Genomic DNA, 44,107 nt, shown 5'->3' on the forward strand with positions numbered 1-44,107 from the left:
TCCCGGCTCCCACCACCATCTCCGGAACCGCGCCGGCGATCCGCTCGATGGCGTCCACCGCGGCGGGGGTCCGCAAGGTGACTTCGATGGTCCGGATGCCGCCGCGGAGCAGAGCCTGCGCCAGCGGAACCGCCTGCGCGGCGTCGTCGAGTGCCACCACCGGGATGACCGGGGCCAGCTGGAGTACTTCAGCGGTGTCCATGGTGCTCACTGGTTCTTTCCCGTCAACGCTGGTTGTTGTGCTTGGGGAGCGGACTGGGCGAAAGGCGAGAGGAGAGCGCTGGCCCCCTGGTCCGCCCGCCCGACCGCTTGCCGGAAGGTGGCGAAGAGCTCCCTGCCCGCTCCGAACTGGGCGTGCGGGGGAGACACCGGCTCCCGGGCGGTGAGTTCTTCGGCGGGCACCAGCACGTCCAAAGTGCCTTCGGCGGCGTCCAGCCGAATGGTGTCGCCGTCCCGCACCCGGGACAGCGGGCCACCGGCGGCGGCTTCGGGGGTGAGCTGGATCGCCGCCGGGATCTTCCCGGAAGCGCCGGACATGCGTCCGTCGGTCACCAGGGCGATCCGGTGTCCGCGGTCCATCAGGACGCCGAGCGCCGGGGTGAGCCCGTGCAGCTCCGGCATCCCGTTGGCTTGCGGCCCCTGGTTGCGGATGACCACGACGACGTCGCGGTCCAGCTCACCGGCTTTGAAAGCCGCCGAGAAGCTCGCCTGGTCTTCGAAGACCCGAGCGGGGGCTTCGACCGTCCAGTGCTGCCGGTCCACCGCCGACACCTTGATGACCGATCGGCCGAGGTTGCCCTCCAGCACGCGCAGCCCCCCGTCCGGGGCGTACGGGTTGTCCACATCGCGCAGCACGTCCGGGTCGGCGCTGCTGCGCGGGGCCTCCCGCCACACCAGCTCCCCGTCCTCCAGGAAGGGCTGCTGGCAGTAGCGGTCCAGGCCGGGACCCGCGACGGTTTGGACGTCCTGGTGCACCAGGCCGGCGTCCAGCAACTGGCGGAGCAGGGTCTGCACGCCGCCGGCCGCGGCGAAGTGGTTGATGTCGGCCGCCCCGTTGGGGTACACCCGCGCCAGCAACGGCACCGCGCTCGAGAGGTCGGCGAAGTCGTCCCAGGTCAAGTGGATCCCCGCGGCCGCGGCGATGGCGACCAGGTGCAGGGTGTGGTTCGTGGATCCGCCGGTGGCCAGCAGCGCGACGACGCCGTTGACGATGGCGCGCTCGTCCACGATCTCCCCGAGCGGCACCGAGAGGTCCACGACCCGTCGAGCTGCTTCCTCGGTGAGCGCTTTGCGCAGCGGCGTGCCCGGGGGAACGAAGCTCGATCCGGGGAGCTGCAGCCCCATGACTTCGACCACCAGCTGGTTGGAGTTGGCCGTTCCGTAGAAGGTGCAGGTGCCCGGCGAGTGGTAGGCGGCCGATTCCGCTTCGAGCAGGTCTTCCCGGGTGGCCTTCCCCTCGGCGAACAGCTGGCGGATGCGGCTCTTCTCGCTGTTCGGCAACCCGGACGGCATCGGCCCGGCGGGCACCAGCATGGTGGGGAGCTGCCCGAAGGCCAGGGCGCCGATCAGCAGGCCGGGGACGATCTTGTCGCACACCCCCAGCAGCAGGGCCCCGTCGAACATCTCGTGGGACAGCGCGATGCCGGTCGCCATCGCGATGACGTCCCGGGAGAACAGGGAGAGCTCCATTCCCGGGCGGCCCTGGGTGATCCCGTCGCACATGGCCGGGACCCCGCCGGCGAACTGGGCCACCCCACCGGCTTGGCGCACCGCTTCCTTGATCCAAGCCGGGAACTCGACGTACGGCTGGTGGGCGGAGAGCAGATCGTTGTACGCCGACACGATCGCGATGCCCGGTTTGGCGGCGCCGCGCAGGGCCAGCCGGTCGGGGCCGCTGCAGGCGGCGAAGCCGTGGGCGAGGTTGCTGCACGGCAGACCGGCCCGAACCGGGCCTTGCGCCGCTGCGGAGCGGATGCGCTCCAGGTAAGCGCTGCGGGACTGCCGGCTGCGGTCGGCGATGCGTTCGGTGACTTGTTCAACGTCTGGATGAAGCGCCACGTGTTGCCCTCCATAGCTGCCAGTAGCCCGGCGACGTCGTTGGCGCCTGTGATCGCGTACACGCTAACGGGTGTGCCCTGGATTTCAAAATCGATTCTGAACTTCGGTGGGCCTCAAGTCGATCTCGATGGGGGATCATGGAAGAAACCGATCGAGGAGGCGGGATGCGGGTCCAAGCAGTCGCGATCGCGCTCGCGGTCGCCGCGGCGGTCGCCGCGTGCGGGCAGGAGCAACAGGTGGAACAACCGGAACAGGCCGTTCAGCTCCCGAAGCAGGAACAGGTGAGCTCGGCACTGCCGACCCCCTCGGCCGACACGTCGATCGGGCTGGACACCTCACCCACCATCGAGCAGATCAAGCGGCGCGGGGAGCTGCGGATCGGGATCAGGGCCGACGACCCCCAGTTCGCGGTGCGCGCGGCGGCCGGCGAGTACACCGGTTTCGACGTCGAGATCGCGCGTCTCCTGGCCCGCAGCCTGGGACTGGACCCGAACACCCAGGTCTCCTACCGCATGCTGCCGGAGAGCATGCTCACCAGCGCGGTGGCGACGGGGAACGTGGACGTGCTGCTGAGCAGCCCGGTCGAATCGGAGCAGCTCGCCGAAACCGGGCCGTACGTCGTCGCCGACGCGCAACGCGGTCAGCGGTTCTTGATCACCAAGCAGGACGACGCCGTCCTGCACGCCGAGTTGGAGGAGATCCTGCGATCGGCGGTTGCCGACGGCAGCTGGGAGCAGGCGTACGAGCGCACGCTCGGCCAGGCCGGAGTGGCCGCCAGCCCCCGGTGAGCTCGTCCCACGCGGGGGCAGCGCCTGCCCCAGTGCTCAGTCGCCCGCGGCGCCGGCCTGCTGGAGGTCGCCGGGCTGGGCCACTTCGCCCCGCCGGGCTCGGCTAAGCCGGTTTTCCACGTAGACCGCCAGTTTGCTCAACCCGTAGTTGATCAGGATGAAGATCACCGCGATCGTGAAGTAGACCTGGATCGGGTTGAACAGGTTCTGCACGATGACCTGGGCCTGCCGGACGAGTTCGAAGTAGGAGATGATGAAGCCCAGCGAGGTGTCCTTGACGATGACCACCAGCTGGCTGATGAGGGCCGGCAGCATGGAGCGGAACGCCTGGGGCAGCAGGATGGACCCCAGCACCTGGTGGCGCCGCATCCCGATCGCGTAGGCGGCCTCGCTCTGCCCCTTGGGCACGGCGAGGATCCCGGCTCGCATGATCTCGGCGATGATCACCGAGTTGTAGGCGGTCAGACCGATGACCAGGTACCACAGCGTGGGCAGGTCGATGCCGAACTCCGGAAGCGCCCGGTAGGCGAAGAAGATCGCGATCACCACGGGCACGCCGCGCAGCAGCTCCACCACGCCGACGATGGCCCACCGGTACCACGGCGCGCTGACCACCCGGCTGACCGCCAGCAGCGTGCCGATCACCAGGGAGAAGACCATCGCGAGAGCCGCCGCGACCAGCGTGTTGCCCAGCGCCTGGCCCAACAACCGCCACAGCGAGGAGAAGGTGGGATCGGCCGGGTTGATCAGCGGTCCCCAGCGGTCGGCCGACAGCTGCCCCCGCTCGGCCAGGCGGACCAGCACCCAGGCCAGCAGACCCAGCAGAGCAACGCTGACCAGCGCACTGGCGATCCGGGAACGCCGCCTGGCGCGCGGGCCGGGCGCCTCGTACAGGACCGTGTTGGTCATCGCACCACCGCCACCTTCCGCTCCACGACGTTGAGCAGCAGGCCGAAGGGAATGGTCAGCAGCAGGTAGCCGATGACCACCCCGGTCAGCACCGGAAGCGCGGCCAGCCCCTGGGCCGAGGTCAGCGTGGCCGCCACCGAGTACAGGTCACCGCCCACCCCGAAAGCACCGGCGATGGCCGAGTTCTTGATCATCGCGATCAGCACGTTGCCCAGTGGTGGGATGACCATGCGCACCGCCTGCGGGAGCACCACCAGGGAGAGGGTCTGGCCGAAGGTGAGCCCGATCGACCTGGCGGCTTCCGCTTGGCCCGCTGGCACGGCGTTGATGCCGCTGCGGATCGCCTCGCACACGAACGCCGAGGTGTACAGGCCCAGACCGATCGTGCCGAACCAGAAGTACGAGCCGTTCAAACCCACCTCGGGCAGCCCGAAGGCCATGAAGAACAGCACCACGGTCAGCGGGCAGTTGCGCAGCACGGTCACCCACGAGGTGCCGACCGCTCGCAGCGGGGGGAGCGGCGACACCCGGAAGGCGGCCATGACGGTGCCCACGACCAGGGCGATCACCGCTGCGTAGAAGGAGATCTGCAAGGTGCGCAGCAGCCCGCTGGCGAACAGCGGCAGGTTGTCGATGATGACTTGCACGAATCACTCCGGCCATGCGGACGGGTGCCGCTTCCGCGGCACCCGTCTCCGGGACGTCAGACGCAGGGATCCAGCTGGGGGAGCTGAGGGGTCTGCTGGGCGACCTTGCCCGCGGTCGCCCTCCACGCCTGCTCGTACTTGCCGCTCTGCGCCGCTTCGGTGAGCGTCTGGTTGATGAACTCGCAGAACTGCACGTCGCCCTTCTTGATGCCGATTCCGTAGGGCTCTTCGGTGAAGGGCTTCTCCACCAGCTTGAACTGGCCGCCGCTCTGCTCGGCCAGGCCGAGCAGGATCACGTTGTCCGTGGTGACCGCCTGCACTTGGCCGGTGCGCAGCGCGTCCGCGCACTTCGAGTAGACGTCGAACAGCACCAGGTTGGCCGGGTCGACGTACTTCTTGATCTCCTCGGCGGGGGTGGAGCCGGTGACCGAGCAGACCTTGGCGCCGGTGGGGCGCAGCGACTCCGGGCCGGTGATGGTGTTGTCGTCGGCCTTGACCATCAGGTCCTGGCCGGCTTCGTAGTACGGACCGGCGAAGCTGATCCGCTGCTTGCGGTTGTCGTTGATGGTGTAGGTGGCGATCACCATGTCGACCTTGTCCTGCTCGAGGACCTCTTCACGGGTTTGGCTGGGGGTCTCCACCCACTGGATCCGGTCCGGCGGGATGCCCAGCTTGCCGGCGATGATCCTGCCGATCTCGACGTCGAAGCCCTGCATTTGACCGTCGAGCCCGCGCACCCCGAACAGCGGCTGGTCGTACTTCGTGCCGATCCGGATGGTGCCCCGCTGGTTGAGCTCGGCCATCGTGGTGCCGGGCTCGAACTGCGCGTCCTGGTCGACTTCGACGTCCACGGACGGCCCGGAGAGCTGGTCCTCGCCGCCGCCCCCGCCGCAGGCGCTCAGCACGAGCGCCACCGATGCCGCCAGGGCTGCGACCAGTCGCGTTCTTCTGGCTCGCATGTGTGGCCCCTCTCTGGGAACTGGTCCCCCTCAATGGGTCAGGATCTTGCTCAGGAAGTCCTTGGCGCGGTCGCTTTCCGGGGAGGTGAAGAATTGCTCCGGGGAAGCGTCCTCGGCGATTTCGCCGTCCGCCATGAACAGCACCCGGTGGGCTGCCCGTCGGGCGAATCCCATCTCGTGCGTGACGACGAGCATGGTCATGCCCTCGGCGGCCAGGCTGGTCATCACTTCCAGCACTTCGTTGACCATTTCCGGGTCCAGCGCCGAAGTCGGCTCGTCGAACATCATGACTTTCGGCTTCATCGCCAGCGCCCGGGCGATGGCTGCTCGCTGCTGTTGACCACCGGACAGCTGCGCCGGGTACTTCTGCGCTTGGTCGGCGATGCCGACCCGGTCCAGCAGTTCCATCGCCAGCTCGCGGGCGGAGGCCCGGTCCTGCTTGCGCACCTTGATCGGGCCGAGCGTGACGTTCTCCAGAATTGTTTTGTGCGCGAACAGGTTGAACTGCTGGAAAACCATGCCGACGTCCGCGCGCAGCTCGGCCAGCGCACGCCCCTCCGACGGCAGTGGAACTCCGTCTATTTCGATCTGTCCTGAGTCGATCGGCTCCAGCCGGTTCACCGCCCGGCACAGCGTTGATTTGCCCGACCCGGACGGTCCTAGTACGACCGCGACCTGCCCCCGCGGAATCGTCAAATTGATATTCCGCAACACGTGCAGCTCGCCGAAGTACTTATCCACTCCGGACATCCGGATCATCGGCACGTCCGTGGCAGCTGCGGCCATTCTGCGTTCTCCCGGCAAAAGGAACTGGTTCGATGGTCGAAACTTAAGCTGCGTACCGGGGATAGTCCAGACGAATTGGCCAATAGGCCAGTTCCCGTCGCCGTTTTGCAAAAATCTGGAGGAGCTGCCCCGCCGAATGGCCTATTCCAATGAATCCGATGGCGGAATTGCTGCGCGGATCTCCGCGGTTCCGGAGCAACGCGTTCCGCTGGTGCGGTGATGGAGGAAGGCGGCGCAGCGCCGCTCGGCGAGGCTCGCGCGCTGCTCGTCGAGACGGCTCCGGGCGGGTGAACCCGCGATCTCACCAGGCGTTACGGTGGAGCCGTGAGCACGCGAACCTACCAGATCCGCACGTACGGCTGCCAGATGAACGTGCACGACTCCGAGCGGCTCGCAGGGATGCTGGAAGACGCCGGATACGTGCGCGCAGCGGAAGGCGCCGTACCGGACGTGGTCGTGTTCAACACCTGCGCGGTGCGGGAGAACGCCGACAACAGGCTTTACGGAACGCTCGGTCACATGCGCCCGGCCAAGGAGCAGAACCCGGGGATGCAGATCGCGGTCGGCGGCTGCCTGGCGCAGAAGGACCGGGAGACGATCGTCAAGCGCGCCCCGTGGGTGGACGTGGTCTTCGGCACCCACAACCTGGGTTCCCTCCCCGTGCTGCTTGAACGCGCCCGGCACAACCAAGAGGCCCAGGTCGAGATCCTGGAGTCGCTGGAAGTCTTCCCCTCCACGCTGCCGGCTCGGCGGGAGTCCACCTATTCCGGCTGGGTCTCGGTGTCCGTCGGCTGCAACAACACCTGCACCTTCTGCATCGTGCCGTCGCTGCGCGGCAAGGAGAAGGACCGCCGGCCGGGTGAGATCCTCGCCGAAGTTCGGGCGCTGGTGGCCGAGGGGGTTCTGGAAGTGACCCTGCTCGGGCAGAACGTCAACGCCTACGGGGTGGAGTTCGGCGACCGCTACGCCTTCAGCAAACTGCTGCGGGCCTGCGGGGAGATCGAGGGCCTGGAGCGGGTGAGGTTCACCTCGCCGCACCCGCGGGACTTCACCGACGACGTGATCGCGGCCATGGCCGAGACCCCCAACGTCTGCCCGCAGCTGCACATGCCGCTGCAGTCGGGCTCCGACCGGGTGCTCAAGGCGATGCGCCGCTCCTACCGCTCCGAGCGGTTCTTGAACATCCTCGGCAAGGTCCGGGAAGCGATGCCGCACGCGGCGATCACCACCGACATCATCGTCGGCTTCCCCGGCGAAACCGAAGAAGACTTCGAACAGACCCTGGAAGTCGTCCGGCAGGCGCGGTTCAGCAGCGCCTTCACCTTCCAGTACTCCAAGCGGCCCGGCACTCCCGCCGCGGACATGCCGGACCAGGTGCCCAAGGAAGTGGTGCAGGAGCGGTACGACCGGCTGGTGGCCCTGCAGAACGAGATCTCCTGGGAGGAGAACAAGAAACTGGTCGGCCAGACCGTCGAACTGCTGGTGGCGGAAGGCGAGGGGCGCAAGGACAACGAGACCCATCGCCTCACGGGACGCGCCAGGGACGGGCGGCTGGTGCACTTCACCCCCACCGGCGCGGTGGACGGTGAGATCAGGCCCGGCGACATCGTGCGCACGACGGTCACCCGAGCGGCACCGCACCACCTGGTGGCGGACACCGACGTCCTGTCCCACCGGCGCACCACCGCGGGCGACCGCTGGGAGGAGGGCAAGCGGCCCAAGACCGCGGGGGTCAGCCTGGGCCTCCCCTCCTTCGGAGCGCCGAAGCCGCAGCAGAGCGAACAGGGGTGTGCTTGTTGAGCGACAATCCCGAGGAGAAGGAGCGTTCGACCCAGTCGGACCAGGAGATCAGCCGCCAGCTCGCCCGCGCTGAGCGGGACATCCTCCGGCAGTTCGACCCCGGTGTCCGGGCGGTGCTCATCGCTGCGGTGATCGTGGTGCTGATCCTGACCTGGCTCCTGCCGTGGATCGGCAACGCCACCGGCTGGCAGGTGTTGAGCGGGCAGACCGACCCGGTGCTGGACGTCGGTCTGCTGCCCCGACTGTTCGCGATCAACTCGACGATCGCGGGCGTCGGCGTGGGAGTCCTGGCCTTGGTGACCCGGCGCTGGGTGGTCGCCTTCCTGGCCGCAGCGCTCGACACGATGGTCGCCTTCGAAGGAATGATCGCCATCTGGTCGCGGCAGACCAGTGTTTACGGGGGCCCGTCCATCGGTCTCGTCATAGCGCTGATCTGCATGGTGGTGCTCGCCGTCAGCTGGGTGCGCATCGCCTGGTCCCGCAGCTGACCAGCTCGGCGAGCAGCAGAACGCCCCGCCCGGTGACGAGCGGGGCGCAAGACCCGCGGCCGGGGCGGTGCGCACCACCCCGGCCGATCACGTCGTTCAGCGAGTGGCGAGCGCCTGCTCCGCCGTGGCCAGCCACTCGCGCCACTGGGCGGCCAGCTGCTCGGCTTCCTCGGCGCGGCGCTCGTCGCCGGCAGCACGGGCCTTCTTCGCCTGGGCCTCGAACTGCTCGACCCGCTCCCGGAACTGCTCGACCCGAGCCTGGGCTTGCGGGTCGGTGCGGCGCCACTGCGCTTCCGCGGCGGAGCGGACCCGGTCGACCACGGCCCGCAACCGGCCTTCCAGCTCCCGGACCCGGTCCCGCGGGACCCGACCGATCTCGTCCCACCGCTGCTGGATCTGCTGCAGCTGCGCCTGAGCGGCCTTCAGGTCCGCATCCGGGTCGATGCGCTCGGCCTCGGCCAACAGCTCTTCCTTCAGCTTCGCGTTGGCCGCGTACTCGGCGTCCCGCTCCGCGAACGCTTCCGAACGGCGCTTGAAGAAGCGGTCCTGAGCAGCCCGGAACCGCTGCCAGAGCGCCTCATCGCTGTCCTTGGGGGCCCGGCCCGCGGCCTTCCACTCGGCCATGAGCTGCTTGTAGCGGCTGGCCGTGCCCGCCCAGTCGGTCGATTCCGTCAGCGACTCGGCCTCTTCGACCAGCTCCTGCTTGCGGGCCTTGGCGGCGGCCCGCTGCCGGTCGAGTTCGGCGAAGTGCGAGCCGCGGCGTCGGCTGAACGCATCCCTCGCCTTGGCGAACCGCCGCCACAACCGGTCCTCGGTCTTGCGGTCGACCTTGCGGAGGGTCTTCCACTCCTCCGCGATTTCCCGCAACCGGTCGCCGGCGGCCTTCCACTGCGTGGACTCGGCAGCGATCTGCTCGGCCTCTTCGACCAGGGCTTCCTTGTGGGCGATGAGCTCCGCCCGGGCGCGTTCCCGCTCCTGCTTCTCCTGCTCGACAGCGTGCTCGGCCCGGGCCACGACGTGCTCCACGCGCGCGACCAGTGACCTCAGATCACCGACCACCGCGGCGTCGTCCAGCCCTTCCCGCAGGTGCTTGGCACTGGTGAGCGTCTGCTTCGGATCGCCGGCACGGGTGTTGATCCGGGTTTCCAGCAGTTCCACTTCGGTGAGCAGGTCGTCGAACCTGCGCGCGAAGTGCGCGAGGCCTTCGCTTGGTTCCCCGGCTTGCCAGGAGCCGACCGCTCGCTCGCCGTCCCCGGTGAAGACGTACACCGTGCCGTCAGCGTCCACACGCCCCCACTTGGCGGGATCTGCTGAGGCACGTGGTACCGCGGGCGCAGCCGAAAGCGACCCGGGGGTGCCGGTGGTGGAATCCGCGGACGCCTGGTGGGCGACCGCCTCAGGGGTCGTGTCTTGGTGCGTCATGGCCGGCTTCCTCCTAGCGTGCCCGCTCTCGTGCCCGTGCCAGACACGGGCGCCCCGCACTGGCGGGGCCTAGCAACCCTCGGTCCGGACATTTGTTCCGCCCGGACATCGCTGGCGCATTTAAACAGGTCAGGACGCGAATCGGAACTCGCTTTCACGAACCTGTGTCCAACTTGCGAACCGGCCGGCGAAAGCGGCTGGTGTCCGCGCCCCGTGACCTGCACAGGCTCATTGTCAATTGTCACCTGTTCAGGTACGGCGGGCAGGGGGTGGGAGACCACGTCTTCCCGCCGGTGCGGTTCGTTCCCGCTCCCTGGTATGAGCACTTGGATCGATACCTCTACCTTCACAGGTGTGATCACCCGTGTAGCTGTGGTGCCGTATCCGCCGTTGCTGGTTCCCGACCTGACCGTACGGGCCGGCGCCGAAACCGAATACCTGCGGAACTCCTGTTTGCGTGCCGTGTCCAGTCTGACTGAAATCGCCGCCGAATGGGTGGCTGTCGGAGCAGATCGGTCAGGTCCGGCGGAACTCGCCCCGGAGACCACGGGAACGTTCGCCGGCTTCGGCGTGGACCTCCGGGTTGCGCTGGGGACGGAGCAGACCGAGCCGGCAGATCCGATGCTGCCCTTGCCCGCGCTGGTCGCCGGCTGGTTGCGCGGGCAGGTCGGTGCGCGTGCCGTCGACATGCGGCTGCTGGATCCGGACACCAGCGCCGACGAGTGCGCCGACATCGCCCGGGAGCTCGACGAGCAGGACCGGCCGCTGCTGGTGCTCGCCGACGGCACGAACTGCCGCGACGAGCGCTCGCCGCGCCCGCCGGATTCCCGTGCGGCCGCGTTGGACGCCTCGATCCGCGATGCCCTGGCCGCGGCGGACCCGGATCCGTTGCTCGCCATGGACCCCGCGCTCGCCGCGGACTTGGGCGTGCAGGGACGAGCGGGACTGCAGGTGCTGGCGCACTTGGCTCGGCAGTCCGGGGTGCCCTGGCGAGGTGACCTGCTGTACTCGGCGACCCCTTTCGGGGTCTCCTACCACGTCGCTGTGTGGACCCGGTACCGCTGACGGGGCGATGCGGATACTGCTTAAGGTCGTAGACGTGCAGTCTCCATCGCGTCTGGTGGTAATCGTCGGACCCACCGCCACTGGGAAGTCGGACCTCGCCGTGGAACTGGCTTTGGCCATCGGTGGGGAAGTCGTCAACGCGGACGCGATGCAGCTGTACCGCGGGATGGACATCGGCACGGCGAAGCTGAGCGAGGAGCAGCGCCGCGGAGTGCCGCACCACCTGCTCGACGTGCTGCACGTCAGGGAAACCGCTTCGGTGGCCGCTTATCAGCGGCAGGCCCGGCGGACCATCGAGGAGATCCTGGCCCGCGGCCGGACGCCCATCCTGGCCGGCGGATCCGGACTGTACGTCCAGTCGGTGATCGACGAGCTCTCCTTCCCCGGTACCGACCCGGAGGTGCGGGCCAAGTACGAGGCGAAGCTGCACGCGGTGGGGCCGGGCAAGCTGCACGAACAGCTGCGGGAGCTCGACCCGGCTGCGGCGGAGGCGATCCTGCCGAGCAACGGACGCCGCGTAGTTCGCGCGCTGGAGGTCATCGAGATCACCGGCAAGCCGTTCTCGGCCCACCTGCCGAAGCCCGGAGAACCCCGCTACTCGGCGGTGCTGATCGGGCTCGACCGCCCGGTCGGTGAACTGGACGAGCGCGTTGACAAGCGCGTGGCCCGCATGTTCGACGCCGGTCTGGTGGACGAGGTGCGCCGCCTGGAGCGGGAAGGGCTGCGGGAGGGGCGCACCGCCAGCCGAGCCCTGGGCTACCAGCAGGTGCTGGACGAACTCGAAAGCGGCGGCGACATGGCGGCGGCCGCTGCGGAAACCGCCCGGCTGACCCGGCGCTTCGTCCGCAGGCAGCGCTCCTGGTTCCGCCGGGACCGCCGGATCGTCTGGTTCGACGCCGCGGACGAAGCGCTGATGTCCGGCGTTCTGGCGAAGGTGACTACGTAGACTGGGGGCGTGCGACTACCCCAGGGGCCCCAGTACCTGAAAGGCCACGGCACCGAGAACGACTTCGTCATCCTGCCCGACCCCGGTGGCGAGCTCGAGCTGACCGAGAGCAGGGTGCAGGCGCTGTGCGACCGGCGCCGCGGGCTCGGGGCGGATGGTGTCCTGCGGGTCGTCCGCACCGGTGCGCTCGAGGACGCGCCCGCCGACGTTCCGGCAGACCTGTGGTTCATGGACTACCGCAACGCCGACGGTTCGGTGGCCGAGATGTGCGGCAACGGCGTGCGGGTGTTCGTCCACTACCTGGTGCAGGCGGGGCTCGCGGAACCGGGCGAGCTGGTGATCGGCACCCGCGCGGGAACGCGCTTCGTCACCGCGCACGGTGGTGGCCGGGTGACGGTGGACATGGGGCCGGCCAAGGTCTTCGGCGAGTCCGCCACCGAAGTCTCCGGGGTCGAGTTCTCCGGGGTGGCCGTTGACGTCGGCAACCCGCACCTCGCGTGCGTGACCAGCGCTGACATAGACTCCCTCGACCTCACCACGCCGCCGCCGCACGACCCAGCGGTGTTCCCCCACGGGGTCAACGTCGAGTTCGTGCGCCCGGTGGGCCCGGACCGGGTGCGGATGCGGGTGCACGAGCGCGGGGTGGGGGAGACCCGCTCCTGCGGAACCGGAACGGTGGCGGCCACGGTTGCCGCTTTGCGCTCCCGCGGTGCCGAGACCGGGCGCTGCGCGGTGCAGATCCCCGGCGGCGTGGTCGAGGTGGAGGTGACTCCGGAAACGGTCATGCTCACCGGGCCGGCAGTGCTGGTGGCTTCCGGCCAGCTCGACCGGCAGTGGTGGGCTGCTGCCTGATCCTTCCGCGGGCTGCCACCTCGCGGCTGCGCTGCGTGCTGCACGTCGCCGCGGCGAGACGCCGTTCCCCTTTCCCGAGCAGGTGACATCGTCGATTTCCGCTCCGCAGAAACCGGGAATCCCGGGGGCGGGGGTTTCGTTGCAGCCATTGCCGGTGACAGCTGTTTGGAGAAGGCCTTCTCGGCGCGGTGCTCCGTTGTCGAGAACCGCCTGACCACGAGGAGTTATTTGCGATCGAAAAGTGCGAAATTCGCTGGCGCTGCATGGGACAATGGCATCGATATGAAGAAAACGACCTGGCCTGTCGCCGTCGAGCTCGCTGAGCCCGCGGCCCACGAGCACGAACTCGTTCTCGGTGACGAGCCGTCCACCGGCGAGCTGGAACGAGCTGCCCGGGCTTCGCTCCGCCGCGTAGCAGGGCTTTCCACCGAACTCTCGGACATCACCGAGGTCGAATACCGGCGGCTCCGCCTGGAGCGCGTCGTCCTGGTCGGGGTGTGGACCGAAGGGGAAGTCGAACAAGCTGAGGCTTCCCTGGCGGAGCTCGCCCGGCTGGCCGAGACCGCCGGCTCCCAAGTGCTGGAGGGGTTGATCCAGCGCCGCTCGCGTCCCGACCCTGCCACCTACATCGGTTCGGGCAAGGTCCGCGAACTGCGGGACATCGTGTTGTCCACCGGAGCGGACACCGTCATCTGCGACGGCGAGCTCTCGCCTGGCCAGCTGCGGCAACTCGAGGAGAAGCTGAAGGTCAAGGTCATCGACCGCACCGCGCTGATCCTCGACATCTTCGCCCAGCACGCTCGTTCCAAAGAGGGCAAGGCCCAGGTCGAACTGGCTCAGCTGCAGTACTTCCTGCCTCGCCTGCGCGGTTGGGGTGAGGCGATGTCCCGCCAGGCCGGTGGGCGTGCCGGTGGTGCGACCGGTGGTGTCGGTACCCGTGGTCCCGGTGAGACCAAGCTCGAAACCGACCGGCGGCGGATCCACAAGCGGATCAGCAAGCTCCGCAAGGAACTGGCCGAGATGCGCCGCATCCGGGAGACCAAGCGCGGTCGTCGGGAGGCGAACGCGGTTCCCGGCGTGGCGATCGTCGGTTACACCAACGCGGGGAAGTCGAGCTTGCTCAACGCCCTCACCGGTGCCGGGGTGCTGGTGGAGGACGCCCTGTTCGCCACCCTGGACCCGACGACCCGCCGGGCGGTGACCCCGGACAACCGCCCGTACACCCTCACCGACACGGTCGGGTTCGTCAGGCATTTGCCGCACCAGCTCGTGGAGGCCTTCCGCTCCACCCTGGAGGAGGCGGGCCGGGCTGACCTGCTCCTGCACGTGGTCGACGGTGCGGAAGCGGCACCGCAGGCACAGGTGGCGGCGGTCCGGCAGGTGCTGGCGGAGATCGCCGAGGAGTACGGGACTTCGATGCCGCCGGAGCTGCTGGTGGTCAACAAGACCGACTCCCTCGACGCCACCAAGATGGTGGAGCTGCGCAGGCTGTTCCCCGAAGCCGTCTTCGTTTCCGCGCACAGCGGGGAAGGCATCGAAGAGCTCCGCGAGGTGATCGCCGACCGACTTCCGCGGCCGGACGTCCTGGTGGACGTCTTGGTGCCCTACTCCCGAGGTGAGCTGGTGTCCCGGGTGCACGCCGAGGGAGAGGTGCTGGACGCGGAGCACACCCCGGAGGGAACGCGGCTGCGGGCGAAAGTGCGGCCCGACCTGGCGGGGGTGCTGCGCCCGTTCGCGGCTTCTTCGGTGTGAGGCTGGCGAGCTTCAGCACGGCCCTCGCGGCCGTGCTGATCTCCGGAGCGCTTCCCGGGACGGCTGCTGCTCAGGAAGGAGCGTTCCAGCAGCACTGCGTGGTTGCGGACAGCCGGCTGGCGGAGTTGTCCGGCCTGGCTTCGGACGGGGAGACCTGGTACGCGGTCGGCGACGGGGGCAGCGCGTTGCGGGTCGTGGAACTCGACCCGGCGGATTGCTCGGTGCGCGACGTGCGGTCAGCGGATGTCGATCCCTACGACGTGGAGGATCTGGCATTGGCAGCCGACGGGTCGCTGTGGCTGGCCGACACCGGGGACAACAAGCTGCGCCGGGAGAACGTGGCACTGCACGTGCTGCGTCCTTCCGGCGAGGTGGAGCTCTTCCGGCTCGAGTACCCGGATGGTCCGCACGACGCCGAGGCGTTGCTCCTCGACGCCGCCGGAACGCCGTTCATCGTGACCAAGGAGTACTTCGGGGCCGCAGGTGTCTATCGGCCCACCGAAGCCCTCGACGAGAACCGGGCCGTTCCGTTGCAGCGGGTGGCTTCACTCGACCTTCCGGTCACCAACACTCCGGGAGGGCCGATCAAGGCCGGGTTGGGGACGAAAACGGTGACCGGAGGATCGGTCAGCGAAGACGGCACGCTGATCGCAATTCGCACTTACACCGAGGTGTACCTGTATCACGCTCCGGACAAGGATGTGCTCGCTGCTCTGCAGCGACGGCCTGCTCGAATCGCGCTTCCCGGAGAGCTGCAGGGGGAAGCCATCGCGTGGCAGCCGGACGGGTCGTTGCTTTCCGCTTCGGAGGGGAACCAGCCGGTGCGGATCATCCCGGCAGCTGCGGACATTGGACGAAAGGCTGCTGAACAGCAGGGTGTCCCCGACCGGCAGCCCGTTCAGCAGGAGAAGCCTGCTGCTGGTGCGCCGGACTCGTCCGCGGGATCTTCTGCTCTGCCGCTGGTCGTGGCAGGTGCAGTGGCTGCGTTGCTCCTGGTTCTTCGGCGCCGTTTCCGGGGCGGGAACAGCTGACCCCAGCGTCACAGGCGCCGCAGGACAGCCACGACCTTGCCCAAGATCGTCGCGTTGTCGCCGAGGATCGGCTCGTACGCCTGGTTGTGCGGCACCAGCCAGATGTGGTCCTCAGTGCGCTTGAACGTCTTGACCGTGGCTTCTCCGTCGATCATCGCGGCCACCACGTCGCCGTTCTCGGCGTCCGGCTGCTGTCGAACTGCCACCCAGTCGCCGTCGGTGATGGCCAAGTCGATCATGGAGTCGCCGACGACTTGCAGCAAGAAGAGGTTTCCGTCTCCCACGATCTCCTTCGGCAGGGGGAAGACGTCTTCGATGGATTCCTCGGCGAGGATCGGGCCACCGGCGGCGATCCGGCCCACCACGGGCACGTATGCGGGCTTGGTCCGCTGGGTCAGTTCGGGAGAGGCTTCCTCGCCGTTCGCCACCAGGACTCCCACGGTGCGCGGCCGGTGCGGATCGCGGCGCAGGTAGCCCTTCCGCTCCAGAACTCGGAGCTGGTACGCCACCGAGGAGGTGGAGGTGAGTCCCACGGCATCGCCGATTTCCCGGACGCTGGGCGGGTAGCCGTGCTCGTTCATCCAGTTCTGAATGGCTTCGAGCACTTTGCGCTGCCGCTCGGTGAGCTCTTCGGTGCGCTGCGTCTGTTCGGGCAGGGGTTGTTGCGTCCCGTCCTGTTTCTGCTCAGGGGTTGCCACCTGGTCCGGGATCGAGTCCGTCATATGTCTCGTCACCGCTACCCTCCTTGATCATGGCACCTCATTGCTCTGCAAATGGTGCTTCTCCACTTTCTCCACAGTAGACGGCATGAAGCCAAAGATCAAACACCTGTTCGAGCTAATTTACCGGACGAAGGTGCGGTCCGTTGTGCACTCCTGGTACACAATCGCGTGCAAGTTCGATTGAACTCGTATTCGGCGAGCTCTGAATTTTGGAAAAAGCGCTTCGGTTCGCGGAGCTCCAATGGTTCGACAGGCGGGAATACGCCCGGGTGGGTGGATCGTTTTCCATTGCGCGAAACGTTCCGAGGCCAGATTCGCTGAGCTGGGCGGCTCTGCCCCCTTGGTGGCTGAATTCACTCCTCCGAGGAGTGGGTGGTCTCGTGCCGGCGCCTGGCCTCCAGGCGGTGCGAAGGTGGCGTCCGGGTGGTGGAGGTGGTGCGCGACCCCCTCGGGAGGGTGGTTTCCGATCGGCGTCGCCGGCCGTGGAGATCGGCGTGCTGAGTGATGAGGATCTCCAGGAGATTTGAGCGCGCACCGTGCTCAGAAGGCTTCTCGCCGTGATCGAGAACGGGGCGGTGGGGCTCTTTCAGCAGGTTGAGCAAGGCCTGCCCGATGGGTGTGTCGACTTTGTGGTGGGGTAGGTCTAGAGCTAGAGTCACCACAACATCTAGTAGTTACACCCGCGTATTTCGTCCACAGGTTGGGCTTGTAGGGTGTTCGATCGTTTGGGCGCGAGCGCTGCGCGCTGACCTGCTGAAGGGGGTGAATGCCGGTGCGATGCCCGTTCTGCAGAGCAGCGGACTCCAGGGTGGTCGACTCCCGTGAGGTGGAGAGCGGCCAGGCCATCCGCCGCAGAAGGTCGTGCTCTTCGTGCGGACGGCGGTTTACCACGATCGAGGAACTGGTGCTGTCCGTGGTGAAGCGGTCCGGCGTCACCGAGCCCTTCAGCCGCGAAAAGGTGGTGCGCGGTGTTCGTCGAGCCTGCCAGGGGAGGCCGGTCGAGGAAGACGCGCTCCAGCAGCTGGCTCATCAAGTGGAGGAAGAGGTCCGGTCGCGAGGTGCGGCAGAACTGCCGAGCCACGAGATCGGGTTGGCCATCCTGGGACCGCTGCGCGAGCTGGACGAGGTCGCGTACCTGCGCTTCGCCAGCGTGTACCGGGCCTATTCGTCGGTCGAGGACTTCGAGAAGGAGATCGCTGAGCTGCGAGCCGCGCGCCAGCAGTCCCCGGCAGCTGAAGAAGAGACGAATGGAGAGCAGTGATGGGTAAGCCACGTCGGCGGGCCGCCCGGCGTGGGACCACGCAGAGGCATCGGCGTGGGTCCGGGAAGCGGACGACGCCGGGAGAAGAGACGCGACCGAACCGGACGGGGAGACCGGACGGGGGAAACGCACGACGAGCGAGCAGTAAGGAAGAGGGTCACGTCATGACAGAGACCGTCGGTAGCCCGGCCGGCGCATCGGGGGAGCCGGGAATTGGTGCCCGCACCAAGAGGGGCATCCGGGTGCAACGCGTCTACACCACCGAGGGGGTGCATCCCTACGACGAGGTCAAGTGGGAGCGCCGAGATGTGGTGATGACCAACTGGCGGGACGGTTCGGTCAACTTCGAGCAGCGCGGCGTTGAGTTCCCCGACTTCTGGTCGATGAACGCCGTCAACATCGTCACCAGCAAGTACTTCCGCGGCGCGGTGGGCAGCGACGAGCGGGAGAACAGCTTGCGGCAGTTGATCGACCGTGTCGTCAAGACGTATCGCAAGGCCGGTGAGGAGCACGGCTACTTCGCCACCGAGAAGGACGCCGAGATCTTCGAGCACGAGCTGACCTGGATGCTGCTGCACCAGGTGTTCAGCTTCAACTCGCCGGTCTGGTTCAACGTCGGCACGAAGTCCAAGCAGCAGGTCTCGGCGTGCTTCATCCTGTCGGTCGACGACACGATGGAGTCGATCCTCGACTGGTACAAGGAAGAGGGCCTGATCTTCAAGGGCGGTTCCGGTGCCGGCCTGAACCTCTCCCGCATCCGCTCGTCCAAGGAGCTGCTGTCCTCGGGAGGCACGGCGTCCGGCCCGGTTTCCTTCATGCGCGGTGCCGATGCCTCGGCGGGCACGATCAAGTCGGGCGGTGCCACCCGGCGCGCGGCGAAGATGGTCGTGCTCGACATCGACCACCCGGACGTCGAGGAGTTCATCGAGTGCAAGGCGCGCGAGGAGCACAAGATCCGCGCGCTCCGGGACGCCGGCTTCGACATGGACCTGGGTGGCGCGGACTCCTGGTCGGTGCAGTACCAGAACGCCAACAACTCGGTCCGGGTGTCGGACGAGTTCATGCGGGCGGTGGAGAACGACACCGAGTTCGGCCTGCGCGCCCGCACCACCGGGGAAGTGATCGAGACCGTTCGGGCGCGCGACCTGTTCCGGAAGATGGCGCGGGCCGCGTGGGAGTGCGCTGACCCGGGCATCCAGTACGACGACACGATCAACGACTGGCACACCGCTCCGGAGTCCGGGCGGATCACCGCTTCCAACCCGTGCTCCGAGTACATGCACCTGGACAACTCCAGCTGCAACCTCGCGTCGCTGAACCTGCTGAAGTTCCTGCGCGAGGACCTCACCTTCGACGCGGAGCGCTTCGCCAAGACGGTCGAGCTGGTCATCACCGCGATGGACATCTCGATCTGCTTCGCGGACTTCCCGACGGAAGCGATCGGGGACACCACGCGCAAGTTCCGCCAGCTGGGCATCGGCTACGCCAACCTCGGCGCCCTGCTGATGGCCACCGGGCACGCGTACGACTCCGACAGCGGACGGGCGCTGGCGGCCGCGGTCACTTCGCTGATGACCGCCACCGCCTACAAGCGTTCGGCCGAAATGGCCGGCGTGGTCGGCCCGTACGAGGGCTACGCGCGCAACGCCGAAGCGCACAAGCGGGTGATCCGCAAGCACTCGGCGGCGAACGACCTGGTGCGCACCTACCACACCAACGACTCCGCGGTGCACAAGTTGGCCACCCGGATGTGGCAGGAAGCCCTGGAGCTGGGTGAGGAGCACGGGTACCGCAACTCGCAGGCCTCCGTGCTGGCCCCGACCGGCACGATCGGCCTGATGATGGACTGCGACACCACGGGCATCGAGCCGGACCTGGCCCTGGTGAAGTTCAAGAAGCTGGTCGGCGGCGGTTCGATGCAGATCGTCAACCAGACCGTGCCGCGGGCGCTGAAGGCGCTGGGGTACCAGCAGGAGCAGATCGAAGCCATCGTCGACTACATCTCCGAGCACGGTCACGTGATCGACGCTCCGGGGCTGCGGCGCGAGCACTACGACGTCTTCGACTGCGCCATGGGCGAGCGGGCCATCGCCCCGATGGGTCACGTGCGGATGATGGCCGCGGTGCAGCCGTTCCTGTCCGGCGCGATCTCCAAGACGGTGAACATGCCGGAGTCGGCCACCGTCGAGGACGTCGAGCAGCTGTACATGGAGGGCTGGAAGCTCGGCCTGAAGGCGCTCGCCATCTACCGGGACAACTGCAAGGTCGGCCAGCCGCTGTCCGCCGGCAAGGGCGACAAGAAGGAAAAGGAAGTCGAGAAGCAGATCGAGTACCGTCCGGTTCGCCGCCGGTTGCCGAAGAAGCGGCCGAGCCAGACGATCTCGTTCACCGTCGGCGGTGCCGAGGGTTACCTGCACGCCGGGTCCTACCCGGACGACGGGCTGGGCGAGATCTTCGTCAAGCTCGGTAAGCAGGGTTCGACCCTGGCCGGTGTGATGGACGCCTTCTCGATGTCGATCTCGGTGGGTCTGCAGTACGGCATTCCGCTGGAGTTCTACGTCTCGAAGTTCCAGAACCTGCGGTTCGAGCCGGCCGGGATGACCGACGACCCGGACATCCGGATGGCGACCAGCGTGGTGGACTACCTGTTCCGCCGGTTGGCGCTGGACTACCTGCCGTACGAGAAGCGCGCCCAGCTCGGCATCTTCACCGCTGAGGAGCGGGCCGCTCAGGTGAACGGTGAGTCGCCGGCCGATGTTCAGGGCGACGCCGACCTGGACACGATCCGCTCCACCGTGGACCGTTCGACGTCGGAGACCGGGGCCAAGGAGGCTCCGCAGGAGGCGCACAGCTCCACCGAGCTGCTGGAGCTGCGACTGGGCAAGGCCGCGGACGCGCCGCTGTGCATGACCTGCGGCACCAAGATGAGGCCGTCCGGCTCCTGCTACGTCTGCGAGGGCTGCGGCTCCACCTCCGGCTGCAGCTGACGTTCACCGGTTGCGGTGATCCGTGGCGGGCGTCCCAGCACCGGGGCGCCCGCCACCTCTGTTCTCGGAGGTTTCCTGGGGCGTGCTCCAGCTCTTCGGCGAACCGAGCGCCCGGCAGGCGAGTTGGGAAACGCGGATTCGCCCAGCCAGGGCACCTCGCGCTGACCCACCCCGCTCCAGCTCCACCGGGATGGGCGGTTTAGCACATTCGCGGGGTGATCGCGCGCTGGCAATGCGATTGGCGTAAACCCGCCGGGAAAACAATTGACTTCGCCGCACGCTGCCGTGAAAGTGCTGGTGTCCGTCCGTTCTGCTTCACGGGAGCCTGCATGCGGCGCTTTCGTATGGGTCTGCTGGCTGCTGCGTTGGTGCTGCCGGCCAGCGCGCTTCCGGCCACCGCGCAACCACCTCAGCAACCGGTGTTCGAAGATGGCGAAGCGCAGCCGGTTTTCGATCCGGAGCAAGTCGTCCGGGAAGACCTGTTCGTCACCGCCCCGGTGGACAGCGACCGCGACGGTCGGCCGGACGAGGTGCACGTCCAGGTAGTCCGTCCGAAGGAGACCGAGCGGGGGCTGCGGGTCCCAGTCGTGTACCAGGTCAGCCCGTACTTCTCCGGTGGCAACGAGGTGCAGAACCACAACGTCGACACCGAGTTGTACGTGCCGGATACCGCTGGGGCGCGCAGCAGCGGGCGCGCGGCTGCGAGCGGTCGGGCCGCGCTGACCGCGGAAATCACCTGGGACTACGAGGAATACCTGTTGGCCCGGGGATACGCGGTCGTTTACGCCGAATCGCTGGGCACCGGTCAGTCCACCGGTTGCCCGACGAGCGGCGGCAAGAACGAAACGCTGGGCGCGAAGGCGGTGGTGGACTGGCTCAATTCGCGCGCGCCCGGGCGGGACGGAGCGGGCAAACCGGTGCGCGCCGACTGGGCGACGGGCAAGGTCGGGATGATGGGGGTCTCCTACAACGGGACCTTGCCGAACGCGGTGGCCACCACCGGAGTGCCCGGGCTGGAGGCGATCGTGCCGATCGGCGCCATTTCCAGCTGGTACGACTACTACCGGGCCGACGGTGCGGTGGTCGCCCCCGGTGGTTACCAGGGTGAGGACACCGATGTGCTCGCCGAGTACGTCTACACCCGCGCCGATCGGGAAGTGTGCCGCGAGGTGATCGACCAGCTGGCTGCCGAGCAGGACAGGGTCACCGGTGATTACAACTCCTTCTGGCACGAGCGGAACTACCTCGAGGACGCCGACGAGGTCCGGGCAGCGGTGCTGGCCGTGCACGGCCTGAACGACTGGAACGTGAAGACCAAGCACGTCGCGCAGTGGTACGAGAAGCTCAAGGCCAACGGGGTGCCGCACAAGATCTGGTGGCACCAGCAGGGGCACACGGACCCGCTCCGCGTTCGCGAGCAGGAGTGGCTGCGGGAGCTGAACCGCTGGTTCACGCGCTACCTCTACGGCGTGCCCAACGGGGTCGAGGGAGAACCGCGAGCCACCATCCAGCGGGAGGACGGCACCTGGGTGCAAGAGCGGGAGTGGCCGGCGCCCGGGGTGCGGGAGCAGAAGCTGTACCCCCTTCCGGGTGGAAATCAGCGAGGCGGGCTGACCAGCATCGCTGCTGCGCCGAACGTGGTCGAGGAGTTCACCGACGACGCGACCGTGCGGGCCGAGGAGCTCGTCGCCGCGCCGGAGTCGGCGAACCGGCTGGCGTACTTCACCGGTCCGCTGGCCGATCCGATGAGGGTCAGCGGCACCGTTGAGGCGCGACTCGCGCTGACCTTCGACCGGCCCGCGGCCAACGTCACGGCTCTGCTGGTGGATCGGGCTCCCGACGGGACGACGTCGATCGTCACCCGGGGATGGACGGATCCGCAGAATCGGCACGCCATCGACCGGACGTCCCCGATCGAGCCCGGTGAGCAGTACTTGATCGACGTGTCGATGCAGCCCGACGACTACGTCTTCGCGCCCGGGCACCAGGTGGGCGTCGTCGTGCTGTCCAGCGATCACGACTTCACCCTGCGGCCATCACCGGGCACCGGTCTGCAGCTGGACCTCGAGCGCACCCACTTCCGGCTGCCGGTGGTGTCCCCGTAGTTCGAGGAGTGGCGCGGGAGGTGCTGGCCGGGGTGCCTCCCGTGCTCTGCTCGTCGAGCGTTGTCGCTTCCCGGCCCTCGCACGTCGGTGGTGCTCGGGAGCACTGGCTCTTGTCCGCTGTGGACAGCAGTCCGCGCTGCGAGTTGTCCACAGCGCGGTTGTTTGTCCACGGCGGTCGAATTCGCGGCTGCCGGCGCAGCACGTCCGCTGGCGATCGTTGAGGCATGACGCCACGGCTCAACACGGTCATTTCCTTGGAAGATCCGGCTGATGTGCTGGCCGCCATTCCGCACATGCTCGGTTTCCACCCGGAACATTCGCTGGTCGTGATCACCATCCACGACCTGGACTCCGTGCCGCGCTTCGGCACGACTCTGCGGGTGGACTTGCCCTGCCGGTCCAAAGAGCGGCTGGTTGCCGAGTACCTGCTGTCCGGTCCGCTCAAACGCCAGCGGGCCGAAGCGGTGTTCACCGCCGTTGTCGGTCAACAGCGGGCGTGCGATTGCGACGACGAGTGCTGCGCTCCGCTCGATTCGCCCGAGACCAGCCCCACGGGACTGCCGCACGAGGCTCTCGCCGCAGTGCTGCGGGAGGTTTTCGACGAAGCCGGAGTGACCACCGTCCACGCCTTGTGGGCACCGGAGATCCAGGCCGGTGCGGAGTGGAAGTGCTATGACGCACCGGGGTGCGGCGGGATCCTCCCGGATCCGAGCTCGTCAGCGGTCGCCGCAGCGATGACCGCGGCCGGTGTGGTCACCTTCCGGAACCGGGAAGAACTGCGCGAGCTGATAGCGCCCGAACCTGCTGGAGAACTGACGTTGCGTTCGGCGAAGCTGGACGCGCTGGTGGAAGAACGGCAGGACGGTCCGGAACAGGCCCGGCGCGATCTGCAGACCGTGTTCGCGGCAATACGCCGCACCGCGGAAGGAAAACCGCTCACCGAAGAGGACCTGTTGCAGGTGCTGTTGGCGGTTTCGGACAGCCGGGTGCGGGACATCGCGCTGAGCGCTTCGCTCGGTGAACTCGCCCCGGCTGCCGAGCAGCTGTGGCTGACCTTGGTGCGCAAAGCACCGGAACCGGAATTCGCCGATGTTGCCGCGCTCCTCGCTTTCGCCGCCTACCTGCGGGGTGAAGGCGCGTTGGCGAGCGTCGCGCTGGAACGGATCGAGCAGACCCGCCCGGAGCACCGGCTGGGCACCCTGCTGCGGCGAGCCCTGGACAGCGGCATCACTCCAACGGAGCTGGCGGCGGTGGCCCGGGATGCAGCAGAGGATGCCCGCGCGCTGCTGGCGGAGGGCGGCGCCTGACGCCCTCCTGGGGAGTGGTGCTCAGGATTCCGCGCGGGAGCGGGTGAAATCCCAGGCGTCCTGCACGATCTTCTCCAAGTCGGCGAACTTCGGTTGCCATCCGAGCTCGTCCTGGGCGCGCTGACTGGAAGCGACCAGGGTCGCGGGGTCCCCGGCGCGGCGCGGAGCGACTTGGGTGGGGATCGGGTGCCCGGTCACCTTTCGGCAGGTGTCGATCACCTGCTTCACCGAGAACCCGGTGCCGTTGCCGAGGTTGTAGATCTTGTGCTTCCCGGGGGTCGCGTGCTGCAGAGCGAGCAAGTGGGCGTCGGCGAGGTCGGTCACGTGGATGTAGTCCCGGACGCAGGTGCCGTCCTCAGTGGGCCAGTCATCGCCGTAGATCTGCACCTGCTCGCGTTGGCCCAGGGCAACCTGCAGGACGATCGGGATCAGGTGCGTTTCCACCGTGTGCCGCTCACCGAACGCGCCGTGCGCACCAGCGACGTTGAAGTACCGCAGGCTCACCGCGGCCAGGCCGTGCGCTTGCGCGTACGAGCTGATCGCGTGGTCGATCGCCAGTTTGGTGGCACCGTAGGTGTTGGTCGGCTGGGTGGGGCTGTCCTCCGGGATCGGAACCACGTCCGGCTCGCCGTAGGTGGCCGCGGTGGAGGAGAAGACCAATTTGTTGATGCCGTGCTCCCGCATCGCCTCCAGCAGTCGCAGGGAGGTCACGACATTGCCTTGCCAGTACTTGTGCGGGTCTTGCATGGATTCGCCGACCAGTGACTTGGCGGCGAAGTGCAGGACTCCGTCGAAGGGGCGGGAGAGCACGCTGCTCGCCACTTCGGCGATGTCTCCCTGGATGAATTCGCAGCCGCTCGGGACCGCATCGGCATGCCCGGTGGACAGGTCGTCCACCACCACGACTTCGTGCCCGGCTTCCAGCAGGCGGGCCGCGCACACGCTGCCGATGTATCCTGCACCGCCCGTGACGAGAAGCTTCACCTGGGTACTACCTTTCGTGGGAACTTGCTTTGGCTGGCCAGAGGTGAACGCGTGCCGGGGCTCACCGGTCCTGCCCCGCGCCCGGCGACGGTACCGCGGTGAACAGTCGCGGCTGGGTCAAGCCGCGTCGGCGGAACGCCTCGAACACCTGCTGTTCGACGTGTTCTCGCTGAGCTGTGGGGATCAGAGCGATGGCGGACCCGCCGAACCCGCCGCCGGTCATCCGGGCGCCGAGCGCACCGGCCTCCAAGGCGCTGTCCACGGCCACGTCCAGCTCGGTGCAGGACACGCGGTAGTCGTCCCGGAGACTGATGTGGCTCTGGGTGAGGTAGGAGCCGATGTCGGCGTACTTCCCCTCGCGCAGCACGGCGACCGTGTCCAGCACGCGCTGGTTCTCGGTGATCACGTGGCGCACCAGGGGCCGGAGCTCCTCGGGCAGCTTGGGCAGCACGATGTCCAGTTCGGTTGTGCTGAGGTCCCGAAGAGAGGTGAGCCCCAGCTGCTCCGCCGCCTGCTCGCAGCCGCTCCGGCGGTCCCCGTACCCGGATTCGCTGTGCGAGTGCTTGGCACGGGTGTCGATCACCAGCACTTCGAGCCCAGTACTGCGGGGATCGAACGGGATCTGCTCCGACTCGCCGCTGCGAACGTCGTGGAAGAGCACGTGGTCGGCGGTGCAGTTCAACGAAGCGGTCTGATCCAGCAGGCCGGTCGGGGCGCCGACGAAGGTGTTCTCCGACTGCTGCACCAGGCGGGCCAGTTCCTCTCGAGAAGGAGCTCCTGGGCTCCCCGAGGGGTGGCCTGCGGCGTCCAGCAGGGCGAGGATCACCGCGCACTCCAGGGCGTGCGAGGAAGACAGGCCAGCTCCGGTGGGGACGGTGCCGACGATGACGAGATCAGCTCCGGGGAGGGTGAACCCCGCTTCCGCCAGGGCCCAGGCCACACCGGCTGGGTAGGCGGCCCAACCGGTGACGGTCCCCGGGCGGAGCTCGCTGACGGCCAGCGGCTCGCTCTGGTGCAGTTGTCCTTCGGTGCTGAACGTGGCGACGGACAACTGGCCGTCGGTTCGCGGCCGGACCGCCACCGCTGTGCGGTGCGGAAGCGCGAAGGGCAGGACGAACCCGTCGTTGTAGTCGGTGTGCTCACCGATCAAGTTGACCCGGCCAGGTGCTGACCACACCGATTGCGGCGGCCCGCCATGGCGTTCGGTGAACAGTTCTGCTGCGCGGTCTGCTGGGTTCACTTCGTGCACACCATGATCGCGTGGGCAATGCTGGGCGGCAGTTCGGTGGATCCGTTCTCCCCGCGGATCTCCACCGGCTTGTTCGCCCCCACGACGGACGTGATGTCCACCTCTTTGTCGGGCAGCACGCCGACCTCCTTGAGCTCGGTCATCAGCTTGGGGTCGAGCTGCACGTGTTCGGCGATGCGGCGGATTTCCCCACGTCCCCCGCCGTTGCGGGCGATCTCGTCAACGCGCCGCAGTCCTTCGTCGGTGGGCAGTTCCACGTGGTCGATCCCCAGTTCTTCCAGGCCGGGAATCGGGTTGCCGTAGGGCGATGTGGTCGGAGCGCCGAGCAGCTTGATGAGCTTGCGCTCGACGGCTTCGCTCATCACGTGTTCCCAGCGGCAAGCCTCGTTGTGCACGTGCTCCCATTCGAGGCCGATGACATCGACCAGCAGGCGTTCGGCGAGGCGGTGCTTGCGCATCACGCTGATCGCGCGGGCCCGGCCAGCCGGGGTGAGCTCCAGATGGCGGTCTTCGGCGATGGTGAGCAGGCCATCGCGCTCCATCCGAGCTACTGTTTGGCTCACCGTGGGGCCACTCTGCTCTAGACGCTCAGCGATCCGTGCCCGGAGCGGAACGATCCCTTCCTCTTCGAGGTCGTAGATCGTTCGAAGATACATCTCGGTGGTGTCGATGAGATCATTCACGTCGGCTCCCCATTCATCCCCAACCTCGATGCTAGTCCCACCGAGCGACAGTGGTCAGCGGCTGGTTTTGCATCGCAGGATTCCGGCGGATCCCGTCGCCGGGCCGGAGGAAGGCTGTTATGGACCCTTTGATCAGTACCGATGATCTCATGAACCTGCTCGAGCGAGGGCAAGACCCGAGCATTTTGGATGCGCGGTGGTCGCTGCTCGGTCCGCCGGGCCGGGAAGCCTATGACCAGGGGCACTTGCCCGGTGCTGTTTTCGTCGACCTCGACACCGAACTGGCCGCTCCGCCGGGGCCGGAGGGGCGGCACCCGCTGCCGGCGCCGGCGGACCTGGAGCGGGTTCTCCAGCGCGCCGGGGTGAGCCGCAGCCGTCCGGTTGTGGTGTACGACGCGGACAACGGGGCTGCCGCGGCCCGGGCCTGGTGGTTGCTGCGCTGGGCGGGGCACGAAGAGGTGGCCGTGCTCGACGGCGGTTACGCCGCTTGGGTGGAGCGCGGTCACCCGGTGACCACCGAGGTGCCGACTCCCGCTCCGGGGGATTTCCAGGTCCGCCCGGGCTCGATGCCGGTGGTGGACGCCGACGGGGCGGCGCGGGTCGCCCGGGCGGGAACGCTGCTGGACGCGCGGGTGCCGGAGCGGTACCGGGGTGACGTCGAACCGGTGGACCCCAGGGCCGGGCACATCCCCGGCGCGATCAACACCCCGTTCACCAGCCATGTCACCCGAACGGGCACGTGGCGCAGTCCGGGGGAGCTGGCCGAGCACTTCCGCCGCGCGGGGGTCGATCCGCAGCGGCCGGTGGCCGCCTACTGCGGCTCCGGCATCAACGCGTGCTCGGTGCTGCTCGCGCTGGAACACGCCGGACTCACCAGCCCGGACCGGCCGGCCGCCCTCTACCCGGGGTCGTGGTCGAACTGGTCGTCCGACCCGGACCGGCCGGCGGCGACCGGTTCTCAACCCGGCTGAGGCACGATCAATTTTTCGCCGCGAAGGCTGTGTGCAGGCGCACCGGGGCGGTAGCGTCCGAGTATGGGTTCGGAATGCGCGGTGGTGTGGGACCGGTCGCTCCTCGACTACGACCTCGGTGGCGAGCATCCGCTGCACCCCATTCGGCTGGAGCTGACGATCGAGCTGGCCAGCGCACTCGGTGTGCTGGACGGCGTCGAGTTCGTCAAACCCCGGATGGCCACCGATGCGGAGTTGGGCCGGGTGCACACCTCGGAATACCTCGCCGCGGTGCGCTCTGCCCCGTTGACCGGGTGGGAGGCCGGGCACGGGCTCGGCACCGATGACAACCCCATCTTCGAGCAGATGCACGACGCGGCCGCCCTGATCGCCGGCGGATCGATCACGGCAGCGGAGCAGATCGTCTCCGGCAGGGCCGATCGAGCGGTGCACTTGGCCGGTGGCCTGCACCACGCGATGTCGGACCACGCAGCCGGGTTCTGCATCTACAACGACTGCGCGGTCGCCATCGCCTGGATGCTCGACCAGGGGGTGGAGCGGATCGCCTACGTCGACGTGGACGTGCACCACGGCGACGGTGTCCAAGCGGCTTTCTACGACGACCCACGAGTGCTCACCGTCTCACTGCACCAGCACCCGCTGACGTTGTGGCCGCACACCGGGTTTCCCGCGGAAACCGGCAGCGGGGGTGCGGAGGGGACCGCGGTGAACATCCCGCTGCCGCCGACCGCTGACGATTCGAGTTGGCTGCGGGCCTTCCACGCGGTGGTGCCTTCGGTGCTGGCCGAGTTCCGGCCGCAGGTGCTGGTGACGCAGTGCGGAGCCGACGCTCACAAGGACGATCCGCTGGCGGACCTGATGCTTTCCGTCGACGGGCAGCGGGCCTGCTACCAGGCCTTGCGGGAGTGCGCCCAGAACTACGCGGCGGGCAAGTGGCTCGCACTGGGCGGCGGGGGGGACTCGCTGTTCCGGGTGGTGCCGCGGGCCTGGACGCACTTGCTGGCGACCACACTGGACCGCGATCTGGATCCGCAGACCACCATCCCGGAGGACTGGATCGCGCGAGCTGTGCACGCCGGGCACAACGTGCCGCTGCCGACTGCGATGACCGACGGGGTCCAGCCTTCGTTCACCCCATGGGATGGGGTCACCGAAACCCCGGTGGACACTGGAGTTCGAGATGTGCGGCACGCGGTCTTTCCGTCGTACGGCCTCGATCCTGCGGACGCGAGGGATTAAGGGAGTCCGGTATGGACGGAAGTGTGGAGAACCAGGAAGAAGAGCTGACCGCCGGAACCTATCCCCGGCAGTGGGAAGCCGACGTCGTGCTCTCCGACGGCGGCACCGTGCACATCAGACCCATCCCCCCTGACGATGCCGACCGGATAGTCGCCTTCCACGGGCGGTTGAGCGACCGCACCCGGTACTTCCGGTACTTCGGTCCCTACCCGCGGATGCCCAAGCGGGACGTGGAGCGGTTCACGCACGTCGACTACGTGAACCGGGTCGCACTGGTCGCGCTGCTGGGCGACGACATCGTGGCCGTTGGTCGGTACGACCGGTTGGGCGAGCAGTCGTCGGCCGAAGTGGCCTTCGTGGTGCAGGACGACCACCAGGGCCGGGGGCTGGGTTCCATCCTGCTGGAACACCTCGCCGCCGCTGCGCGGGAGCGAGGGCTGCGGCGGTTCGTCGCCGAGGTGCTCGCCGAGAACGCGACGATGGTCCGCGTGTTCCGGGACGCCGGCTACCAAGTGAGCCGCGCTTTCGAAGAGGGCGTGGTGCACTTGGAGTTCGACATCGACCTGACGGAGAAGTCGGTGGCGGTGGCCCGCGCCCGGGAACAGGCGGCCGAGGCCCGCAGCGTGCACAACGTCCTGCACCCCCGGTCGGTGGCGGTCATCGGTGCTTCCGCCGACCCCTCCAAGATCGGGCACGCCGTGCTGGCGAACCTGCTGGCCGCGGACTTCGCCGGGCCGGTCTACCCGGTCAACCCGGAGCACCGCTCGGTGCACGGGGTCCGCGCCTACCCCTCCGTGCTGGACATCCCGGACGAGGTCGACCTGGCAGTGGTTGCCATCCCGGCCGCCGGCGTCACGGGAGTGCTCGACGCGTGTTTGGCCAAGGGGGTCAAAGCCCTGGTGATCGTCAGTTCGGGGTTCAGCGAGACCGGTGCCGAGGGGCGCGCGATCGAGCGGGAGATGGTGCGGGCGGCGCGCACCCACGGGATGCGGGTGATCGGCCCGAACGCGCTCGGGGTGGTCAACACCGACCCCGACTACCGGCTCAACGCCAGTCTCGCGCCCACGCTGCCAGGACGGGGCAGGGCCGGTTTCTTCTGCCAGTCCGGGGCGCTGGGCGTGGCGATCTTGGCCGCGGCCGCCGAGCGCAACCTCGGGGTGTCCACTTTCGTGTCGGCGGGCAACCGGGCCGACCTGTCGGGCAACGACCTGCTGCAGTACTGGCAGACCGACCCGGCCACCGATGTGGTGCTGCTCTACTTGGAGTCGTTCGGCAATCCGCGCAAGTTCGCTCGGCTGGCCCGGCGGCTCGCCCGGACGAAACCGATCGTGGTGGTCAAGTCCGGGCGCAACGCCGTTCGCCCGGGGCTCGCCGCCACTTCCGCGCAGATCGACGAGACCAGCGTGCAAACGCTGTTCGAGCAGTCCGGTGTCATCCGGGTCGAGTCGGTTGCCCAGATGTTCGACACTGCTCTGCTGCTGGCGCACCAGCCGCTGCCGCAGGGGGACCGGGTGTCGATCGTGGGCAACTCGTCGGCGCTGGGCATGCTGGCGGCGGACGTGGCCCAGGCGCAGGGGCTGCGGTTGGCCCACGAACCTGTCGACGTCGGCGCTTCCGCCGGCCCGGAGGAGTTCGCCGCCGCGGTTCGGGAAGCGGCCCTGCGGGACGACGTGGACGCGTTGGTGACGGTCTTCGCCCCGCCGGTCGCGGTTCCCGGGACCGCTTATGCCCGGGCGTTGCGGCAGGCCCTGCAGGAGGCGGACGTCGCTCGTACCAAGCCGGTGGTCTCCACGTTCCTGGCGGCCGAGGGGGTGCCGGACGAGTTGGCCGTTCCCGGGCCGGACGGGGTTCCCGGCAAGGGATCGGTCCCGTCCTACCCGAGCCCGGAACGGGCGGTGCTCTCCTTGGCCAGGGTCAACCGGTACGCCAGGTGGCGAGCTGCCCCGCAGGGGCATTTCGTCCGACCGTCGGGCATCACCCCGGAGCGGGCCCAGGAGCGGGTCGGCCAGTGGTTGGCGGACGGGGTGCACCACCTGAGCGACGAGCAGGCGCTGGAGCTGCTCGGCTGCTACGGCATCGACGTCGTCGACTTCCGCTTGGCCTCGGACGAGGAGTCGGCGGTCGCCGCGGCCAAGGAGCTGGGGTTCCCGGTGGTGTTGAAGTCCACGAGCGACCGGCTGCGGCACCGCAGCGATCTGGTCGGTGTCCGGCTGGACCTGAACAGTCCCGAGTCGGTCCGGGAGGCGTACCGGGCGGTGCGGCAGGTCTCCGGGATCGACCCGGTCTACGTGCAGCGGATGGCGCCGCGCGGCACTTCCTGCGTCATCGAGCTGGTGGACGACCCCTCCTTCGGCACCCTGGTCTCCTTCGGGCTGGCCGGAGTGGCCAGCGAACTGCTGGGGGACAAGGCCTACCGCGCGCTGCCGCTGTCCGATGTGGATGTCGCGGTGCTGGTACGCGAGCCCCGAGCGGCGCCGCTGCTCACCGGTTACCGGGGCAGTGAACCGGCGGATCTCGCCGCGCTGGAGGACCTGGTGCTGCGGGTGGCGACGCTGGCCGAGGACATCCCGGAGGTCCGCAAGCTGACCCTGCAACCGGTGCTGGCGTGCCCGGAGGGGGCGTTCGTGGCGGGCGTGCGGGTGACCATCGGGCAGCCGCCCACGGTGCTGGACGAGGGGCCGCGCCGATTGCGTTGAGCATCGCGCCGATCACCGCGGGTGATGTGTTCTAGTCCACGGGCCTGGAACTGGGTGGTTTCGTTAATCTGGCCCGCGTGGAGAACGACGCGGACAGCCAGGTGATCGGCGCGATACCAGCTGGCGAGCACTTGCTGCGGGTACGTGCGGCCAAGCACGCCGACCCCGCCGCACCGGTCGTCGTCGTGCTACCGGCGATGGGGGTTCCCGCGCGCTACTACCGGCCGTTCGTCGCCGAGCTGAACCAGCTCGGAATGCACGTCGTCACCTTCGACTTCCGCGGTCAAGGGGAGTGCGCGCCGCGGGCTTCCCGACGGGTGCGGTACAGCTACCAGACCCTGCTCGACGACATCGGCTCCGTGCTCCAACTCGTCGACTCGGAGTTCCCCGGTGCGCCGAAGTACCTGCTGGGGCACAGCCTCGGCGGCCAGCTCGCCGTCCTCTACTCGGCCGTCCACCCGGAAGAAGTGCAGGGAGTCGCGCTGGTGGCGGCCGGGTCCGCGTGGTACCGGAGCTTCTCCGGGCTGCCCCGGCTGCGAACCCGGATCGGCCCACCGCTGATCGCCGCGATCTCCCGAGTGCTCGGCTACTGGCCCGGGCACCGGTTCGGCTTCGGCGGACGGCAGGCCAGCGGGTTGATGCGCGACTGGGCCCGGCAGAGCCGGACCGGGCGGTACGTGCTGGCCGGCAGCGACCTGGACTACGAAGCCGCCGTGGCGAAGCTGAAGCTGCCCCTGCTCACCGTGGCGGTGGACGAGGACGACCTCGCACCGGAGTCGGCGATCGACCACCTCGCGGGAAAAGCGCCCGAGGCTCCCCGCACCCACCACTTCTACTCCCGCGCGGTGGCCGGTGCGGCGAAGCTCGGGCACTTCGCCTGGGTGCACAACAGCGGCAAGCTGGCGGCCTGGGTCAAGGACTGGATCGAGTCCGGCCGCTAGGGCTTCAGCACACCGAGTCGCTCGGTTTGGGCACCGACAGCCCGAACAGCGGGCGCAGCTTCAGACCGATCCAAGTGCCCACGAGCGCCAGCACGCCCCACGCCCAACCGTGCAGCGAGAACGAGGCGATGCCGGAGAAGTAGGCTCCGATGTTGCAGCCGTAGGCCAGCCGGGCGCCGTAGCCCATCAGCAGACCACCGATCACCGCGGCCAGCACCGCCTTCGCGGGAAGGCGCTTGACCAGCACGAACGCCCCGGACGCCGCGGAAGCCACCAGGGCTCCGACCATGATGCCGAAGTTGAGCACCGAAGTGGAGTCGGCCAGCACCGACTGGCTGAGCGCGGCCGCCTTCTCGCCCTGCCAGTACTGCCAGCTGCTCACGTCCACGCCGGCGGCCTGCAGGACCTTCGAGCCCCACAGCACGAACGCCGAAGTGATGCCCCACGGGGTGCCCCGGGTCAGCAGCACCAGGGCGTTGAGCACCGCGAGCAGGACGGCCCCCACCCACAGCGGCCACGAGCCGCGGAAGATCCGCCGCCAGCCGCGTTCCGACGGCGGCCGGCCAGCCGGAGGAGCCTGGTGCCGGCGAGCCCAGCGGGTGGCCGCCCACGCGATCAGCCCCAGCACGGCCAGCTGCACGACGAGCGCCCCGGCATACCCCAGGCCGGTGTCTTCGGCGAGGGAGAACGAGCCCACGGTCAGCGCGTCCGAGCTCCAGAAGGGGAGGTGCAGCGCGCCCAGCACCGAGCCGGTGATGAAGGAGAGCAGCGTCACCACCAACAGCGTGTTGCCGCCGCCGACGGAGAACAGCGTCCCGGACGCGCAAGCTCCGCCCAGCTGCATGCCGATTCCGAACATCACGGCACCGACCACCAGGCCCAGGCCGAGCGGCTCGACGTACCCTTCGGGACGTTCGCCGAAGAAGGAGAAGCCACCGGCCAAGATCGGGGCGAACAGGATCGACGCGGCGGCCACCATCAGCAGGTGGGCCTTCAGGCCGGAAGTCTGTCCAACCGAGACCAGCTGCCGCCACACCGAGGTGAAACCGAATCGGGAGTGGAACAGCGTCAGTCCGAGGGCCAGCCCCAGGGCGGCCAGGGCTGCGAGTTTCGCGCCGGCTACCGCACCGGTGGCGACAACCAGCGCGACGGCCCCGACGATTCCCAACCCGAGCGGGACGAGCTGGGGCTGTCCTGGTGCCTCAGGCGCATCTGCAGGCTTGGTCGCTGTCGATGCAGTGGTTGCCATCACTTTCTCCAGTACATGGGCTCTCGTCTCGAGCAAATCACGCCGTCGTCTGCCAGGCGAGCCGTCCTGCGATGTGGGAAAGGCGGAACAGGAAGTGCCGGAACCGACGCAACCTGTTCCAGCCCCAGCTCCGTCCAGAGGGCATGAGACGGTTACACAGCACACTCGGCATAGCAGCACTGGTGCTCGGGTTGGCCGCATGCGGACAACAACCGGCCGAGGACATCGGGTTCGGTGGACAGCCTCCTGCGCCACAGCCGGGTCCGGTGGAGCCCAAACCGGAGCACGAGCGCGTTCAGGTGCCTGCGGAGGCGGTTGACGCTTCTGCTCTCCCCGAAGACTACCCCAGGCAGGTCTGGACCCAGGACGGCGGAATGGCGATCGTCGCCACTGGGCAGGAGGGCGGATGCAGCAAGGTGCACGCGGAAGTCGCGGAGCAGACGGCGGATCACGTCAAAGTGATCCTGGTGGAGGAAACCCCGGAACCGCCCGGGATCTGCACCATGGACCTGCGCTACCCGCCGGTCGCGGTCCAACTGAGCCAGCCGCTGGAAGATCGGAAGGTGGTCCTGGAGGAGAAGGACGTGAAGGTGCCGCGCTGATCTGCACTGGCCAAGGGGGAGTGTTGCTCCCGCATGAGATGCCCCACATGCGGGAGCAACACGGTGCTCAGCGAGCGAACGAGATCTGCAGCACAGGTTGGGAAGTTTCGGCGAAGAAGTCGTTGCCCTTGTCGTCGATCACGACGAACGCCGGGAAGTTCTCGACCTCGATGCGCCACACGGCTTCCATCCCCAGCTCCGGATATTCCAGGACCTCCACCTTGCGGATGCAGTCCTGGGCGAGCCGCGCCGCCGGGCCGCCGATGGAACCGAGGTAGAAGCCACCGTGCTTCTTGCAGGACTCCGTCACCTTGGCTGACCGGTTCCCCTTGGCCAGCATCACCATCGAACCGCCCGCGGCTTGGAACTGCTCCACGTAGGAGTCCATCCGGCCGGCGGTGGTCGGTCCGAACGAGCCGGAGGCGTACCCCTCCGGCGTCTTGGCCGGCCCGGCGTAGTACACCGGGTGGTTGCGCATGTACTCCGGCATCGGTTCGCCGGCCTCGAGCCGCTCGGCGATCTTGGCGTGGGCGATGTCCCGCGCCACCACGAGCGGTCCGGTCAGCGACACCCGGGTCTTGACCGGGAGCTTGGAGAGCTCGGCCCGGATCTCGTCCATCGGGCGGTTGAGGTCGATGTGGACGACCTCATCGGACAGCTGGTTCTCCGACACGTCCGGCAGGTACTTGGCTGGGTCGCGTTCGAGCTGCTCCAGGAACACGCCTTCCGGAGTGATCTTGGCCTTGGCCTGCCGGTCCGCCGAGCAGGAGACCGCGATCCCCACGGGGAGCGAGGCCCCGTGCCGGGGCAGTCGGATCACCCGCACGTCGTGGCAGAAGTACTTGCCGCCGAACTGGGCGCCGATGCCGAACTGGCGGGTCATCTCCAGGATCTGGGCTTCCATCTCGGTGTCCCGCAGCGCGTGCCCGGAAGGCGACCCCTCCCGCGGCAGTTCGTCCAAGTAGCGGGCGGAAGCCAGTTTGGCCACCTTGAGGTTGTACTCCGCGGACATGCCGCCGACGACCACCGCCAAGTGGTAGGGCGGGCAGGCCGCGGTGCCCAGCGAGCGGAGCTTCTCCTCCAAGAACCTGCCGAGCCGCGTCGGGTTCAGCAGCGCCTTGGTCTCCTGGTACAGGAAGGTCTTGTTCGCGCTGCCCCCGCCCTTGGCCATGAACAGGAACTCGTAGTGCGGGTCGGTGCCCGCGGCGTTGTAGAGCTCGATCTGGGCGGGCAGGTTCGTCCCGGTGTTGCGCTCCTCCCAGAAGTTGAGCGGTGCCATCTGGGAATAGCGCAGGTTGAGGTTCTGGTAGGCGTCGAAGATGCCCCGGGCCAGCATTCTCTCGTCATCGCCGCCGGTGAGCACCGTCTCGGTCCGCTTGCCGATGACGATGGCGGTGCCGGTGTCCTGGCACATCGGCAGCACGCCACCGGCGGCCACGCAGGCGTTGCGCAGCAGGTCGGTGGCGACGAAGCGGTCGTTCGGGCTGGCTTCCGGGTCGTCGATGATCGAGCGCAGCTGCGCCAGGTGGGACGGTCGCAGCAGGTGCTGGATGTCCTTGATCGCCTCGGTCGCCAGGTAGCTGAGCGTGCTCGGCTCGATCTCGAGGAAACGCCGCCCGGCGGCCTCGACGACGCGGATGCCCTCGTCGGTGAGGAAGCGGTATTCGGTGTTGTCGGGGCCGAGGGGGAGCACCTCGGTGTAATCAAACGTGGTGGTCACTCGCGGCTCCTTTGCGCGCGTTCGGGTACGCGCAGACGCTAGCTCATCCGGGCCTGCCGAGATCACTGGTTGTGAGCATTTACTTGCCGGCGGGCCCCGGTTCAGAGCTAGCATCCCGGCCGCTCAGCTGGGAGGCTGGACGATCGGAGGCTTGGCTGTTGGCGGTGCCGGCGGGCGGGTGAGGAGGATCGTTGTCGAACCAGGAGAGCAGCGCGTTGAGATCTCTGGTCAACATCCGCGACCTGGGCGGGTTGCCAGCTGGAGAGGGGCGGCGGACCCGGGCCGGCGTGGTGTTCCGCAGCGACGCCCCCAAGGCGGGGGACCGGGCTCCGGAAGGCGTGGCGCAGTGGCCGCCGCACACCGTGATCGACCTGCGCGAGCCGGTGGAGCTCGGTGGTGAAGATCACCCGCTGTCAAAGGTGACGACGGTGTGCCGGCTGCCGCTGTTGGAAGACGTCCGGGAGGCCGACGTCGCGGGGGAGGACAGCGGCGACCACGAACTCACCCGGCTCTACCTCGGGATCCTCAACGGTGCTGCCAAGAAGCTGGTCGAGGCGTTCCGGACGGTGCTCAACAGCGACGGCCCGGTGCTGGTGCACTGCGCGGCGGGCAAGGACCGCACCGGGGTCGTCTCCGCCATGCTGTTGAGCGCGGTGGGGGTGCCGGAGGACGAGATCATCGCCGACTACCAGCGGACCAGCGAGAACATGCTGGGAGTGCTGCGGCGGCTCGACGTGGCCGTGGACATGACGCCCGGTGTTGACCCGGAGGCGGTCAGCGGGTTGGTGGCGACACCGTTCCAGGCCATTCGCCGGGTTCTGGACCGGTTCGCGGAATTCCCGGACGGCGCGGCGGGCTGGTTGCGCAGCCACGGTGTTTCGGAGGACGAACTGCGCGCCTGGCGCCAGCGGTTCACCGAATGAGCGAAAAAGAGAGGCCGGACCCGTTCGTTCACGGTTCCGGCCTCCCCGGGAAGGCGACGGCACTGGCCGCCGCGCAGCCTGGTCATGGGTGCACCAGTGATGTTGCTGCCCTCACGGGCTGTGGTCAATCCGCTCGCCAGGGGATCCAGCTGCCCGCTCAGCTGGCGTAGGCGCGGAGCTTGTCAGCGCGCTCGCCCTGGCGCAGCTTCGCCATCACTTCGCGCTCGATCTGCCGGACCCGTTCCCGGGACAGGCCGAACGCCTTGCCGATCTGGTCGAGGGTCCGCGGCTGGCCGTCGTCCAAGCCGTAGCGCATGCGGATCACCGCTTGCTCGCGCTCTTCCAGGGTGGAGAGGACCCGCCGCAGGTCGTCCTGGAGGAAACCGGAGATGACGGCGTTCTCCGCGTCAGCGGATTCCTCGTCCTCGATGAAGTCACCGAGCGGCGCGTCTTCCTCGGAGCCCACCGGCATGTCCAGGCTGACCGGGTCCCGCGAGCGGTCCAGCAGGTCGATGACCTTCTCCACCGGCATGCCGGCTTCTTCCGCCAGCTCCTCCTCGGTGGCTTCGCGACCGAGCTTCTGGTGCAGGTCGCGCTTGATCCGGGAGAGCTTGTTGACCTGCTCCACCAGGTGCACGGGGAGCCGGATGGTGCGGCTCTGGTCGGCCATTCCCCGCGTGATCGCCTGCCGGATCCACCAGGTGGCGTAGGTGGAGAACTTGAAGCCCTTGGTGTAGTCGAACTTCTCCACCGCGCGGATCAGGCCGAGGTTGCCCTCTTGGATGAGGTCCAGCAGCGGCATCCCACGCCCGGTGTATCGCTTGGCCAAGCTGACCACGAGGCGGAGGTTGGCTTCCATCAGGTGGTTCTTGGCCAGCTTGCCGTCACGGGCCACCGCCTTGAGGTCGGCCCGGCGTTCCGGTGACAGGTCGTCACTGGTCTCCAGCAGGTGCTTGGCGTAGACGCCGGCTTCGATGCGCTTGGCGAGCTCCACCTCTTCGTTGGCGGAGAGCAGAGGGGTGCGCCCGATGCCGTTGAGGTAGACGCGGACCAGGTCGGCCGATGGACCTTGGCCTTCCTGCTGCTCCACCTCGGTAACAGCGACATCCGGGTTCGTGGTCTGCGGGACGGTCATGAACTCCCTCCCTGGCGGGGTGGCTAGCGGGCGCAAATTCACACCTTCGCTTCTTCACGAGGTGCTGAATACGCGTACGCTCGGTGGTGCGCACCTGCGTTGCGTACGTGAATTTGTCGGTGTGGCCGGCCATCCGGGCACACCAGCGAAGCTTCGTTACCTGGGAAACGGATGGCCGGCCGATTTCGTTCCCGGATCCGCCGCTTTGCGGGAGTCATGACGGTCACATTTGGCCGCCGCCGCTAAACCTGAGAAATTCCTTAGAGGCGGCGTTACATTTAAGTTTCCACCAAAAGAGTGAATGGGCCGTCGTTGACGCTCTCCACCGCCATCATCGCGCCGAAGACGCCGGTCTCCACCCGGGCGCCGCGCTCCCGCAGCTCGGTGACGACCGCGTCCACCAGCGGCTCGGCCTGCTCGGGGCGCGCTGCTTCGGACCACGACGGACGACGACCTTTGCGGGTGGAACCGTAGAGCGTGAACTGGCTGACGACCAACAGGGGCGCTCCGGTGGTAGCGCATGATTCTTCGTCCCGCAAAGCCCGGATTTCGTGAAGCTTCCGGGCCATTTTCGCCGCCTGTTCCGGACCGTCGGAATGGGTAACTCCCAACAGCACCAACAGCCCGGGTTCGTCAATCTTGCCGACCACGACGCCGTCGACAGTTACCGAGGCGCGAGTTACTCGTGTGACAACTGCTCTCATTATTTGTTTTCCACCCAATCCGCCGGCAGCAGCATTCCGTGCCGCACCAGTTCTCGAACCACCGGCACAGCTGCTCGGCCCAGTTCCTCTTCGTCCTCTCCGAGACCGAGGGAGAGGAGCCCGATGACGTCCCGCAACGGCAGGCTGCCCCGGCAGCCGGCCAGCAGGCGCACGCCCAGTTCGTCGATCTCGTGCTGCCAACCCGGTCCGTCGGTGCGGTGCAGCCGGCGCACCACGGGCTCCCACCCCTCCTCACCGGGGGAGGACACCTCCTCCAGCACGGTGCTGTCCGCGGTGACCAGCGTGCTGTCCAACAAGGCCTCCGCGGTGCCGTGCTCCCGCAGCCAGCTCACCCGCTTGAGCCACTCGTCCGCCTCCGGCCCCAGCGGGTCGTCGAACGCGTGCGTCAAGTCCTCGCAGACGACCTCGTTCTGCTCGTTGTCGGTGCGCCGCAAGGTGACGAACCCGAAACCGACCCCGGTGACCTCGTTGGCCTCGAACCAGTCCAACCATTCCCCGGCCAGCTTCACGCCCTGCGGCGAGCGCGGATCGATGCCGGCGTCCCGCAGCCACGTGCCCACGTAGAGAGCGGGCTCGGCGACGTCCCGCTGGACGAACCAGGCGTCTACACCGGCCGGAGGCAGCCAGCTGGTGACCCGGTCCGCCCAGTCCTCGCCTTCCCGGTGCACCCACGAGGCCAGCAGGTGGCCGGTGCCTCCTGGTTCCAGGAAGGCCGGGAGCTGGCGGATCACCAGGGCGCTCGCGTCGTCCCCGGCCATTCCCGAGTCCCGGTAGACGAAGTCGGTGCGCGCCGGCCCGACCACGAACGGCGGGTTGCACACCACCATGTCGAACCGCCGGTTGCGCACCGGGGCGAACCACTCGCCCTCGAGCAGCTCCACGTCGAGCTGGTTGAGCCGGAAGGTGGCCGCCGCCAGCGCCAGCGCGCGCTCCGACACATCAGTGCCGGTGATCCGCTGCGCGTGCGTGCTGGCGTGCAGCGCCTGCACCCCGCACCCGGTGCCGAGGTCCAGCAGGGAACCGACCTGGCGCCGGGGTGTGGCGCGCACCAGGCTCAGCGTGGCCTGTCCCACGCCCAGCACGTGGTCCTGGCGCACCGGCTGGCCGCTCAAGTCCGAATCCAGGTCGGAGATCACCCACCACGACTCGTCGCCCACGCCGTGCGGCCGGACGTCCAACCCGGCGCGCAGCTCGTCACCGCTGGGAACGAGCAGACCGGCGGTGAGCGCCTCCTCGATCGGAAGTGGGTGCAACGCCCGGGCCACCGCTCGCGAGTCCTCCGCCTGGCCGAGCAGGAACAGCCGGATCAGCGTGCCCAGCGGGCCGGCATCGCGAGTGGCGCGCAGCGCCGGCACGGGCTCGTTGCGGCCCAGCGCCGCGTGCGCTTGCGGGCCGAGCGCCCGCAGGACCCCGTCGGCGTCGTAGCCGGCGGCCAAGAAGGCGTCGCGCAACCGGTCGATTCGATCATTCGACAGCTCAGGTATCACGCTCCGATCCTCACACGACCGCCTGGCCAGGCTTTTTCCGGCGGTCGTGCGCCCTGCTCGGTCGCCCCAGCGATCCAGGGACGGGTGCCGAGCCGATCTGGCGAGCGAAGCCGGGTGGCGCGGAATTCCAGTGGCGGTGCGCACCCCGTGCCGACCAGGATGCGGGAGGTCGGCGAACCCGCCGCCGGTGACCACTTGGGGGATTGCATGGCTGATCCGCACCGCACCGTCGCGCTCCGCGAAGCGCGCGAGGACCACTGGCCGCAGATCTGGCCGATCATCCACGACGTCATCACCGAGCAGCAGACGTTCGCCTACGACCCCGGCATGAGCGAGGCGGAGGCCAAGCAGCTGTGGCTGCTGCCCGCGCCGGCCCGGGTGGTCGTGGCCGTCGACGGGGATGAGCGGGTGCTCGGCACCGCGAACATGTACCCCAACCGGCCCGGCCCCGGAAGCCACATCGCCTCCGGCAGCCTGATGGTCGCGCGGCAGGCCCGGGGCAGGGGGGTGGGCGGGCCCTCACCACCGACATGATCGATTGGGCCAGCCGCAGCGGTTTCGCGGCGATCCAGTTCAACGCCGTCGTCGACACCAACACCGCTGCGATCCGCCTCTACGAGAGCCTCGGGTTCGTCACCCTCGGGGTGGCCCCGGGGGCGTTCCGCCATCCCGTGCTGGGGGAGGTCGGTCTTCGCATCATGTGGCTGGACCTGCGGTCCCCGGTGAGCGCTCGGGATTGAGCCGGCTGCGCGATGGGCGACCGGGCGTCGTGCGAAAGCGACGGGCGCCCAGCTCCGCGCCGGTGACCGCGGCAGCGGAAACCCACCCTGGTGCGCAGCCACCGGTTCCGGTGGCCGACTGCTGCAGCGGTCGTGGGGCGAGCCGGTGCCGAACCCGGACCTGTGCCCGCCCGACACCGACCGCCCCGCGCCCGCGAGTGCCGCTGGAGGACGTGGGTCAGCTCGCCACCTGCTCCTGCTCCTCGGAGACGATCTCGCTGGACAACGGCGAGATCACGGCCAGGACCTCCCCCACCGCCTCCTCGGCGACGCCCGCTTCTCGCAGCGTCTCGGCCAGGTGCTCGGCCACCAGGTCGAAGTGGCGCTGCCGGATGCCGCGGCCCTGGTGGACCTGCCGCATCGACGGCCCCCGGTACGGCTCCGGCCCGCCCATCGCCGCGGCGAAGAACTCGACCTGGCGACCGATCAGGCGGGACATGTTCGTCCCGGCGAAGAACGGCGCCAACTCGGCATCGGCCAGCACCTTGTCGTAGAAGGCGGGGACCACCGCTTCCAATGCGGGTCGGCCGCCGATCTTGTCGTAGATCGTGCTCATGTGCCCTCCCGTGTCGTCGACTGGGACCACGGACAGGACACCGCGCATCTGTTTCCGGCATAGTAGCTCTCGGTTACATGATCGATACGCTCCGGAATGCGAGCTGCTGGTTCGGGAGGCTGGAATCGAGGGCGAGCCGGCAGCCCGAGGGCTTTGCCGCCTCGCCCTCGAGCTACCGGTTGCGCCGCTCAAATCAGCGTTGCTTCTCCGTCAGGGGTGATTGCCCGAACAAATCCGATGGAAGTGATGGTCTTCTAGCGACCGCGGCACGGTTTCGCGATGAAGCGCGGCGTCGATCAGATCTTCGCGGTTGCGGTGAAGAAGTGCGTCAGCTTGTGCGTGCACTGCGATGCAATTCGAGCAATCGCTGCCCGAAGCGCAAGAGCTTGTTCGACGCGAGCGTGTGCCACATCCCGACTTGCCTGTTGAAGCGCCGCTATACCCGGTTCCACGAATTCACCTTTCTTGAACATCTTGAACAACCGCATTGGCACGACTGCGTTCGCAGTCCGATCGAAAAACTGCGCGAGCAACCCCCCAGGAAGTGCTCATCCCAATCAGGCCGTCCGAACTGCCGTCACCCTCTCCATCGCCGTGAACGCCCAAGACGTCACGGGAGTTGGTCGGAGATCACACCGCGCGTGGGTGCAGTCCTCTGCTGGCAACGCCGAAGGCTCTGCGGATATTTCTCAGCAGTGCCCCGGTGTGCATGACCGCATTCGAGAACGGAGAACCGAACACCGCCGTGGAGCTCCTCGATGGTTCCTTCCGCATTCGCGCGGAGAAATCCCGCGCGGAGTTCGGTCGGAGTCGGACGGTTCATTAGTTGGTTTCCCTTCGGGGGCAGAACTCAACGGGTTGAGTGGCGAGGCTCACCATCTTCGCGCCGTCCGCGCGAGTGCAGGACTTCGAACATTTCTCGCGAGGACATCGCCTTCTCCGCGGCAAAAGAAAAGGCGGCCCGAAGGCCGCCAATTTCAAGTGTCGAACACTTCGAAGGTGGGAAGACCGGCTACTCCACCTGGTTTGTCAAGCCAGTGCTAGTCGGCCTGCCAGCCATAACGCAGCTCGTAGGACATCGCCGGCATCACCATGTCGTTGACTTCCACCACTCGATCGTGGCTGTAGGTGCGTCGTTGCACGGTCAGCACAGGCCCGCTGACGTCCAGCAGCTGCCGTTCTCGTGAGTTGGGCATCTTCGCGCCAACGATCTCCTCGTGGTAAGTCAGCTCGTAACCAAGGTCCTCAAGCCTGGCGTGGGCTCCTCCAGGACCCGTATCCGCCTGTTCAAGTTGGGTGTCCCGGGTGATGGCGCGAGGGAGCCGGGACGTCGCCAGCATCACCGGCTTGCCGTCAGCCCGCATGACTCGGTCTCGAACGCAGACCTCAGCGCTCTCCTCGATGCCGAAGATCTCTGCGTAAGCCTGAGCTGGCTCGAACCAGACCCGGACACTGCTGGACGGAGTGAAGCCTTGTTCCTTGGCTTCGGCCAAGAAGGCGGCCTCGTTTCGCTTCCGCCGCGCCTTGGACAGCCGTTCTCGGCTGTCGAGTCGTTTCACCACTCGAGGCGGAGCTACGAATGCGCCCACCCCGTGCCGGACGTCCACGAGACCGGCATCTCGAAGGTCAGCAATAGCCTGTCGAACAGTAGTGCGTGACACCTGAAATTCCGCACAGAGCTCTTGCTCAGTGGGTAGCTGGTCGCCTACCAATCACTCTCCACTGTCAATCCGCTCGCGCAGCGAGCTCGCAATCTCCTGATACTTCGCTGCTGCAGACATTCCATACCTCGCGCCGCATTGACTAGAGCTGACCAAAGGAGTGTCGCATCTTGCTTCACTGTTGTCTCACACGCTACCTTCGTCTCATCGTATCAGACAACTAGACAACTCATGGTGTTGTGAGGCAACGATGTCCTCTGCAAAAGCTTCCGTGGTTGTTTTGAAGTCCTCTGTGAAGTGCTCAGGGGCATGGACTGACCGCTTCGGGGTCGTTCATGAGAACGATCCTCAGGACGGAACTCGCACTCGATGCGGGAAATCCGTCGAAGGTGTGTCTTGTCGAACCGCACGGCGCGGATGCGACACATGTGTCCGGTTGAACCTGAAAGAGTGGGCCCTCGGCCACCGGTGTGCCCCGGAATGCGGGGGTGGGGTTGCTTCTAGTGCTCTTGCTGCAACTGCCGTTGACGCAGTTGTTCTTTGATGTCGTCCAGGTCGAACCGGGCTTGGCCGCCGGCTGTAACCAGAGCCGGCTTAATCCAACCGTTCTGAACCCAGCGCG

At 68.0% G+C, this 44,107-nt stretch carries 39 protein-coding genes and 1 pseudogene (1 of these 40 cut by a window edge); 20 read left to right on the forward strand and 20 right to left on the reverse strand.

The genetic code is table 11. The annotated features are described in order from the left end of the window. Both eda and edd read right to left on the reverse strand, forming a co-directional pair. Positions 1-202, reverse strand: the beginning of a protein-coding gene (eda, locus tag SREC43747_RS0102640; RefSeq protein WP_029719608.1) for a bifunctional 4-hydroxy-2-oxoglutarate aldolase/2-dehydro-3-deoxy-phosphogluconate aldolase. It extends 419 nt beyond the left edge of the window; 202 of the gene's 621 nt are visible here — the first part of the coding sequence; the start codon lies at positions 200-202; the stop codon falls past the left edge of the window. Between the two features lie 5 nt (positions 203-207). Then, entirely contained in the window at positions 208-2,058 is a 1,851-nt protein-coding gene (edd, locus tag SREC43747_RS0102645) for a phosphogluconate dehydratase (protein ID WP_051387608.1), read from the reverse strand. Between the two features lie 164 nt (positions 2,059-2,222). Between edd and SREC43747_RS0102650 the strand changes: the two genes are divergently transcribed. Further along, on the forward strand, positions 2,223-2,846 hold the full coding sequence (locus tag SREC43747_RS0102650; RefSeq protein WP_029719610.1) for a transporter substrate-binding domain-containing protein: 624 nt from the start codon (positions 2,223-2,225) through the stop codon (positions 2,844-2,846). Positions 2,847-2,882: 36 nt separating this feature from the next. On the opposite strand, the gene SREC43747_RS0102655 is transcribed toward SREC43747_RS0102650, so the two are convergent. From SREC43747_RS0102655 to SREC43747_RS0102670, 4 genes are read right to left on the reverse strand one after another with little or no spacing between them, the layout of a single operon-like run. Continuing rightward, entirely contained in the window at positions 2,883-3,755 is an 873-nt protein-coding gene (locus SREC43747_RS0102655) for an amino acid ABC transporter permease (protein ID WP_029719611.1), read from the reverse strand. After that, positions 3,752-4,402, reverse strand: a complete 651-nt coding sequence (locus SREC43747_RS0102660; protein WP_029719612.1) for an amino acid ABC transporter permease — start codon at positions 4,400-4,402, stop codon at positions 3,752-3,754. The genes SREC43747_RS0102655 and SREC43747_RS0102660 overlap by 4 nt, the downstream gene beginning before the upstream one ends. A 56-nt stretch (positions 4,403-4,458) precedes the next feature. Continuing rightward, the gene (locus SREC43747_RS0102665; protein WP_029719613.1) at positions 4,459-5,361 is read right to left on the reverse strand and encodes a glutamate ABC transporter substrate-binding protein; all 903 of its coding nucleotides are present in this window, start codon (positions 5,359-5,361) and stop codon (positions 4,459-4,461) included. A 30-nt stretch (positions 5,362-5,391) separates the two neighbouring features. Then, positions 5,392-6,120, reverse strand: a complete 729-nt coding sequence (locus tag SREC43747_RS0102670; RefSeq protein WP_201768612.1) for an amino acid ABC transporter ATP-binding protein — start codon at positions 6,118-6,120, stop codon at positions 5,392-5,394. 351 nt (positions 6,121-6,471) lie between these two features. Between SREC43747_RS0102670 and miaB the strand changes: the two genes are divergently transcribed. After that, a complete protein-coding gene (gene miaB / locus SREC43747_RS0102675; protein ID WP_029719615.1) occupies positions 6,472-7,947 on the forward strand; it encodes a tRNA (N6-isopentenyl adenosine(37)-C2)-methylthiotransferase MiaB in 1,476 nt (491 codons plus the stop codon). Next, positions 7,944-8,435: an Rv2732c family membrane protein gene (locus tag SREC43747_RS0102680; protein ID WP_029719616.1), complete on the forward strand. Its 492-nt coding sequence runs from the start codon at positions 7,944-7,946 to the stop codon at positions 8,433-8,435. The genes miaB and SREC43747_RS0102680 overlap by 4 nt, the downstream gene beginning before the upstream one ends. Positions 8,436-8,531: 96 nt before the next feature. On the opposite strand, the gene SREC43747_RS0102685 is transcribed toward SREC43747_RS0102680, so the two are convergent. Further along, positions 8,532-9,857, reverse strand: coding sequence for a DUF349 domain-containing protein (locus SREC43747_RS0102685; RefSeq protein WP_029719617.1), 1,326 nt, complete (start codon positions 9,855-9,857; stop codon positions 8,532-8,534). Between the two features lie 462 nt (positions 9,858-10,319). On the opposite strand from SREC43747_RS0102685, the gene SREC43747_RS0102690 reads away from it, so the two are divergent. The 5 genes from SREC43747_RS0102690 to SREC43747_RS0102710 all read left to right on the forward strand — a co-directional run bounded on the left by SREC43747_RS0102690 (position 10,320) and on the right by SREC43747_RS0102710 (position 15,503). After that, positions 10,320-10,922: a class III extradiol ring-cleavage dioxygenase family protein gene (locus SREC43747_RS0102690; protein ID WP_306413761.1), complete on the forward strand. Its 603-nt coding sequence runs from the start codon at positions 10,320-10,322 to the stop codon at positions 10,920-10,922. A 34-nt stretch (positions 10,923-10,956) separates the two neighbouring features. Further along, complete coding sequence (gene miaA, locus SREC43747_RS0102695; protein ID WP_029719619.1) at positions 10,957-11,868, forward strand: tRNA (adenosine(37)-N6)-dimethylallyltransferase MiaA; 912 nt, start codon at positions 10,957-10,959, stop codon at positions 11,866-11,868. Between the two features lie 9 nt (positions 11,869-11,877). After that, a complete protein-coding gene (dapF, locus tag SREC43747_RS0102700) occupies positions 11,878-12,720 on the forward strand; it encodes a diaminopimelate epimerase (protein WP_029719620.1) in 843 nt (280 codons plus the stop codon). A gap of 282 nt (positions 12,721-13,002) precedes the next feature. Beyond that, complete coding sequence (hflX, locus tag SREC43747_RS0102705) at positions 13,003-14,472, forward strand: GTPase HflX (protein WP_051387610.1); 1,470 nt, start codon at positions 13,003-13,005, stop codon at positions 14,470-14,472. Then, positions 14,469-15,503, forward strand: a complete 1,035-nt coding sequence (locus SREC43747_RS0102710) for an NHL repeat-containing protein (RefSeq protein WP_236622991.1) — start codon at positions 14,469-14,471, stop codon at positions 15,501-15,503. The genes hflX and SREC43747_RS0102710 overlap by 4 nt, the downstream gene beginning before the upstream one ends. 8 nt (positions 15,504-15,511) lie before the next feature. Here SREC43747_RS0102710 and lexA read toward each other — a convergent pair whose 3' ends face one another. Continuing rightward, positions 15,512-16,237: a transcriptional repressor LexA gene (lexA, locus tag SREC43747_RS0102715; RefSeq protein WP_236622992.1), complete on the reverse strand. Its 726-nt coding sequence runs from the start codon at positions 16,235-16,237 to the stop codon at positions 15,512-15,514. A gap of 760 nt (positions 16,238-16,997) precedes the next feature. Here lexA and nrdR point away from each other — a divergent pair. From nrdR to SREC43747_RS0102740, 4 genes are all read left to right on the forward strand, one after another. After that, positions 16,998-17,486, forward strand: a complete 489-nt coding sequence (nrdR, locus tag SREC43747_RS0102725; RefSeq protein ID WP_037331230.1) for a transcriptional regulator NrdR — start codon at positions 16,998-17,000, stop codon at positions 17,484-17,486. A 164-nt stretch (positions 17,487-17,650) separates the two neighbouring features. After that, positions 17,651-20,473: a vitamin B12-dependent ribonucleotide reductase gene (locus SREC43747_RS0102730; RefSeq protein ID WP_029719625.1), complete on the forward strand. Its 2,823-nt coding sequence runs from the start codon at positions 17,651-17,653 to the stop codon at positions 20,471-20,473. Positions 20,474-20,802: 329 nt separating this feature from the next. Then, positions 20,803-22,578: a Xaa-Pro dipeptidyl-peptidase gene (locus SREC43747_RS0102735; protein ID WP_029719626.1), complete on the forward strand. Its 1,776-nt coding sequence runs from the start codon at positions 20,803-20,805 to the stop codon at positions 22,576-22,578. A gap of 224 nt (positions 22,579-22,802) precedes the next feature. Continuing rightward, entirely contained in the window at positions 22,803-23,885 is a 1,083-nt protein-coding gene (locus tag SREC43747_RS0102740) for a DUF4192 domain-containing protein (protein WP_029719627.1), read from the forward strand. A 21-nt stretch (positions 23,886-23,906) separates the two neighbouring features. Here SREC43747_RS0102740 and galE read toward each other — a convergent pair whose 3' ends face one another. The 3 genes from galE to SREC43747_RS0102755 all read right to left on the reverse strand — a co-directional run bounded on the left by galE (position 23,907) and on the right by SREC43747_RS0102755 (position 26,801). Continuing rightward, positions 23,907-24,869, reverse strand: coding sequence for a UDP-glucose 4-epimerase GalE (gene galE / locus SREC43747_RS0102745; RefSeq protein WP_029719628.1), 963 nt, complete (start codon positions 24,867-24,869; stop codon positions 23,907-23,909). A 61-nt stretch (positions 24,870-24,930) separates the two neighbouring features. Next, positions 24,931-26,109, reverse strand: a complete 1,179-nt coding sequence (gene galK / locus SREC43747_RS0102750) for a galactokinase (RefSeq protein WP_029719629.1) — start codon at positions 26,107-26,109, stop codon at positions 24,931-24,933. Continuing rightward, positions 26,106-26,801: an iron-dependent transcriptional repressor DtxR gene (locus tag SREC43747_RS0102755; protein WP_029719630.1), complete on the reverse strand. Its 696-nt coding sequence runs from the start codon at positions 26,799-26,801 to the stop codon at positions 26,106-26,108. The genes galK and SREC43747_RS0102755 overlap by 4 nt, the downstream gene beginning before the upstream one ends. Before the next feature lie 119 nt (positions 26,802-26,920). Here SREC43747_RS0102755 and SREC43747_RS0102760 point away from each other — a divergent pair, with 119 nt between their 5' ends. From SREC43747_RS0102760 to SREC43747_RS0102775, 4 genes are all read left to right on the forward strand, one after another. Continuing rightward, complete coding sequence (locus SREC43747_RS0102760; RefSeq protein ID WP_029719631.1) at positions 26,921-27,772, forward strand: sulfurtransferase; 852 nt, start codon at positions 26,921-26,923, stop codon at positions 27,770-27,772. 63 nt (positions 27,773-27,835) lie between these two features. After that, entirely contained in the window at positions 27,836-29,011 is a 1,176-nt protein-coding gene (locus tag SREC43747_RS0102765; RefSeq protein ID WP_029719632.1) for an acetoin utilization protein AcuC, read from the forward strand. A gap of 11 nt (positions 29,012-29,022) precedes the next feature. Beyond that, a complete protein-coding gene (locus tag SREC43747_RS0102770; protein WP_051387612.1) occupies positions 29,023-31,707 on the forward strand; it encodes a bifunctional acetate--CoA ligase family protein/GNAT family N-acetyltransferase in 2,685 nt (894 codons plus the stop codon). A gap of 77 nt (positions 31,708-31,784) precedes the next feature. Beyond that, positions 31,785-32,648, forward strand: coding sequence for an alpha/beta hydrolase family protein (locus SREC43747_RS0102775; RefSeq protein WP_029719634.1), 864 nt, complete (start codon positions 31,785-31,787; stop codon positions 32,646-32,648). Between the two features lie 4 nt (positions 32,649-32,652). Here SREC43747_RS0102775 and SREC43747_RS20910 read toward each other — a convergent pair whose 3' ends face one another. After that, a complete protein-coding gene (locus tag SREC43747_RS20910; protein WP_029719635.1) occupies positions 32,653-33,897 on the reverse strand; it encodes a YeeE/YedE family protein in 1,245 nt (414 codons plus the stop codon). A 374-nt stretch (positions 33,898-34,271) separates the two neighbouring features. Between SREC43747_RS20910 and SREC43747_RS0102785 the strand changes: the two genes are divergently transcribed. Next, positions 34,272-34,499: a hypothetical protein gene (locus SREC43747_RS0102785; RefSeq protein ID WP_236622993.1), complete on the forward strand. Its 228-nt coding sequence runs from the start codon at positions 34,272-34,274 to the stop codon at positions 34,497-34,499. Positions 34,500-34,566: 67 nt separating this feature from the next. On the opposite strand, the gene SREC43747_RS0102790 is transcribed toward SREC43747_RS0102785, so the two are convergent. Continuing rightward, positions 34,567-36,219 (reverse strand): fumarate hydratase, encoded by a 1,653-nt coding sequence (locus SREC43747_RS0102790; protein WP_029719637.1) that lies wholly within the window; start codon positions 36,217-36,219, stop codon positions 34,567-34,569. Between the two features lie 191 nt (positions 36,220-36,410). Here SREC43747_RS0102790 and SREC43747_RS0102795 point away from each other — a divergent pair, with 191 nt between their 5' ends. Then, a complete protein-coding gene (locus tag SREC43747_RS0102795) occupies positions 36,411-37,142 on the forward strand; it encodes a tyrosine-protein phosphatase (RefSeq protein ID WP_029719638.1) in 732 nt (243 codons plus the stop codon). Between the two features lie 157 nt (positions 37,143-37,299). Here SREC43747_RS0102795 and SREC43747_RS0102800 read toward each other — a convergent pair whose 3' ends face one another. The 3 genes from SREC43747_RS0102800 to SREC43747_RS0102810 all read right to left on the reverse strand — a co-directional run bounded on the left by SREC43747_RS0102800 (position 37,300) and on the right by SREC43747_RS0102810 (position 40,489). Beyond that, complete coding sequence (locus SREC43747_RS0102800; protein WP_029719639.1) at positions 37,300-38,277, reverse strand: sigma-70 family RNA polymerase sigma factor; 978 nt, start codon at positions 38,275-38,277, stop codon at positions 37,300-37,302. 278 nt (positions 38,278-38,555) lie between these two features. Continuing rightward, on the reverse strand, positions 38,556-38,981 hold the full coding sequence (gene dtd / locus SREC43747_RS0102805; RefSeq protein WP_029719640.1) for a D-aminoacyl-tRNA deacylase: 426 nt from the start codon (positions 38,979-38,981) through the stop codon (positions 38,556-38,558). Then, complete coding sequence (locus SREC43747_RS0102810; protein ID WP_029719641.1) at positions 38,981-40,489, reverse strand: DUF7782 domain-containing protein; 1,509 nt, start codon at positions 40,487-40,489, stop codon at positions 38,981-38,983. The genes dtd and SREC43747_RS0102810 overlap by 1 nt, the downstream gene beginning before the upstream one ends. Before the next feature lie 147 nt (positions 40,490-40,636). Here SREC43747_RS0102810 and SREC43747_RS21805 point away from each other — a divergent pair, with 147 nt between their 5' ends. Both SREC43747_RS21805 and SREC43747_RS21810 read left to right on the forward strand, forming a co-directional pair. Beyond that, positions 40,637-41,023 carry a GNAT family N-acetyltransferase gene (locus tag SREC43747_RS21805; RefSeq protein ID WP_236622994.1) on the forward strand — a complete coding sequence of 129 codons (387 nt, stop codon included), beginning with the start codon at positions 40,637-40,639 and terminating at the stop codon, positions 41,021-41,023. Then, positions 41,020-41,229 (forward strand): GNAT family N-acetyltransferase, encoded by a 210-nt coding sequence (locus tag SREC43747_RS21810; protein WP_236622995.1) that lies wholly within the window; start codon positions 41,020-41,022, stop codon positions 41,227-41,229. Before SREC43747_RS21805 ends, SREC43747_RS21810 begins: the two co-directional genes overlap by 4 nt. Positions 41,230-41,446: 217 nt before the next feature. Here the strand turns inward: SREC43747_RS21810 and SREC43747_RS0102820 are convergent, their stop codons facing one another. The 4 genes and pseudogenes from SREC43747_RS0102820 to SREC43747_RS22135 form a co-directional block, all read right to left on the reverse strand. After that, positions 41,447-41,824 carry a group I truncated hemoglobin gene (locus SREC43747_RS0102820; RefSeq protein ID WP_029719642.1) on the reverse strand — a complete coding sequence of 126 codons (378 nt, stop codon included), beginning with the start codon at positions 41,822-41,824 and terminating at the stop codon, positions 41,447-41,449. 296 nt (positions 41,825-42,120) lie between these two features. Then, the gene (locus SREC43747_RS20465; protein WP_152528298.1) at positions 42,121-42,312 is read right to left on the reverse strand and encodes a hypothetical protein; all 192 of its coding nucleotides are present in this window, start codon (positions 42,310-42,312) and stop codon (positions 42,121-42,123) included. A 552-nt stretch (positions 42,313-42,864) separates the two neighbouring features. Continuing rightward, entirely contained in the window at positions 42,865-43,317 is a 453-nt protein-coding gene (locus tag SREC43747_RS21815; RefSeq protein WP_236622996.1) for a UTRA domain-containing protein, read from the reverse strand. A gap of 93 nt (positions 43,318-43,410) precedes the next feature. Beyond that, a pseudogene (locus tag SREC43747_RS22135) lies at positions 43,411-43,536 on the reverse strand (GntR family transcriptional regulator); the annotation flags it as partial. Between the last annotated feature and the right edge of the window lie 571 nt (positions 43,537-44,107).

The organism is Saccharopolyspora rectivirgula DSM 43747 (assembly GCF_000497205.1).
Lineage (GTDB): Bacteria > Actinomycetota > Actinomycetes > Mycobacteriales > Pseudonocardiaceae > Saccharopolyspora > Saccharopolyspora rectivirgula.

Excerpts from the sequence above, each read along its gene's own strand:
- SREC43747_RS0102765 (WP_029719632.1), top strand. The coding sequence starts at position 27,836 with ATGGGTTCGGAATGCGCGGTGGTGTGGGACCGGTCGCTCCTCGACTAC.
- SREC43747_RS0102655 (WP_029719611.1), bottom strand. The coding sequence starts at position 3,755 with ATGACCAACACGGTCCTGTACGAGGCGCCCGGCCCGCGCGCCAGGCGG.
- SREC43747_RS20465 (WP_152528298.1), bottom strand. The coding sequence starts at position 42,312 with ATGCGGTTGTTCAAGATGTTCAAGAAAGGTGAATTCGTGGAACCGGGT.
- SREC43747_RS0102685 (WP_029719617.1), bottom strand. The coding sequence starts at position 9,857 with ATGACGCACCAAGACACGACCCCTGAGGCGGTCGCCCACCAGGCGTCC.
- SREC43747_RS0102760 (WP_029719631.1), top strand. The coding sequence starts at position 26,921 with ATGGACCCTTTGATCAGTACCGATGATCTCATGAACCTGCTCGAGCGA.
- SREC43747_RS0102670 (WP_201768612.1), bottom strand. The coding sequence starts at position 6,120 with ATGATCCGGATGTCCGGAGTGGATAAGTACTTCGGCGAGCTGCACGTG.
- hflX (WP_051387610.1), top strand. The coding sequence starts at position 13,003 with ATGAAGAAAACGACCTGGCCTGTCGCCGTCGAGCTCGCTGAGCCCGCG.
- SREC43747_RS21810 (WP_236622995.1), top strand. The coding sequence starts at position 41,020 with ATGATCGATTGGGCCAGCCGCAGCGGTTTCGCGGCGATCCAGTTCAAC.
- SREC43747_RS0102740 (WP_029719627.1), top strand. The coding sequence starts at position 22,803 with ATGACGCCACGGCTCAACACGGTCATTTCCTTGGAAGATCCGGCTGAT.
- SREC43747_RS20910 (WP_029719635.1), bottom strand. The coding sequence starts at position 33,897 with ATGGCAACCACTGCATCGACAGCGACCAAGCCTGCAGATGCGCCTGAG.
- SREC43747_RS0102785 (WP_236622993.1), top strand. The coding sequence starts at position 34,272 with ATGGCGATCGTCGCCACTGGGCAGGAGGGCGGATGCAGCAAGGTGCAC.
- SREC43747_RS0102730 (WP_029719625.1), top strand. The coding sequence starts at position 17,651 with ATGACAGAGACCGTCGGTAGCCCGGCCGGCGCATCGGGGGAGCCGGGA.
- SREC43747_RS0102735 (WP_029719626.1), top strand. The coding sequence starts at position 20,803 with ATGCGGCGCTTTCGTATGGGTCTGCTGGCTGCTGCGTTGGTGCTGCCG.
- SREC43747_RS0102820 (WP_029719642.1), bottom strand. The coding sequence starts at position 41,824 with ATGAGCACGATCTACGACAAGATCGGCGGCCGACCCGCATTGGAAGCG.
- dtd (WP_029719640.1), bottom strand. The coding sequence starts at position 38,981 with ATGAGAGCAGTTGTCACACGAGTAACTCGCGCCTCGGTAACTGTCGAC.
- SREC43747_RS0102650 (WP_029719610.1), top strand. The coding sequence starts at position 2,223 with ATGCGGGTCCAAGCAGTCGCGATCGCGCTCGCGGTCGCCGCGGCGGTC.
- SREC43747_RS0102800 (WP_029719639.1), bottom strand. The coding sequence starts at position 38,277 with ATGACCGTCCCGCAGACCACGAACCCGGATGTCGCTGTTACCGAGGTG.
- SREC43747_RS0102665 (WP_029719613.1), bottom strand. The coding sequence starts at position 5,361 with ATGCGAGCCAGAAGAACGCGACTGGTCGCAGCCCTGGCGGCATCGGTG.
- SREC43747_RS0102770 (WP_051387612.1), top strand. The coding sequence starts at position 29,023 with ATGGACGGAAGTGTGGAGAACCAGGAAGAAGAGCTGACCGCCGGAACC.